At 71.0% G+C, this 56,454-nt stretch carries 50 protein-coding genes (1 of these 50 only partly in view); 24 read left to right on the forward strand and 26 right to left on the reverse strand.

The window, feature by feature from the left end:
• Together ACTMTF_RS38605 and ACTMTF_RS38610 are read left to right on the forward strand one after the other, a co-directional pair.
• The coding region (locus tag ACTMTF_RS38605) for a cytochrome c oxidase subunit I (RefSeq protein WP_441115092.1) at positions 1-725 on the forward strand (725 nt) is incomplete at its 5' end.
• A 100-nt stretch (positions 726-825) separates the two neighbouring features.
• Positions 826-1,053: a hypothetical protein gene (locus ACTMTF_RS38610; RefSeq protein ID WP_397007740.1), complete on the forward strand. Its 228-nt coding sequence runs from the start codon at positions 826-828 to the stop codon at positions 1,051-1,053.
• A 3-nt stretch (positions 1,054-1,056) separates the two neighbouring features.
• Here ACTMTF_RS38610 and ACTMTF_RS38615 read toward each other — a convergent pair whose 3' ends face one another.
• The 4 genes from ACTMTF_RS38615 to ACTMTF_RS38630 form a co-directional block, all read right to left on the reverse strand.
• Positions 1,057-1,851, reverse strand: a complete 795-nt coding sequence (locus ACTMTF_RS38615) for a hypothetical protein (protein WP_441115093.1) — start codon at positions 1,849-1,851, stop codon at positions 1,057-1,059.
• Between the two features lie 69 nt (positions 1,852-1,920).
• A complete protein-coding gene (locus ACTMTF_RS38620) occupies positions 1,921-2,403 on the reverse strand; it encodes a metallophosphoesterase family protein (RefSeq protein ID WP_397007744.1) in 483 nt (160 codons plus the stop codon).
• Between the two features lie 40 nt (positions 2,404-2,443).
• Positions 2,444-3,361, reverse strand: coding sequence for a cytochrome c biogenesis CcdA family protein (locus tag ACTMTF_RS38625; RefSeq protein ID WP_441115094.1), 918 nt, complete (start codon positions 3,359-3,361; stop codon positions 2,444-2,446).
• A 2-nt stretch (positions 3,362-3,363) separates the two neighbouring features.
• Positions 3,364-3,963: a redoxin domain-containing protein gene (locus tag ACTMTF_RS38630; RefSeq protein ID WP_441115095.1), complete on the reverse strand. Its 600-nt coding sequence runs from the start codon at positions 3,961-3,963 to the stop codon at positions 3,364-3,366.
• A gap of 153 nt (positions 3,964-4,116) precedes the next feature.
• On the opposite strand from ACTMTF_RS38630, the gene ACTMTF_RS38635 reads away from it, so the two are divergent.
• The 3 genes from ACTMTF_RS38635 to ACTMTF_RS38645 all read left to right on the forward strand — a co-directional run bounded on the left by ACTMTF_RS38635 (position 4,117) and on the right by ACTMTF_RS38645 (position 8,202).
• Entirely contained in the window at positions 4,117-5,103 is a 987-nt protein-coding gene (locus ACTMTF_RS38635) for an endonuclease/exonuclease/phosphatase family protein (RefSeq protein ID WP_441115096.1), read from the forward strand.
• A gap of 147 nt (positions 5,104-5,250) precedes the next feature.
• Entirely contained in the window at positions 5,251-6,468 is a 1,218-nt protein-coding gene (locus ACTMTF_RS38640; RefSeq protein WP_441115097.1) for an MFS transporter, read from the forward strand.
• Between the two features lie 9 nt (positions 6,469-6,477).
• Positions 6,478-8,202, forward strand: a complete 1,725-nt coding sequence (locus tag ACTMTF_RS38645; RefSeq protein WP_441115098.1) for an HAD-IIB family hydrolase — start codon at positions 6,478-6,480, stop codon at positions 8,200-8,202.
• On the opposite strand, the gene ACTMTF_RS38650 is transcribed toward ACTMTF_RS38645, so the two are convergent.
• Together ACTMTF_RS38650 and ACTMTF_RS38655 are read right to left on the reverse strand one after the other, a co-directional pair.
• Complete coding sequence (locus tag ACTMTF_RS38650; RefSeq protein WP_441115099.1) at positions 8,203-9,300, reverse strand: sialidase family protein; 1,098 nt, start codon at positions 9,298-9,300, stop codon at positions 8,203-8,205.
• Positions 9,301-9,398: 98 nt separating this feature from the next.
• Entirely contained in the window at positions 9,399-10,058 is a 660-nt protein-coding gene (locus ACTMTF_RS38655; protein ID WP_397007756.1) for a potassium channel family protein, read from the reverse strand.
• Between the two features lie 168 nt (positions 10,059-10,226).
• On the opposite strand from ACTMTF_RS38655, the gene ACTMTF_RS38660 reads away from it, so the two are divergent.
• Both ACTMTF_RS38660 and ACTMTF_RS38665 read left to right on the forward strand, forming a co-directional pair.
• Positions 10,227-11,099 carry a sulfotransferase family protein gene (locus ACTMTF_RS38660; protein ID WP_441115100.1) on the forward strand — a complete coding sequence of 291 codons (873 nt, stop codon included), beginning with the start codon at positions 10,227-10,229 and terminating at the stop codon, positions 11,097-11,099.
• Positions 11,096-12,256, forward strand: a complete 1,161-nt coding sequence (locus tag ACTMTF_RS38665) for a glycosyltransferase family 4 protein (protein WP_441115101.1) — start codon at positions 11,096-11,098, stop codon at positions 12,254-12,256. Before ACTMTF_RS38660 ends, ACTMTF_RS38665 begins: the two co-directional genes overlap by 4 nt.
• A 15-nt stretch (positions 12,257-12,271) precedes the next feature.
• On the opposite strand, the gene ACTMTF_RS38670 is transcribed toward ACTMTF_RS38665, so the two are convergent.
• The 5 genes from ACTMTF_RS38670 to ACTMTF_RS38690 form a co-directional block, all read right to left on the reverse strand.
• A complete protein-coding gene (locus ACTMTF_RS38670) occupies positions 12,272-13,204 on the reverse strand; it encodes a sporulation protein (RefSeq protein ID WP_441115102.1) in 933 nt (310 codons plus the stop codon).
• A 79-nt stretch (positions 13,205-13,283) separates the two neighbouring features.
• Entirely contained in the window at positions 13,284-13,634 is a 351-nt protein-coding gene (locus ACTMTF_RS38675; RefSeq protein ID WP_441115103.1) for a DUF1801 domain-containing protein, read from the reverse strand.
• A complete protein-coding gene (locus tag ACTMTF_RS38680; RefSeq protein ID WP_441115104.1) occupies positions 13,631-14,041 on the reverse strand; it encodes a VOC family protein in 411 nt (136 codons plus the stop codon). The genes ACTMTF_RS38675 and ACTMTF_RS38680 overlap by 4 nt, the downstream gene beginning before the upstream one ends.
• Before the next feature lie 11 nt (positions 14,042-14,052).
• Positions 14,053-14,592 carry a dihydrofolate reductase family protein gene (locus ACTMTF_RS38685; protein WP_441115105.1) on the reverse strand — a complete coding sequence of 180 codons (540 nt, stop codon included), beginning with the start codon at positions 14,590-14,592 and terminating at the stop codon, positions 14,053-14,055.
• Positions 14,593-14,757: 165 nt separating this feature from the next.
• On the reverse strand, positions 14,758-17,712 hold the full coding sequence (locus tag ACTMTF_RS38690; RefSeq protein WP_441115106.1) for a helix-turn-helix transcriptional regulator: 2,955 nt from the start codon (positions 17,710-17,712) through the stop codon (positions 14,758-14,760).
• Between the two features lie 247 nt (positions 17,713-17,959).
• Between ACTMTF_RS38690 and ACTMTF_RS38695 the strand changes: the two genes are divergently transcribed.
• The 5 genes from ACTMTF_RS38695 (at position 17,960) to ACTMTF_RS38715 (ending at position 24,280) form a co-directional block, all read left to right on the forward strand.
• Positions 17,960-20,125, forward strand: a complete 2,166-nt coding sequence (locus ACTMTF_RS38695; protein ID WP_441115107.1) for a transglycosylase domain-containing protein — start codon at positions 17,960-17,962, stop codon at positions 20,123-20,125.
• Positions 20,126-20,268: 143 nt separating this feature from the next.
• Positions 20,269-21,240, forward strand: a complete 972-nt coding sequence (locus tag ACTMTF_RS38700; protein ID WP_441115108.1) for a LacI family DNA-binding transcriptional regulator — start codon at positions 20,269-20,271, stop codon at positions 21,238-21,240.
• Positions 21,227-22,477: a serine/threonine-protein kinase gene (locus ACTMTF_RS38705; RefSeq protein ID WP_441115109.1), complete on the forward strand. Its 1,251-nt coding sequence runs from the start codon at positions 21,227-21,229 to the stop codon at positions 22,475-22,477. The genes ACTMTF_RS38700 and ACTMTF_RS38705 overlap by 14 nt, the downstream gene beginning before the upstream one ends.
• Before the next feature lie 183 nt (positions 22,478-22,660).
• Positions 22,661-23,722, forward strand: a complete 1,062-nt coding sequence (locus ACTMTF_RS38710) for a lytic polysaccharide monooxygenase auxiliary activity family 9 protein (protein ID WP_441115110.1) — start codon at positions 22,661-22,663, stop codon at positions 23,720-23,722.
• 9 nt (positions 23,723-23,731) lie between these two features.
• On the forward strand, positions 23,732-24,280 hold the full coding sequence (locus ACTMTF_RS38715; RefSeq protein WP_397007780.1) for a hypothetical protein: 549 nt from the start codon (positions 23,732-23,734) through the stop codon (positions 24,278-24,280).
• 178 nt (positions 24,281-24,458) lie between these two features.
• Here the strand turns inward: ACTMTF_RS38715 and ACTMTF_RS38720 are convergent, their stop codons facing one another.
• Both ACTMTF_RS38720 and ACTMTF_RS38725 read right to left on the reverse strand, forming a co-directional pair.
• A complete protein-coding gene (locus ACTMTF_RS38720) occupies positions 24,459-26,120 on the reverse strand; it encodes a cellulase family glycosylhydrolase (RefSeq protein ID WP_441115111.1) in 1,662 nt (553 codons plus the stop codon).
• Between the two features lie 73 nt (positions 26,121-26,193).
• Positions 26,194-29,130 carry a glycoside hydrolase family 48 protein gene (locus ACTMTF_RS38725; protein ID WP_441115194.1) on the reverse strand — a complete coding sequence of 979 codons (2,937 nt, stop codon included), beginning with the start codon at positions 29,128-29,130 and terminating at the stop codon, positions 26,194-26,196.
• 339 nt (positions 29,131-29,469) lie between these two features.
• Between ACTMTF_RS38725 and ACTMTF_RS38730 the strand changes: the two genes are divergently transcribed.
• Positions 29,470-31,785: a glycoside hydrolase family 6 protein gene (locus ACTMTF_RS38730; RefSeq protein ID WP_441115112.1), complete on the forward strand. Its 2,316-nt coding sequence runs from the start codon at positions 29,470-29,472 to the stop codon at positions 31,783-31,785.
• Positions 31,786-31,865: 80 nt separating this feature from the next.
• Here the strand turns inward: ACTMTF_RS38730 and ACTMTF_RS38735 are convergent, their stop codons facing one another.
• From ACTMTF_RS38735 to ACTMTF_RS38755, 5 genes are all read right to left on the reverse strand, one after another.
• Positions 31,866-32,264 carry a DUF1992 domain-containing protein gene (locus ACTMTF_RS38735; RefSeq protein ID WP_397007788.1) on the reverse strand — a complete coding sequence of 133 codons (399 nt, stop codon included), beginning with the start codon at positions 32,262-32,264 and terminating at the stop codon, positions 31,866-31,868.
• A gap of 14 nt (positions 32,265-32,278) precedes the next feature.
• Positions 32,279-33,193 (reverse strand): dihydropteroate synthase, encoded by a 915-nt coding sequence (gene folP, locus ACTMTF_RS38740; RefSeq protein ID WP_441115113.1) that lies wholly within the window; start codon positions 33,191-33,193, stop codon positions 32,279-32,281.
• Between the two features lie 76 nt (positions 33,194-33,269).
• On the reverse strand, positions 33,270-33,743 hold the full coding sequence (locus ACTMTF_RS38745; protein WP_441115114.1) for an ATP-binding protein: 474 nt from the start codon (positions 33,741-33,743) through the stop codon (positions 33,270-33,272).
• Between the two features lie 280 nt (positions 33,744-34,023).
• On the reverse strand, positions 34,024-35,082 hold the full coding sequence (locus ACTMTF_RS38750; RefSeq protein ID WP_397007794.1) for an NAD-dependent epimerase/dehydratase family protein: 1,059 nt from the start codon (positions 35,080-35,082) through the stop codon (positions 34,024-34,026).
• A 52-nt stretch (positions 35,083-35,134) separates the two neighbouring features.
• The gene (locus tag ACTMTF_RS38755) at positions 35,135-36,316 is read right to left on the reverse strand and encodes a zinc-dependent alcohol dehydrogenase (protein ID WP_441115115.1); all 1,182 of its coding nucleotides are present in this window, start codon (positions 36,314-36,316) and stop codon (positions 35,135-35,137) included.
• Between the two features lie 193 nt (positions 36,317-36,509).
• Here ACTMTF_RS38755 and ACTMTF_RS38760 point away from each other — a divergent pair, with 193 nt between their 5' ends.
• From ACTMTF_RS38760 to ACTMTF_RS38775, 4 genes are all read left to right on the forward strand, one after another.
• Positions 36,510-37,559 carry a polyprenyl synthetase family protein gene (locus tag ACTMTF_RS38760; protein WP_441115116.1) on the forward strand — a complete coding sequence of 350 codons (1,050 nt, stop codon included), beginning with the start codon at positions 36,510-36,512 and terminating at the stop codon, positions 37,557-37,559.
• 107 nt (positions 37,560-37,666) lie between these two features.
• The gene (locus ACTMTF_RS38765) at positions 37,667-39,073 is read left to right on the forward strand and encodes a family 2B encapsulin nanocompartment shell protein (RefSeq protein ID WP_441115117.1); all 1,407 of its coding nucleotides are present in this window, start codon (positions 37,667-37,669) and stop codon (positions 39,071-39,073) included.
• 36 nt (positions 39,074-39,109) lie between these two features.
• Positions 39,110-40,492, forward strand: a complete 1,383-nt coding sequence (locus ACTMTF_RS38770) for a family 2B encapsulin nanocompartment shell protein (protein ID WP_441115118.1) — start codon at positions 39,110-39,112, stop codon at positions 40,490-40,492.
• A 28-nt stretch (positions 40,493-40,520) separates the two neighbouring features.
• On the forward strand, positions 40,521-42,710 hold the full coding sequence (locus tag ACTMTF_RS38775) for a terpene synthase family protein (protein ID WP_441115119.1): 2,190 nt from the start codon (positions 40,521-40,523) through the stop codon (positions 42,708-42,710).
• On the opposite strand, the gene ACTMTF_RS38780 is transcribed toward ACTMTF_RS38775, so the two are convergent.
• Positions 42,703-43,044, reverse strand: coding sequence for an STAS domain-containing protein (locus ACTMTF_RS38780; RefSeq protein ID WP_397007806.1), 342 nt, complete (start codon positions 43,042-43,044; stop codon positions 42,703-42,705). The genes ACTMTF_RS38775 and ACTMTF_RS38780 overlap by 8 nt on opposite strands.
• 376 nt (positions 43,045-43,420) lie before the next feature.
• Complete coding sequence (locus tag ACTMTF_RS38785; RefSeq protein ID WP_441115120.1) at positions 43,421-43,690, reverse strand: hypothetical protein; 270 nt, start codon at positions 43,688-43,690, stop codon at positions 43,421-43,423.
• Between the two features lie 401 nt (positions 43,691-44,091).
• Between ACTMTF_RS38785 and ACTMTF_RS38790 the strand changes: the two genes are divergently transcribed.
• On the forward strand, positions 44,092-44,628 hold the full coding sequence (locus ACTMTF_RS38790; RefSeq protein WP_441115121.1) for a C40 family peptidase: 537 nt from the start codon (positions 44,092-44,094) through the stop codon (positions 44,626-44,628).
• 219 nt (positions 44,629-44,847) lie between these two features.
• Here ACTMTF_RS38790 and ACTMTF_RS38795 read toward each other — a convergent pair whose 3' ends face one another.
• Positions 44,848-45,159, reverse strand: coding sequence for a hypothetical protein (locus ACTMTF_RS38795; RefSeq protein ID WP_441115122.1), 312 nt, complete (start codon positions 45,157-45,159; stop codon positions 44,848-44,850).
• Positions 45,160-45,536: 377 nt separating this feature from the next.
• Between ACTMTF_RS38795 and ACTMTF_RS38800 the strand changes: the two genes are divergently transcribed.
• Positions 45,537-46,025: a hypothetical protein gene (locus ACTMTF_RS38800; protein WP_441115123.1), complete on the forward strand. Its 489-nt coding sequence runs from the start codon at positions 45,537-45,539 to the stop codon at positions 46,023-46,025.
• A 42-nt stretch (positions 46,026-46,067) separates the two neighbouring features.
• On the opposite strand, the gene ACTMTF_RS38805 is transcribed toward ACTMTF_RS38800, so the two are convergent.
• Both ACTMTF_RS38805 and ACTMTF_RS38810 read right to left on the reverse strand, forming a co-directional pair.
• The gene (locus ACTMTF_RS38805; RefSeq protein WP_441115124.1) at positions 46,068-46,514 is read right to left on the reverse strand and encodes a MarR family winged helix-turn-helix transcriptional regulator; all 447 of its coding nucleotides are present in this window, start codon (positions 46,512-46,514) and stop codon (positions 46,068-46,070) included.
• Entirely contained in the window at positions 46,511-47,149 is a 639-nt protein-coding gene (locus ACTMTF_RS38810; RefSeq protein ID WP_441115125.1) for a DJ-1/PfpI family protein, read from the reverse strand. Before ACTMTF_RS38810 ends, ACTMTF_RS38805 begins: the two co-directional genes overlap by 4 nt.
• Positions 47,150-47,210: 61 nt before the next feature.
• Between ACTMTF_RS38810 and mads6 the strand changes: the two genes are divergently transcribed.
• Positions 47,211-48,554, forward strand: coding sequence for a methylation-associated defense system protein kinase MAD6 (gene mads6 / locus ACTMTF_RS38815; RefSeq protein ID WP_441115126.1), 1,344 nt, complete (start codon positions 47,211-47,213; stop codon positions 48,552-48,554).
• Between the two features lie 14 nt (positions 48,555-48,568).
• Here mads6 and ACTMTF_RS38820 read toward each other — a convergent pair whose 3' ends face one another.
• The gene (locus ACTMTF_RS38820) at positions 48,569-51,256 is read right to left on the reverse strand and encodes a BTAD domain-containing putative transcriptional regulator (RefSeq protein WP_441115127.1); all 2,688 of its coding nucleotides are present in this window, start codon (positions 51,254-51,256) and stop codon (positions 48,569-48,571) included.
• A gap of 113 nt (positions 51,257-51,369) precedes the next feature.
• Here ACTMTF_RS38820 and ACTMTF_RS38825 point away from each other — a divergent pair, with 113 nt between their 5' ends.
• The gene (locus ACTMTF_RS38825) at positions 51,370-52,281 is read left to right on the forward strand and encodes a M23 family metallopeptidase (RefSeq protein WP_441115128.1); all 912 of its coding nucleotides are present in this window, start codon (positions 51,370-51,372) and stop codon (positions 52,279-52,281) included.
• Positions 52,282-52,337: 56 nt separating this feature from the next.
• The gene (locus tag ACTMTF_RS38830; RefSeq protein WP_441115129.1) at positions 52,338-53,720 is read left to right on the forward strand and encodes an N-acetylmuramoyl-L-alanine amidase; all 1,383 of its coding nucleotides are present in this window, start codon (positions 52,338-52,340) and stop codon (positions 53,718-53,720) included.
• On the opposite strand, the gene ACTMTF_RS38835 is transcribed toward ACTMTF_RS38830, so the two are convergent.
• The gene (locus ACTMTF_RS38835) at positions 53,717-54,532 is read right to left on the reverse strand and encodes an FKBP-type peptidyl-prolyl cis-trans isomerase (protein WP_441115130.1); all 816 of its coding nucleotides are present in this window, start codon (positions 54,530-54,532) and stop codon (positions 53,717-53,719) included. The two genes, ACTMTF_RS38830 and ACTMTF_RS38835, sit on opposite strands and share 4 nt — an antisense overlap.
• A 98-nt stretch (positions 54,533-54,630) precedes the next feature.
• Here ACTMTF_RS38835 and ACTMTF_RS38840 point away from each other — a divergent pair, with 98 nt between their 5' ends.
• Positions 54,631-55,665, forward strand: coding sequence for a DUF2293 domain-containing protein (locus ACTMTF_RS38840; RefSeq protein WP_441115131.1), 1,035 nt, complete (start codon positions 54,631-54,633; stop codon positions 55,663-55,665).
• 9 nt (positions 55,666-55,674) lie between these two features.
• Positions 55,675-56,049, forward strand: a complete 375-nt coding sequence (locus tag ACTMTF_RS38845; RefSeq protein WP_441115132.1) for an MmcQ/YjbR family DNA-binding protein — start codon at positions 55,675-55,677, stop codon at positions 56,047-56,049.
• On the opposite strand, the gene ACTMTF_RS38850 is transcribed toward ACTMTF_RS38845, so the two are convergent.
• Positions 56,029-56,454, reverse strand: partial view of a LysE family translocator gene (locus tag ACTMTF_RS38850; protein ID WP_441115133.1) — the 3' portion only. It continues 180 nt past the right edge of the window; only the last 426 of its 606 coding nucleotides appear in the window; its start codon lies off the right edge, out of view — the gene reads right to left on this strand; the stop codon is at positions 56,029-56,031. The genes ACTMTF_RS38845 and ACTMTF_RS38850 overlap by 21 nt on opposite strands.

The following is a 56,454-nucleotide window of genomic DNA, read 5'->3' on the forward strand; positions in this document are numbered from 1 at the left end:
GCCAGGTGCTGCTGCCGTTCTTCTCGTTCATGACCTTCCTCATCGCGGTGCCGACCGGGGTGAAGTTCTTCAACTGGGTCGGCACGATGTGGCGCGGGCATCTCAGCTTCGAGTCGCCGATGCTGTTCGCGATCGGGTTTCTCGTCACGTTCCTGCTGGGCGGGCTGACGGGGGTGATCCTGGGCTCGCCGCCGCTGGACTTCCACGTCACCGACTCCTACTTCGTGGTGGCGCACTTCCACTACGTGGTCTTCGGCACGGTCGTGTTCGCGATGTTCGCCGGCTTCTACTTCTGGTGGCCGAAGATGACCGGCAAGATGCTCGACGACCGGCTCGGCAAGGTCCACTTCTGGACCCTGTTCATCGGCTTCCACACCACCTTCCTGGTGCAGCACTGGCTCGGCATGCTGGGCTTCCCCCGCCGCTACGCCGACTACAGCGTCGTCGACGGCTTCACCACGCTGAACCAGATCTCCTCGGCGGGAGCGTTCCTGCTCGGCGCCTCGACGCTGCCGTTCCTCTACAACGTCTGGAAGACGGCCAGGAAGGCGCCCAAGGTGACGATGGACGACCCGTGGGGATTCGGCAACTCACTCGAATGGGCCACCTCCTGCCCGCCACCCCGGCACAACTTCTCCTACATGCCGACGATCCGGTCCGAACGGCCCGCCTTCGACCTGCACTACCCGCACACGTCGCACCGGCGCGAAGAGATCGAGGCCTGACGCATACCTTTTGTCACGAGTCCTGACGCATACTTTCGTCACCCGACCGCCTACGCAGGTCCGATCCGGATCCGGGCCCCGCCCGCCTAGCGTTTCGGTCATGCGCAAAGCCATCCAGTTCGCGGGTCTGATCCTGGCCCTCCAGGGCTTCAGCGGGGCCATCGACCACGTGTTCGTGCAGCCCTTCATGGGGATCGTGCTGAACTTCTTCAACCGGGTGATCATCCCGAGAGTGGCCTTCCTGACCGGCTACGAGCTCTTCGCGAACCTGGCGCTGGCGGCCCTGGGGGTGGTGCTGATCATCGCGGCGGAGCGGGCGCCCAGGTGACGATCAGACGGGCTGCGGGGGTGAGACGTCCAGGTGATCGTGCAGGACGATCGGCGCCGACAGCATGGTGTGCCGCTCGCCCTCCCGCCCGACCAGCACCGGCCAGGTGCCGACGTTGCGGCAGCCCTCCGCCAGCGGGCGCAGCTTCTCGGGCGGGTCGAGGAGCGAGACGAACCGCCCGCCACGGGTGTGGACCACGCTGTGCGCCGAGACGAACGTGTGCTTCCACACCTCCGCCCGCGCCGCTCCCCGGCACGCGGTGGTGTTCGCCACCCGGACGGTGAGGCGGAAGAGCCTGGCACGCAGCGGCTCGGCACGGACCTCGACCCGGCCGCGCAGCTCCTCCCAGCCGCGCAGCACCGCCCCGGCCGGGCCGCCGGCGTCGATCAGCCACATGGCCTCCTGGTCCGCCGGGACGTCGATCTCCATCACCCTCGGCGCGCGGGCCAGGCGGCCGAGCTCCAGCCCCGACACCGCCTCCTCGCGCTCCCTCGCCTCCTGGCCCGCGAGGTGACGGGTGCCGTCGACGGTCAGCTCCGCCACGGGCTCCAGCTCGCCGCCGCGTGCGCGGGCCACCTCGCGGGTGATGACGTGCAGGAAGCGTACGTGCACGTCGACGGTGTCGGCCGGACCCGCCTCGACCAGGCACTGGGTCTGCATCTGCCACGGATCGCCGGTGTGTGCGTCGCCGCCGGCCGGGGGGTGGAGGCCGCCGGGCGCCCATGGGTGCCGGTCGGGCGGCCACGGCAGATGGCGCTCGTACAGCACGGCCTGCGCGATCTGCCGTACATGGTCCATTTCCGCCTGCCACGCAGTGTATGAATGGTTACCGTACGTGACATACCCGTGCAGTCGGCCCCGAATCCCTCAGGTCACCGGGACGATCCTGGCCTCCACGAGCACCCCGCGCTCGATGGTCAGCACGCCCACCGTGCCGTGCGGCTGACGGCGGCGGTCGGTCGGCGAGCCCGGATTGAAGATGCGCAGCCCGTCGCCGGACTCGTCCAGCGGGATGTGCGAATGCCCGAACACCACCAGATCCGCCTCGGGAAAGCGGCGGCGCATCCGGGCCGGCCTGCCCTTGGCCTGGCCGCTGTCGTGGATCATCGCCACCCGCAGGCCGTCCAGGGTCAGCTCCAGGGTCTCGGGCGCCACCACGTCCGGCCCGTCGTTGTTGCCCTTGACCACGTGGACCGGCGCATACTCGGCCAGCTCGCCGAGCACGGACGCCACGCACACGTCACCGGCGTGCAGGATGACGTCGGCGCCCCTGAGCCGCTCGGCCACCCGAGGCGGGCAGGACTTCCAATACCGGGGAGCATGCGTGTCCGACAGCGCCACCACTCTCACCCGAGCACCCCTACCCACCCGCTGGGGTCCTTTCGCGGTGTCAATCGCGCGCGCGGCCCGCTCGGGCGCGCCGCCCGGTCAGCAGCAGTACGGCCAGCAGTACGGCGAGCACGAGCGTGATCCCGCCGGGACCGAGCGCCTCCAGCCAGCCGGAGACGACGCCCTGCGCCGTGGTCACCGCCGACACCAGTGGATCATCGGTGTCACCGCCGCCGAAGACCCGCAGCTCGTACCAGCCGTAGTAGGCGACGTACAGGCCAGCGGCCACGAGCAGCGCCCCGCTGAGCCGGGAGACGTACGGCAGCACCCGCCGCAGTCTGGCCACGGCCGTCTGTCGCGCCAGCGCCACGGCGAGCGACAGCACCGTCACCACCAGGCCCATGCCGAGCGCGTACGCGACGAAGACCGCCAGCCCGCCGAGCAGCCCCGAGCCTGACAGGGAGGCCGAGATCACGGCCAGGAACGGGCCGATCGTGCACGACAGCGAGGCCACCGCGTACGTCAGGCCGTACCCGTACAGGGCGGGCACCGACATCGCCGGGCGGCCGGTGGCGAGCTTGGGCACCCGCACCAGCAGCGTCCGGTTGGCCAGCAGCCAGCCGCCCAGCCCGGTCAGGGCGAGGCCGATCACGATCGTGACCCACGGCAGGTAGCTCCCGATCGACACCGCGAGCGGGGTGACGACCAGCCCGAACAGGCCGAACACGGTGACGAAGCCGGCCGTCATCGAGGCCGACAGCAGCACGGCCCGGCCCACCGGCCCCCGCCACCACACGGTCGCGGGCGGCCCGTCAGACGGGCCGTCGGACTGGTCTTCAGGCGGGTCTTCAGGCCGGTCTTCAGGCGGGCCGGCGACCAGCATGGCGAGGTAGGCGGGCAACATGGCGAACCCGCAGGGGTTGAACGCCGCCAACGTCCCCGCGGTGAGGGCCAGCACGATCGGCAGGTCCGCGCCCACGATCAACCCGCCTGGATCTTCGCGATCCGCGTTGCGAGGCCGTCGGCGCCGAGAGGGCCGGTGACCTTCTCCGTGGCGCCGTCCGCTTTCATGAAGACGAACACCGATTGCTGAGTGACGCCCAGCTTCGTCCAGACCGCACCCTTTCTGTCCGACAGGTGGACGAGACCGCCGGTGCCCGTGCTCCGCACGAACTCCTTCATCGCGGCCTCCGTGTCGAGCCCGGCGACACCGACGAACCGCACGTCCGGATGCTCGCCGACGGCCGCCTTGACGGCGGGGGCGTCCGAACGGCACTTGGAGCACCACGGCGCCCAGAACCAGAAGACGACCGGCCGGCCGGCCAGCGTGCCTCCGTCGAAGGCACGCCCGTCCAGGGTCTTCGCGCTGAACTTCAACGACTCGGGCGTGGGGGAAGCGGCCGGTGAACTCGCCGACGGCTGGGGGGCCGCCTCAGTGGGGGTGCGGGCGGGGGCGGGGGTGGAGGTGCTGGGGGGTGCTGCGCTGTCAGGCTCGGCGCTCGGCGCGGCGGTGCCGCAAGCGGCCACGGCCAACGACACGGACAACGACACGGCCAGCGCGGCGATGCCAGGTTTGATCACGCGGCCAGCCTAGGCAGGTGCGCCGGGCGGAAACCTTACAGGCCGGTGACGGGAGCTGTGGGGACTCGTGTGGCGTCGTTCACCCGGGCTGCCGCTTAGGCTCCAAGGAGCATCCGATGAGCAAGGTCAGGATCGAACCGAACGGCGGCACGAGTGAGCATCACGGTCGAGGTTGGTCAGGAGGAGGACGGCGCGAAACCCGCACCACGGCGCCGCAGGCGCTGGCTGTCCTGGCTGGTCGTCGCCTTCCTGGCGGTCTGGGCGGTCGTCCGGGTCGCCGGGGCCGAGGGTGGATCGTTCCTCACCCAGTTGATGACGCTCACCCCGTACGGCGCGGTGCTGGCGTTGATCGCCGCCGTCGCGCTGGTCCGGCGCAACCGCCGGGCCGCGATCGTCGCCCTGGTGGCCTGCGTCACACTGGCGGCCACCGTGCTGCCCAGGGCGTTCGCGGTGAGCGCGCCGGCCGCGGGCGGCACGCCGTTCAAGGTGCTGACGATCAACCTGTTCGGGCGGGCGGACGCGCGGACGGTGGTCGACCTGGTGCGGCGGCTCCAGCCGGACGTGTTCAGCGCGCTGGAGCTCACCCACTGGCAGGTCGCGGCGCTGGACGCGGCCGGGCTGGCCGAGCTGATGCCGCACCGGGTGCTGCAGGCCGAGCACGACGCCGCCGGCAGCGGCCTGTACGGCAGGCACCCGCTCACGGCGCTGCCCGGCCTCTTCACGCCCATCGGGCACAACATGCCCGCGGCGGCGCTGTCGTTGCCGTCCGGGGCCAAGGTGGAGGTGGTCGCCGTCCACCCCAACCCGCCGCTGGGCAGGATGGTCGGCGAGTGGAACGCTTCACTGGCCGCCCTGCCGCCGCCGTCGACCGGCCCGATCCGGGTGCTGGCCGGCGACTTCAACGCCAGCCTGGACCACGAGGCGATGCGCGACCTGCTGGACAAGGGCTATCGCGACGCCGCCCATGAGGTGGGCCGGGGCCTGACCCCGACCTGGCCGAACACGCGGGTGCTGCCGCCGTTCATCACCATCGACCACGTCCTGGCCGACGCGCGGGCCAGGGTGCGGGCGGTCGAGGTGCTGGACGTGCCGCGCACCGACCACCGAGGGGTCTTCGCCGAGTTGCGCCTGCCGATTTAAGCACAGGCGCCGGAGCCGTGGCGCGGTTAGTATCGCAGGCATGACCTGGCGACATTGATGCACGACCAGAGGCCGACGCGGGGCGCGCGGGCCACCGAGGCGACAGGCACTCGGAGTCCCTGATCGTCCCCCCGGAAGGCCTCACCCATGTTCTCGCTCACCCGTGCCTTCAGCGCGCCCGCGGACCGGCTGGTCGGCACGCTGTACGTCTACACGTTCCTTGACGAGTTCGTCCTGCTCTACCCGGTGTACGCGCTGCTGTTCACCGACACCGGGCTGTCCGTCGCCGAGATCACCTCGCTGTTCGTCATCTGGTCGGTCGCCGGCATGGTGCTGGAGGTGCCCTCCGGCGCGTGGGCGGACGCCGTCTCCAGGCGGCTGCTGCTCTGCCTGGGCCCGCTGCTGGCCGCGACCGGCTTCGCGCTGTGGGTGATCTTCCCGTCCTACTGGGCCTTCGCGGTCGGCTTCGTGCTGTGGGGCGCGCGTGACGCGCTCAGCTCGGGCGCCATGGAGGCTCTCGTGTACGAGGAGCTCCAGCGGCACGGCCAGGCCGGGCGGTACGCGCAGGTGATGGGCCGGGCCTCGTCGGTCGGGCTGCTCGCGGACGCGCTGGCCATCGCCCTGGCCATCCCGGTCTTCGCCGCCGGCGGCTATCTCGCGGTCGGCGCGGCCAGCGTCCTGGCCTGTCTGCTCTGCTCGGCCACGGGCCTGGCCTTCCGCGAGCACCGCGCCACAGCGAGTGGCAAGGACGAGGAGGATCTCGGTTACTGGGCGAGCATGAAGGCGGGGCTGGCCGAGGCCCGCGGGGATCGGCGGGTGCTGCGGGCCGTGCTCCTGGTCGCCACCGTGATGGCGATCTGGGGCGCTCTGGAGGAGTACGTCCCCTTCCTCGGCACGGAGGCGGGGGTGGCCGCCACCGGGATTCCGGTGCTGGTCCTCATCGTGTGGATCGGCGCCACCGGCGGCGGGCTGCTGGCGGGAGCCGCGCGGCGGCTGTCGGAGCGCGGGCTGGCCGTGGCTCTGGCGGTGGCGGCGCTCGCCATGGCCGGCGGCGCGCTGAGCGGGCATCCGGCCGGGATCGTGCCGATCGCGGTGGCGTTCGGGCTGTTCCAGATGTCCGGCGTGGTGGCCGACGCCCGGCTGCAGGACAGCATCACCGGCCCGAGCCGCGCCACGGTGACCTCGGTGGCCGGCCTCGGCACCAACGTGGTCACGCTGCTCGTCTTCGCCGGGTACGGCACCGTCTCGTCGATGACGGGGCACGGCGTCGCCTTCGCCGTGCTGGCCGCGCCGTACGTGCTTGTCGCCCTCTGGCTGGGGCTGCGGCAACGTGACCGGGACGTTTCCGACACCCTCCACGGGTAAGTGCCGACCATGCGATATCACGTGCTCGCCTGTGACTACGACGACACTCTGGCCACCCTGGGCAAGGTCGACGAGCACACCGTCAAGACCCTCGAACGCGTCTCCCGCTCGGGCAGGAAGCTGCTGCTCGTCACCGGGCGGGAGCTCGACGACCTGCTGACGGTCTTCCCGCACGCCGACCTGTTCGACCTGGTCGTGGCCGAGAACGGCGGGCTGCTCTACGACCCCGGGCAGCGCACCAGGGACCCGCTCGCCGACGCCCCGCCGGCCGAGTTCGTCGAGCGGCTGCGGGCGCAGGGAGTGACCCCGCTCGGCGTCGGCGCCGTCGTCGTGGCCACCCGCGAGCCGTACGACGTCCAGGTGCACGAGGCGATCCGTGAGCTGGGGCTGGAGCTTCAGGTGATCCGCAACAAGGGCGCCGTGATGGTGCTGCCGCCGGGCGTGAACAAGGCCTCCGGGCTGGCCGCCGCGCTCGTCCGGCTGCAGATGTCACGCCACAACGTGGTGGCGGTCGGCGACGCGGAGAACGATCACGCCTTCCTCGCCGCCGCCGAGTGCGGGGCCGCCGTCGCCAACGCGGTGCCGGCCCTGCTCCGGCAGTGCGACCTGCCGCTGGACCACGACGCGGGCGAGGGGGTCGGCCGGCTCGCCGCGCTGCTGCTGTCAGGTGAGCTCGACGAGGTGGAGGTGCCGCGTCACCATGTGCTCGTCGGTCACCGGAACGGGAGCGGGGAGGAGGAGGTGCGGCTCCCGCCGTACGGGACCGGACTGGTGGTGGCGGGGCCGTCGGGCAGCGGCAAGTCCACGGTCACCACGGCGCTGATCGAGCGGCTCATCGAGGACGACTACCAGTGCGTGGTGATCGATCCGGAGGGCGACTACGCCGAGTTCCCCGACGTGGCCGTGCTCGGCGAGCCGGACCGGCCGCCCAGCGTGGAGGAGGTGCTGCGGCTGCTGGAGTCGCCGGACCGCAGCGCGGTGGTGAACATGATCGGGCTGCCGCTGCGGGACCGACCGGCGTTCTTCACCGAGTTGCTGCCCCGGCTGACCTCGCTGCGCGCCCGGCTGGGGCATCCGCACTGGGTCGTGGTGGACGAGGCGCACCACCTGATGCCGGCCGAGCTGCAGGAGGTGCCGATCAAGGACGTGGGGGAGGTCGGCTCGACGCTGATGATCACCGTGCATCCCGAGGCGCTGAGCCCCGCCGCGCTCACCCTGGTGGACAACGTGATCGCGGTCGGGCCGGAGCCGGACGTCACGCTGTCGGCCTTCGCCGGCGCGCTGGGCCGTACGGCTCCGGGCATCGAGGGCGGCGGCGACGGGATCGTTCTTTGGCGGACAGGCTCGGACGCCGCCCGGCGGGTGCGGATCGCGCCCGCCCGCCAGCAGCGCACCAGACACCGCCGCAAGTACGCGGCCGGCACCATGTCGAAGGGCAAGAGCTTCTACTTCACCGGCCCCGAGGAGCGACTGAGCCTGCGTGCGCGCAACCTGCACACCTTCGTGGAGCTCGCCGAGGGGGTGGACGACGACACCTGGACGCACCACCTCAGGCAGGGCGACTACTCCTCCTGGATCCGCGACAAGCTCGGGGACGACGAGCTGGCCGAGGAGGTGGCGGCGGTGGAGCGGGACGAGCCGGACGACAGCCTGCGCCGGGTGGCGGAGCTCATCGAGCAGCGCTACACCTTGCCGGCCGAGCCCACGAAGTACGACCCCGACCACAACGACTGATCAGGTGAGCTCCGCCGCCGCGATCCGGCGGAAGGCGATCGTGGCGTACGGCCCGAAGTCGCCGGTCTCGTACAACAGCCCGATCGTCCCGGCGTCCAGCGCGGTCAGGTCGGAGTAGGCGGCGGGCAGGCCGGAGACCGTGTGCGCCGGACGCCAGGTGACGCCCTCGTCGTCGCTGGCCCGGATCGTCAGCAGGGCGCGGGCGTCCGGCGCGGCGGGGGCCGAGAACAGCAGCGGCCCGGCGGGCTCCCAGTGCAGGAGGCTGCCTTCGACCACCGGGCAGACCAGTCCGGCCTGGGGGCGGAAGGGCAGCTCCAGGGTCTGCCCGCCGTCGGAGGAGTAGGCGTCGGCCCGGGTGCCGGGGGCGGTGGAGTCGGTGCGGGTGTTGAGGTAGAGGCGGCCGTCGGGCAGCTCGGCGGCCGTGGTCTCGTTGACGTTGACGTACCCGTCGGGGTTGTCGTCGACGTAGCCGATGCGCCAGGTCTCGCCGCCGTCGTCGCTGAGCAGCGCGTGGCCGCCGTTGTACATGCCCTCGGTGCCGTCGTCGCCCTTGGCCGGCGGCAGGGAGTGGTTGGCGGGGACCACGATCCGGCCCGCGTGGGGGCCGTGGCGCAGCTGCAGGGCGTGTCCCGGGGTGGTGGCGTACCAGCGCCACGTCGGCCGCTTCACGGACTCGGTGATCTCGCGCGGCGCCGACCAGGTGACCCCGTCGTCGTCGCTGTGCTGGACGTACACCCTGCGGCCGTCGGCCTCGGCCACCTCGCCGAGCCTGATCTTCTTCTCGGTGGCCGAGGGGCCCTGCTGGACCGAGACCAGGACGATCCTGCCGTCGGCGGTCACGACCGGCGCGGGGTTGCCCGCGGTGCCCTGGCGTCGTTCCTCGGCGACCACCCGCAGCTCGCCCCAGGTGGCGCCGCCGTCGGTCGAGCGCTTCAGCACCAGGTCGATGTGGCCGGAGTCGCCGGCCGAGCCATGCCGTCCTTCGGCGAAGGCCAGCACCGTGCCCGCCTGCGTCACCACGACGGCCGGGATGCGGAAGGTGTGATAGCCCTCCGTGCCCGCCCGGTACGGTACTGACGTGGGATGGCGGTCTGCCATGGGGTTCTCCCGTCGCGGGGGTGCGCTGCCGGGGGGAAACCCTAGATCGAGCGGGTTACGACGCCGCGAACGCCACACGACCGGCGGATGGCGACGGCTCAGCCGAGGTCGGCGAAGCGCTCCACCTGGTCGGTACGGCCCGAGACGATGATGATGTCGCCGTAGGACAACTCGGTGTCGGCCGTGGCGTACGTGAACGCCTCGTCCTCCTTCTTCACCGCCACCACCGTGACGCCGTACTTGCGCCGCAGCCCCGACTCCCCCAGCGGGAGGCCGACGTACTCCTTCGGCGGCCGGGTCTTGATGAGCGCGAAGTTCTCGTCGACCTCCATGTAGTCCAGCAGCCGGCCGCTCACCAGGTGGGCGACGCGCTCGCCCATGTCGTGCTCAGGCAGCACCACGTGGTGGACGCCGACCCGGCTCAGGATGCGCCGGTGCTGCTGGCTGACGGCCTTGGCCCAGATGTCGTCGATCTCCAGCTCCACCAGCAGCGACGCGGTCAGGATGCTGGCTTCGAGGTCGCCGATCGCCACCACGGCCCGGTAGAAGTCGGCCACGCCGAGCTGCTGCAGCGCGTCGAGGTCGGTGGCGTCGGCGGTGGCGAGGTGTGTGATGTTCCCCGCGAGGCCCTGCACGATCTTGGGCCGGTTGTCGATGGCCAGCACCTCGGTGCCACGCCGGGTGAGCTCCAGGGCCAGCGAGCTGCCGAACCGGCCGAGGCCGATCACGACGACCGGGTCATTGCTTCTCTCAGCCACCGCTGATCCGCTCCTCAGGTAGTTCGTGACGCACCACGGAGGATATCCGGCCTGAAAGCCACATTCCCTGACACCTCCCGTGCCTGCTCCAAGCCGGATCGGATACATGACCGTACTGCCACCAGATTGCCAGGCAACTACCAGGAAGGCTGGGTAGTCTCGCTCGGCATGAGCTGGCAGCGTAAGATCAATAAAGCGCTCGTCAGGTTCACCGGAATCCAGATTAACCGTGTAGGGAACCAGGGGATAGTCAAGGCGCCCGCGCCGACCCTGACCAAGCCGAGCGAAGTCGAGGTGCGGCCGCCCGCGGACCCGCAGGCCGACCGGTTGCTGACCGCACCCGTCTTCATCATCTCGCCGGTGCGGTCCGGCTCCACCCTGCTACGCGCGATACTCAACGCCCATTCGGCATTGCACGCCCCGCACGAGCTTCACGTGCGGCGGCTGAGGGTGGACTTCGGCACGAGCCTGGCACAGAAGGCAATGGAGGCACTCGGTCACAACCAGGCCGACCTTGAGCATCTCCTCTGGGACCGGGTGCTGCACCGGGAGCTGCACCGCAGCGGCAAGCAGTTCATCGTGGACAAGACGCCCGCGAACGCGTTCGCCTACGAGCGCATCTCCACCTGCTGGCCCGACGCGCGCTTCATCTTCCTGCTGCGCCACCCGGCCTCCATCGCGACGTCCTGGCACGAGGCGAGCCCCGACAAACGCACCCCGGATGAGGCCGCGCTCGACGCGCTGCGCTACATGAAGGCCGTACAGCGCGCCAAGTCGGCGCTGCCCGGCCTGACCGTGCGGTACGAAGACCTCAGCGCCGAGCCGGAGAAGGTGACCCGCGAGATCTGCGAGTTCCTCGGCCTGGACTGGGAGTCCCAGATGCTCTCGTACGGCGAGCAGACGGTCATCCAGAAGGGACTCGGCGACTGGCGGGACAAGATCCGCTCAGGCACCGTACAGCCCGGCCGTGAGCTTCCCGACCCGGAGTCGATCCCCGAGTCGCTGAAGCCCATCAGCCGGAGCTGGGGGTATCTGCCGTGAAGATCCGCTACCTGATGCTGCACGCCTACGGCATGGGCGGCACCATCCGCACGGTGATCAACCAGGCCAACGCGATGGCCAGGGCCGGGCACGACGTGGAGATCGTCAGCGTGGTGCGGCGGCGTGGCAAGCCGCAGTTCGCCCTCCACCCGAAGGTCCGCCTCAGCGCGCTGGTGGACCAGCGCGAGGGCAGGCAGCCCGACTCGCTGCCGCGCAAGGCCTGGCGGCGGGTGCGGGGCAAGATGGTGCCGCGGGGCGAATTCGCCGCCGAATACTTCACCGAACGGGTGGAGAAGGCGGTCATGGACTACGTCGCCGGGCTGAACGACGGCATCCTGGTCACCACCCGGCCCGCGCTCAACCTGATCGCCGCCCGCCGCGCCGGCAAGGGCGTCATCCGGGTCGCGCAGGAGCACATGAACCTGAACGCCTACCCGGAGACCATCCGCCGGGAGATCGGCCGCTACTACGGCCGGTTCGACGCGGTGGCCGTGCTGACCAGGACGAACCAGCTCGAATACCAGGAGCTGCTGCCCACGTCCAAGATCGTGCCGATTCCCAACGCGGTGCACAAGGTCGACCAGGCCCACTCCAGGCAGGACAACCCGGTCGTGGTCGCCGCCGGGCGGCTCGTGCCCCAGAAGGGGTTCGACCTGCTCATCCCGGCCTTCGCCCAGGTGGTGGCGGAGCATCCGCAGTGGCGGCTGCGCATCTTCGGCACCGGCCCCAGGCAGGCCCAGCTGGCCGCGAAGATCGACGAGCTGGGCATGAGGGACCACATCGCGCTGATGGGCCGCACCGACCGCCTCGACGAGGAGCTGGCCGCCTCCTCCGTCTACGTGCTCAGCTCCCGGTTCGAGGGGCTGCCGATGGTGATGATCGAGGCGATGACGCACGCGCTGCCCATCGTGGCCTTCGACTGCCCCACCGGGCCTCGTGACGTGCTGACCGACGGCGTCGACGGGATCCTGGTGCCGCCGCGGGACACCGACGCGCTCGCCGCCGCGCTCAAGGAGGTCGTCTCCGACCGAGGGCGGCGGCTGGAGATGGGCGCCGCGGCCGCCGCGGCCGCCCGCGCCTACGGGCCGGACGTCGTGATGCCCATGTGGGAGGACCTGTTCGCCGAGCTGCTGCACGGCGAACGGGTCAACTCCTGACGAAACGGACGGCGGCTACCAGTCGCCGTCCCCGCCCTCGTCGTCGCCTTCGAACACCTCCTCGACGATCTCGGCGGCGACCAGCCCGCCGGCCACGCCCAGCGCTCCGGCCGCGACCATGCCGCCCATGCCGCCGCCGTGGTGGTGCTCCTCGTGATGGTGGTGACCGCCGTGGTGGCCGCTGTGGTGACCGAGCTGCTCCAGGTTGCGCAGCCAGTCGCCGAGCTCGGCGACCCAGTCCCTCCGCAGCGCCTCCTCGTGCCGGACCCGGAACCGGCCGATCGCGTCACTCGATCCGTAGCCGGACCGCTTGTCCGCCTCGATGACGATGTCCATCCCGTCGGCGTCGGTGACGAAGGTCAGCTCCGCCTCCTTGATCCGTCCGGGCGGGCCGTAGAACTCGATCTCCTGGTAGAAGGCCAGATCCTGGTGGACGCCGTAGATCTGGCCCGCCTCCAGGTCGGCCGACTTGAAGGTGAAGCCGAGCGCCAGGAACGCCTCCAGCACCCGCTCCTGCGAGGGCAGCGGCTCGACCGAGATCGGGTCCAGGTCGCCCTTGTCGACGGCCTTGGCGATGGCCAGCTCGGTGCGGACACCCAGCGCCATCCCGGTCAGCGGCTGACCCTGCACCTCGCTGATCGGCGTCTCCCACGACACGGCGGTCTCGAACGGGATGACCTTGTCCTCGCCCTTGGCGAGCTTGAACGGGCCCGAGACCCGCGTGCGGTAGAGCTCGGCCACTCCACTCTGCTCGCCCTCCGCGTGCTCCACCTCGGCGCGGGCGACCAGCCCCAGCGTCACATGCTCGATGTCGGCGTCGAACTCTCCGCCCTTCAGCCGCACCTGCCCCGCCAGCGTGCCACCCGGCCGCACGCGCGGCGTGGTGAGGACGGTGTCCACCGAGGGGGCTCCGACGCCGAAGGCGCCCAGCATTCTCTTGAATACCACTGATTACTCTCCGTTCAGGTACGGCTCGCGACCGTACCTGAAACGATCATCAAGTTCCCAGGGTTCCCGAAAACCCGCGTCATCCGTCCAGCCGCACGGCCTGGGCGACGTAGTCGCGCAGGGCGTCACGGTCGATGGCCGCGACCTTCTTGATCTTGACGTGCCTGGTCTTCTTGCCGACGCCCTCCAGCAGCCCGTGCGGGTCCTCGAAGTCGGCGCCACGGGAGAAGGCGAAGGTGAGGTGGGTCTTGCTGTGGCTGATGATCGCCACGACCGTACGGCCCTTCCACGCGGGCGAGCCGCTGCTGATGACCTCCTGGAGCTCCGGCGCCTGCTCGGCCACCAGCTCGCGCAGCACCCCCGCGATCTCCTGCTGCTCCGGCAGGAGCCTGCTCGCGATGAACGCGTCGACGTCCGGGTTGCCGCTCACGACGCCTCCATGGCGGCGGTCATGTCGATGTGGCTGACTTCCCACTGGTGACCGTCGAGGTCGGTGAAGCTGCGCAGGTAGAGGAAGCCCAGGTCGCGGGGCTCCCCCACGGCCACGCCGCCGGCGGCGAGCGCTTTGTCCGCGAGCTCGTCGACCCGCTCGCGGCTTTCGACGGCCAGCGCGAGGATGGCCTCGCTGGCGGTGGAGGTGTCGGCGACCTGCTTGTGGGTGAAGGTGATGAAGTAGGGCTCGACCAGCAGCATGACGAGGATGTCGTCGGTGATGACGACGGCCTCCATGTTCTCGTCGGCGAACGCGTCGTTGAAGGCGAACCCCAGCTCGGTGAAGAACTTCTTGCTGGCGGCAAGATCCTTCACAGGCAGATTGATCATGATTTTTGTGGACATGATGACCCCTTTCACGCCGGCCGGTAGGTGTGGACGACGACACCGGTGGCGAACGTCGTCGTGTCGAGCAGTTCCAAGGTGGCCCTGGTGCCCTCGCCGAACAGGCGCTGTCCCTCACCGCGGAGGACAGGATGGAACCAGAGGCGGTACTCGTCGAGCAGTCCGTGTGCGCGCAGGGTGTCGGTGAGCCGGCCGCAGCCGTAGGTGAGGATGTCGCCGCCGGGCTGCCGCTTGAGCTCGGCCACCGCGTCGGCGACGTTCTCCCGGATGATGGTCGAGTTGTTCCAGCTCGCGCTCGCCAGGGTGGCGGAGACGACGTACTTCGGCATGCCGTTCATCCGGTCGGCGAACCCCGCCCCGTCGGTCATCGACGGCCACGCCTGCGCGAACCCCTCGTAGGTGACGCGACCCAGCAGCAGGGCGTCGGCGCCGAAGAGCAGGTCCTTGGCGTAGCCGGCGGTCTCCTCGCTGCCGTACTCCAGCGACCACAGGTGGGGATTGTCGATGTACCCGTCCAAGGTCACGTAGGTGGAGGCGATGACTTTGCGCATGTCCACGACGCTACGATCCGGGCCGGTACGGGCGCATCGGTCGGGCTACTGGTGTTCCACCGCTTCCCGCGCAGGCCGGAGGCTAAGTAGCCCTACTTAGCCTCCGACCTGGCGAGCTCGGCCCGCCTGCCAGGCCGTGCGGCGTGGCGAGCTCGGCCCGCCTGCCTAGCCGAGCAGTCTGGTGAGCTCTGTCCGCTTGGTCACGCCCAGCTTGGGATAGGCCTTGTAGAGGTGGTGCCCCACCGTGCGCGGGCTCAGGAAGAGCCGGACCGCGATCTCCCGGTTGCTCAGGCCACCGGCGGCCAGCCGTACCACCTGCAGTTCCTGGGCGGTCAGCCGCGCGAGCGGATGCACCGCGGGCGACGGCTCCGCCCGGCGGTCCCCCACCGCCGCGAGCTCGGTCCTGGCCCGCGCCGCCCACACCGGCGCCCCGAGCCGCTCGAACCCGTCCAGCGCCTCGGCCAGCCACCGCCTGGCATCCGATCGACGACGATTACGCCGAAGCCACTCCCCGTAGACCAGCGCCGTACGCGCCCGGTCGTACGACCCCCCGCCCCCTTCCCCACACACCCCCGCAGAGACCGCGCCGTACGCCCCCTCCGGGGGTCTTTGGTGCAAGACCCCCGAGACCTCCCCGTACGCACCCACTGACAGGCCGGGGGCTGGACCGTCGTATCGCCCCTCGGGCGGCTGGTCGTGCAGGTGGAGTGCGGTCCGGTAATGGTGCTCGGCGGTCTGGTCGTCGGCGAGGAGGGCGTGGCAGCGGTGGGACAGCGCCGCCGCGCCCGGCCGGTCGGTGTGCCGTGCCCAGCGGACGAGCGCGGCCAGGTGGCGTACGGCGGCACCGGTCAGCCCGGCCCGCACCGCAGCCTCGACGTGGTCCGGCACGGCCTTGATGAGGACGTCATGTCCGGCCGGGCCGCCGCACACGCCGTCGAGGCGGGACGCCGCCTCCTCAGGCCGGCCCGCGGCGAGGTCCAGCAGACCGAGCCCCCACGCCGCCAGCGCGGCGTTGGTGGGGTGCAGATCGGCATGCTCCAGTACGCCCTCCGCGACGGACCGGCAGCGCGGTTCGTCCCCGCGCACCGCCGCCAGCCAGGCCGCGATCGAGTCGAGCGCCAGGACCTGGGTCGGCTGGCCGATGTCGCGGGCCAGGCCGCCCGCCTCCTCCACAGCCGCCTCGGCACTCCCGAACCGGCCCCGCAGCAGCAGCGCGATGGCCAGCGGCTCCAGGCCGTACGGCAGCCAGCCCGCCGCGCCCTGCTCGCGGAGGTCGGCGACGAGGGCCTCCAGCACCTCTGTCGCGGCCTCGTCGTCGGCCACCAGCATGCCCATGAACCCGGCGATGAGCCGCTCCACGAAGCCGTCGACGGCACCGTGCCGCGCGGCCGCCACCAGCTCCCGCATGGGCCCGATCGCCGCCGCCGTCGCGCCGTCGCACAGGTGGCCGTACCCGATGAGACCCTGGACGACCGGGCGCACGGCCGGGGCGGGCTCCAGCTTCGCCAGCACTCCGGCGCACCTCCGCACCAGGTCGTGGGCTCCGGCGTCCCGCGCGCACCAGACCGCTTCGGTGAGGATCGGCACGGCCTGGTCCGGCTCGTCGGCGGCGATGAGCTCGGCGCCTGCCAGGGCGAGGGCGGCGGCCGCGACCGGCGAGGTGCGTTCGTAGGCCACCTGCGCCTTGATCCACATGGCCTCGGCGGCCACCGAGAGGGCTCCTCCCAGGTCTGCGGCGCCGGCCGCGAGCTCGGTGGCCCGGTCCGCGAGCCCCGCGTCGTAGGCCGCCCGCGCCGCCCCTATCAGCCGCCGCGCCTTGGCGGCGGAATCGACGCTCAGCTGGGCGGCGCGTTCGAGCGCGACGGTGACGGCCATCGACCCACCCCGATGCTCGGCCCGGCGGGCAGCCAGCTCCAGCTCCGCCGCGACCCCCTCGTCCGGGCCCGTCGCGGCAGCGGACAGATGCCACGCCCGCCGATCGGCATCCTGCGCGGAAGCGCCCACGCCGCCGGAACGCGGCGCATCCACCCCCGAAAGCCTCGCCCCGCCGGCGCCCGGCGCGGGGGCCGGCGTCTGCGGGGTGAGTGTCTGCGGGGTGAGTACGGTGGCCAGGGCTCGGTGGGCCTCGGTTCGGCGGGTGTGGGGGGCAGCCTGGTAGGCGGCGGCTCTGATCAGGGGGTGCCGGAAGGTCACGTGCTCGCCGGAGAGGGTGACGAGCCTGGCGCGCTCGGCGGGCTCCAGGTCGGCGGCCGAGGCGCCGAGCAGCGCGCCCGCGCGAAGGACGACGGGCAGGCCGGCGGCGCCGTCCGCCGCGGCGAGCAGCAGGAGGAGCTGGGTGGCGGCGGGCAGGCCGCCGATCTGGGCTTGGAAGGCGTCCTGTACGCGTCCCGCCGCGGGCAGCGGGCCGATGGGCAGCGGAGGCGCGGGCCGGCCGTTGCCCTGGAGCGCGGCGAGCGTCGTGGCCAGCTCGATCACCGCGAGCGGGTTGCCGCCCGACTCGGCCGCGATCCGCTCGCGTACCAGAGCGGGCAGGTCGCCGGCGTGCTCGGCGAGCAGCCCGGCGGTGCTCCGCCCGTCCAGGGCGGTCAGGTGCAGCTCGTCGATGCCAGGGGCGGGATAGGCGCCACCGTCGCGGACGGCGAAGATCATCACCAGCGGCTCGGCGTGCAGCCTCCTGGCGGCGAACAGCAGCGCGTCGGAGGACGCCTGGTCGAACCACTGGGCGTCGTCGAGCAGGCAGACCAGCGGCCCGTCGCCGCTGAGCTCGGAGAGCATCGACAGAGTGGCCGTGCCGGTCAGGAAGCGGTCGCGTACCGGCGTCTCCTCCAGCCCGAACGCCGTCCGCAGCGCCGCCGCCTGCGGCCCGGCCAGCGCCTCGACGCGGTCGGTGTACGGGTGGAGCAACAGGTGCAGGGCGGCGAAGGGCAGCTCGGCCTCCGACTCGATGCCCACGCCGCGCAGCACCCGCATGCCGTCGGCGGCCTCGGCGGCGTGGTCGAGCAGCCTCGTCTTGCCGATCCCCGCCTCGCCCCGGAGCAGCAGCGCCCCGCCGCGCCCGGCCGTGGCCGCCGCCATGAGCCCGTCGATGCGCGCCTGTTCGGCCGCCCGCCCAAAAATCATGAAAAATCCAGATTCATCGGCTTCCCCCGAACCCGCTGTCCATCATGGCACCAAGGTCGGCATCAGCGCGCCTGGCCGGTACCGCAGGCCTTCAGCGCTCCCCGCGCAGGGTTCAGGGGGCACATCTTGCACCTGGTTCGCCGGGTGACGTCCGCCACTGCGGCATTCGCCCCTTTAAGGAGTCACCTGAATCGCCGTGCCTATAGGGTTTGAAACGGTTCCAACGGCGAAAGGGAGGTTCTATCATATGAGCCGTGGCTCGAGCATCCTTCGGCTGGCGGGAGCGGCCACCGCTGCGGGCGTGCTGACAGCAGCCATCGCGCTGCCGGCCATCGGCGGCGCCGGCGCGATGTTCATCACCGCGTCAGAAGATCTCAACCTCAAGCCCGAGGACCTGGTAGAGCCCCCGCTGGCGGAGAAGACCGAGATCATGGACGCCAAGGGCAACCAGATCGCCCAGTTCTACGAGGAGTACCGCGAGGTCATCAAGCTGGCCGAGGTGGCCGAGGTGATGAAGACGGCCATCATCTCGATCGAGGACTTCCGCTTCTACCAGCACGGCGCCATCGACATCGAAGGCACCATCCGCGCCCTGGCCAAGAACCTGTCGGCGGGCGGCGTCGCCCAGGGCGGCTCCAGCATCACGCAGCAGTACGTCAAGCAGGTGCTGTACAACGCCGCGGACACCGAGGAGGAGAAGGCCAAGGCCCTGGAGACCAGCTACGCCCGCAAGCTCAACGAGCTGCGCTTCGCGATGGCGATCGAGAAGAAGTACACCAAGGACGAGATCCTTGAGAAGTACCTCAACATCGCCTACTTCGGTGCGGGGGCCAACGGCGTGGAGGCCGCGGCCAAGCGGTTCTTCGGCGTGAAGGCCTCGGAGCTCAGCCTGGCGCAGGCCGCCACCCTGGCCGGAGCGGTGCAGGACCCCAACAGGACCGACCCCAACCTCGGCAAGGACCAGCGCAGGCGGCTGCTGGAGCGGCGCAACGTGGTGCTCAACCGGATGGCCGAGCTCAAGAAGATCACGCCGCAGGAGGCCGAGGACGCCAAGAAGGAGAAGCTGGGCTACAAGGGCACCGCCCTGCCCGGTGGGTGCGAGGCCAGCCGCTATCCGTACTACTGCATGTACGTGCGCGCGGAGGTGCTCAGCAACCCGGTCTTCGCCAAGACGAAGAAGCAGCGGGCCCAGCTCCTCAACCGCGGCGGCCTGAAGATCAAGACCACGCTCGACCCCAAGATGCAGCGGGCCGCCGAGGCCGCGATCAAGAAGCACGTCTTCGCCTCCGACTACCCCGTGGCCTCCGAGGCCCTGGTGGAGCCCGGCACCGGGCAGATCAAGGCGATGGCCGCCAGCCGCAAGTACGGCACCAACAAGCGTAAGAACGAGATGTCCTACAACGTCGTGGCCGACTCGGCGCACGGCGGCGGCGTCGGCTTCCAGCCGGGTTCGACGTTCAAGACGTTCACCCTGCTGACCGCCCTCAAGGAGGGCATGAAGGTCAACGACGGCTTCTCGGTGGGGGCCGGTTACCGCGCCCCGTTCTACTCGACGTTCAAGAACTGCAAGGGCGACAGCATCGGCGACCCGTCCCACACCGTCACCAACGACGAGGGGTCGGGCGGCTTCAAGACGCTGCAGACGGGCACCTGGGGCTCGGTCAACACCTTCTTCATGAAGCTGGAGGAGAAGGTCGGCCTCTGCGACACCATCAAGACCGCCAAGTCGCTGGGCATCAAGCGCGCGGACGGCCTGCCGCTGCTGGAGTTCTCCACGTTCACGCTGGGCACGAACGAGATGGACCCGGTGACCGTCGCCAACGCCTACGCGGCCATCGCGGCCCGTGGCAAGTACTGCGAGCCCATGGTCGTCACCCAGATCACCGACCGCTACGGCAAGGTCAAGAAGTACGACCCGAAGTGCAAGCAGGTGATGGACAAGGAGGTGGCCGACGCCGCCGCCAACGTGCTGACCGGTGTCTTCACCAAGGGCACGATGCGTGGCGTCGGCGGCATCGGCCGTCCGGTGGCGGGCAAGACCGGCACCTCCGACGCTCAGGCCACCGCCTGGTTCGCCGGGTTCACCCCCGATCTGGCGGGTGCGGTCAGCATCGGCGACCCGCGCGGCTCGCAGAAGTACAAGCTGAACAACGTCACCATCGGCGGCCGCTACTACGGGTCGGTCTTCGGCTCCAGCGTGCCGGGCCCCGTCTTCAAGGACACCATGATCGCGGCCCTGAAGGGGGTCCCGGCGACGCCGTTCCCGCCGATCGACTCGGCCCGCTTCGGCGGCTGCGGTCAGAGCTGCGCGCCCGTGCAGCCGCGGCGCGACGACCGGGTGGAGCCTGACGACGACCTGCCCGACGTGGGGGACGACGACTTCACGCTCGCCGAACCGCCGGCCGGCCGGTAGGCGCGCGCAGGATCCCCGGCCGGGTCATGGCCGGGGATCCTCTTACTGGGGGCTAACTACGCGTGCAGTGGGCCTGTTAACGACGCGGAAACATTGATAACGTGGGAGCGCTCCCAGGGATCTTTGGCGCGAGGTGCTGACGCATGTCCGAGCAGCCCACACTTGCACAGGTCGCCGCGGCCGCCGGGGTTTCTCCGGCGACCGCCTCCCGAGTTCTCACCGGCTCGGTGCGGGTCAGCACGTCGACCCGGCGCCAGGTCTACGAGGCGGTCTCGCGGATGGGCTATGTGCGTCAACGGGCACCCAGAGGCTCTGTCTCCAGCGGCACGGCGACCGGAGTCACCGTGGTCGTCTGCGACCAGTTGCCGCGATTATTCTCCGAACCGTACTACGCCCGACTGCTGTCTGCCACCGGCGCCGTCGTCGCCGAGCAGGGCACCCACCTCATGGTGACGACCGTCAGCCCGACCTCCTCCGTCCTTCCCGCGCTGTCCGGCGCGGTGCTGCTGGTCGGCGCCAGGGAGCGGCATCCCCTGGCCATCAAGCTGTGCACCTCCGGCATCTCCGTGCGCAACATCGGCCGGCCCCCGCACGACCTCAAGCTCCCCTTCACCGACGTGGACAACTACGACGGCGGCCGGCAGGCGGCCGAGCACCTGATGCTGACCGGCCGCCGGGCCGTCGCCGCCATCGGCGGCCCGCCCTCGCTGCCCGCCGCCCGCGACCGGCTCGACGGTCTGGTCCGTACGCTGCAGGAGGCCGGCATGGCCGACGTGCCCGTCGCGTACGGGGACTTCACCGCCGCCTCCGGCACCCACGCCACGCAGTGGCTGCTGCGCCACGCGCCCGGACTCGACGCGATCTTCGCCGCCTCCGACCTGATGGCGGCGGGCGCGATCCAGGCCCTGCGGCGGGCCGGGCGCAGGGTGCCCACCGACGTCGCGGTGATCGGCTTCGACGACGCCCCCGTCGCCAGGCACACCAATCCAGCACTGACCACGGTTCGGCAGCCCGTCGAGGAGGTCGCCACGATCGCCACCCGGCTGCTCCTGTCCGGTACGACCGGCATCGACCCCATCCTCCCGACGGAACTGATCATCCGTGACTCGGCATGAACCCGGGGACCTCCTGGCCCGCAGATATCTGCTGCTGGAGCCGCTGGCCACCGGCGGCATGTCGGTGATCTGGCGGGCGTTCGACCAGTCGTTGCAGCGCACAGTGGCGGTGAAGGTGGTGACCTCGTCGCTGCAGACGGGGCTCGGCGACCGCGCCCGCGCGCGCACCGAGGCGCGCGCCGCCGCCCGGTTCATCCACCCGGATGCCATCGAGATCTACGACTACGGCGAGGCCGTGACCCGCAACGGCGCCGTCGCGGCCTTCGTCGTGATGCCCCTGCTCAACGGGACGCCGCTGGCCGAGCGCATCGCCGTGGGGCCGCTGCCGTGGCCCGAGGCCGCGAGCATCGGCGTGCGGATGGCCCGGGTCCTGGCCGCCGGGCACACCCGCGGCCTGGTCCACCGGGACGTGACCGCCGAGAACGTGCTGCTCACCCCGGACGGGCCGAAGCTGCTCGACTTCGGGATCGCGGCCTGGGCGGGCGCCCCCGACGACGACTGCGGCACCCCTCCCTACGTCGCCCCGGAGCGGCTCGACGGCGCGGCCACCCACCCGGCCGTCGACGTCTACGCGCTCGGCGTGCTGCTGTTCACCATGATCACCGGCCGGACGCCGTACCCGGAGACCACCTGGGAGCAGCTTGAGGCGGCCCGCCGCACCTCTCCTCCGCCGCGCCCGGCCGGGGTGCCGCACTCGGTGGCCACGCTCTGCCAGCGCTGCCTCGCCCACGAACCCGAGCGCCGGCCCTCGGCGGCCGAGGTCGCGGACGCGCTGACCGCCGCGCTCAGGCTGGGCAAGCGGGTACGGCGCGGCCTGGCGATGGCCGGGGCGGGGGTGGGCGCGCTCGCCCTGTCCTTCCTGGCCTGGTTCGAGTATCCGCCGGGCGATCCCGGTCCCGTGGTGACGGCGCCCACCTCCTCGGCCTCGGCCACCGCCTCCCACCGCATCACCGAGCACGCGCAGGTCGAGGTCCACACCATCCGGCAGGCCGTCGACGGCTTCCACGCGACGCTGGAGGACTCCGGCGTCTGCAGGGCCACGGAAGGCGACGTCGCCCTCGACATCAAGCAGGTGCTGCGCGGCTCCCTGGTGACGCCGGGCAAGGAGGAGTCCGGGCTGGCCGACCTGCGCCGCAAGCTGGCCGACCGGGAACGCGAGGGCAGGCTTCACCCGGACTGCCGCGTCGAGCTGGAGATCCGTCTCAACGAGATCACCGCAGCCCGCCGCCAGCCCTGATCCATCGGCGCTCGCCCCCGAATGGGAGCGCTCCCATAACGGCGGCGTGAAAGTTTCACGCGACGTTGTCGAGACAGTCGTGGCGTGCTGTAATGCGGCCACGCGAGTGCTGCCGGGCGGGCGGGGTCGTGGGGGGTTCCACAGTCATGCGAGCACAGTCAGGCGAGCAAAGGAATCTTCCTCATGAGAGTCATCCGAACGGCGGTACTGGCAGCCGCCGCGGCGTTAGCCATGATCGTCACGGCCCTGGTGGTCCCTTCGGCACAAGCTCACGGCGTCACGATGTTCCCCGGTAGCCGCACCTTCCTGTGCTGGCAGGACGGCCTGCGGGACAACGGGCAGATCGACCCCTACAACCCCGCCTGCGCGGCGGCCGTCGCCCAGAGCGGCGCCACCCCGCTGTACAACTGGTTCGCCGTGCTGCGCTCCGACGGCGCGGGCCGGACCAGCGGCTTCATCCCCGACGGCCAGCTCTGCAGCGGCGGCACCGGCGGCCCGTACGACTTCACCGCCTACAACGCCGTCCGCTCCGACTGGCCGCTGACCCACCTGACCTCGGGCGCCAACATCCAGATCCGGCACAGCAACTGGGCCGCCCACCCCGGCTCGTTCGTCTACTACATCACCAAGAACGGCTGGAACCCCAACGCGCCGCTGAAGTGGTCCGACCTGGAGTCCTTCGGCAGCGCCGCCAACCCGCCCCAGAGCGGCGGCGTCGGCGGGCTCAACTACTACCACTGGAACGTCCAGCTCCCGTCCGGCAAGAGCGGCCGGCACATGATCTACATCCACTGGATCCGCTCCGACAGCAACGAGAACTTCTACAGCTGCTCCGACGTGGTCTTCGACGGCGGCAACGGCGAGGTCACCGGCATGGGCCCGGACGGCAGCACCCCCGACCCCGACCCCGACCCGACCGATACCCCGACCCCGACGGGCGACTGCTCCGCCACCTTCCGCGCGATCGACAACAACTGGCCCGGCCACTTCCAGGGCGAGGTGACCGTGCGCAACACCGGGACGGGCACGCTCAACGGCTGGACCGTCAGCTGGAACTACACCGGCGGCCAGGGCTTCGCGGGCGCACCCTGGAACGCCGAGCTGACCGGGCAACCACCCTCGGTGGTGGCCAAGAACGTGACGCACAACGGGCGACTGGCGCCGAACGCCTCCACCACGTTCGGCTTCAACGCCACGGGCACCGCGCCCAGCCCCGTGCCGGCTCTGACCTGTACCAGTTCGTAGGTCACCGGCATGCTTGACGAACTGAGGAGGCCGACGGCCCGGCGGGGACGCCTCGTGGCGGTCACCGTCGTGGTCGCGGCCTCCGTCGCCGGGGCGGCGCTCTTCGTGGGCCTGCGGCAGCAGGGGCTGCCCGCCGAGCTGCGCGAATCGCTCGCCGCCCGGGTGACAGCGATCTTGGAGCAGTCCTCGCCGGCCGAGCACCACGACCACGGCCACGAGTTCGGCGAGGACGCGGGCCGGGTCGTGTGCGCGGTGGACCCCTTCGGGGTCGAGCCGGCGGACGCGGCCACGGTGGCCGAGGTGCACTGGGTGTACGCCCGGCACCTGTGCGCGATCACCGGCGCGGGCGAGGACTGGGCGATGTCCGTACGCGTCTCCGGCCCGCTCGCCGTACGCCTCGGCGAGCACGCGCAGATCCGGGTGCCCGAGCCGGGCATCGGCTACCCGGAGCGGGTCAGGCAGGCGATCCCCGAGCGCTACCACGAGGAGGCGTTCGGCGCGTTCGCCGACGACGAGGCGATCGACGCGGCCCGCGCGAGGTTCTCGCAGGCGCGCTGATCCGGGCATGGGAACGCGGCCGGCGACGAGGGGGAGGACTCGGCCGGCCGCGTTCTTGCCATCCGGGCGGGATGGTGTCGCAGGGGTGCTTACCTGAGTGGGGTCAGGGGCCTCACCTCCTCGGTGACTCCGCGGGAGTGCGGTCGGCAGGGCTGCGGGGGGACGGCGGCAGAGGTGATCAGGTGGCGCAGGTGTAGCCGGACGGCACGCTCGTCTGGCCGCTCGGGCGGGCGGCCTGGAAGCCGAAGGACGTGCTCTCGTCCGGCCCGAGTCCGCCGTTGTAGGGCAGGTTCGAGGCCGTGACCGTCTGCCCGGCGACCGTCACCTCGGCGTTCCAGGAGCCCGTGATCGTGTGCCCGGCGGGCAGGGTGAAGGTGACCGTCCAGCCGGTCGTGGCCGCCGAGCCGGTGTTGGTCACGGTCACCGGCTGGGCGACGTACCCGGTGCTCCACTGGGACTGCACGGTGGCCGTCGCCGAGCAGTCCCCGCCGTCACCGCCGCCGGGGAGCGTGGTGAAGGAGACGCTCGGCGACGGGTCCGACCGGTTGCCGGCGGCGTCGGCGGCCCGGACGTGGACCTCGTGGGCGGTGGCGGGGGTCAGGCCGGTCAGGGTGATCGAGGTGGTCGCCGACCGGCCGATCAAAGTGCCGGGAGAGCGGTAGACCTCGTAGCCGGTGACGCCCACGTCGTCGGTCGAGGCGGCCCAGCTGAGGGTGGCTCCCGTCGCGGTGACGCCGGAGGCCGCCGGAGTGCCGGGGGTGGTGGGCGGGGTGATGTCGTCGGGGTCGCCGCCACCGCCGTAGACGGCCGCCTCGCGGGCGGTCGCGGCGATGCCGTCGGCGCCGTTGAAGAGCCGCTCGCCCCACGAGGTGAGCCGGGCCGCGTCGAAGTCGGTGACCTGGTCCAGATACTCCACGCCGCCGCTGTTGCCGCTCCAGGACCAGCCGAGGTAGCCGATCCCCCGGCTCACGGCCTGCGCCATGATCGTGCCCTCGTCGGGGTTCCCGTCGGAGTGGTCGTGCCCGAACTCGCCCACGACCAGCGGCAGCCCGGCGGTCCTGAACGCGTCCATGTAGGAGATGACCTCCGCCGCCGTGTCGAAGACCCCGTACATGTGGACGGAGAAGATCGTGTTGCGGTCGGGGTCGCTGTCGAAGACGGACCTGGCGCTGTCGCGCATGGTGAAGGACCAGTCCTGGCCCCAATTGGGCGCGTCCACCATGAGCGCGTGGTCGAAGCCGTTGTCGCGCAGCTTCCTGATCGCGGCCGTGGTGGCGGCGGCCCAGCCGGGGGTGACGGCGTTGTTGCCGATGGGCTCGTTGCCGATGTTGACGATGACGTGGTCTTCCTGGCCGGCCAGCGCGCTCTTGACGCTGATCCAGTAGTCGGCGGCCTGGTCCAGGGTGTAGGCGCCGTCCTGCTCGCCGTACCCGGTGGTGTCGTGGTTCTCCAGGACGCAGATCAGCCTGTTCTGCTTGCACAGGGAGACGACCTCGGCCACGTCGGCGGTGTCGTTGGCGGTCCAGCGGCCGCCGCTGAGCACCACCCGCACGGCGTTGGCGCCGAGCGACTTGATGCCCGCGAACGACTGCGTCTCCCTCGGATACCAGGTGTGGGCGTGGCTGGTGCCGCGGATGACGAAGGGCTGACCGCCGGCCTCGACGATGTCGTCGCCACTGACATGCAGGCCGGTGGCGGCGTACGCGGGGGTGGTGTGCGCGAGGACGGTATGCGCGGGGACGGTGTGCGCGGCGTGCGCGGGGGCGGCGGCCAGGGCGACCGGTAAGGGGCCGAGCGGTAGGAGCAGGAGCGCCGCCATCGCGGCGAGTCGGGTTCTCATGTGCTGCCTTTCGCGGGGAGGACCCGCCCCGCCGTGGGGGGACGGCGGGGCGGGGGCTATCGGGTGCGGCCGATCAGGGGAAGAGCCGCCCGTACTCGGCCAGGGCGACCGCCACGTCGACCTGCGCCCAGAAGCGGTGGTAATTGAAGACCGGCGCCGGCCCGCTGCCGTCGAGGAACGCCTCGACCTTCGGCCAGTCGGGGTCGTCCTCGTAGAAGGACCTGATCGACAGGAACGTGGAGTCCTGGTTGATCGGGTCGCCGTTCGGCATGGTCCCGGTCCAGCCCGGCGGCACGTAGACGGGGTCGTCGACGCGCCGGTAGTCGGCCTTGGTCTCCTCCACCGAGACGCCCTTGTCGTCACGGTTGTCCCAGACGCCGTCCAGCAGCGCCTTGGCCATGGCCTGCGCCTCGGCGTCCTGCGCGCGGGCCGCGTAGTACATCAGCACCTTGGCGTACGAACCGGCCACGCCCACGTCCTGGGTGTGGTCCAGGACCTCGACGTGCAGGCCGGGGTTGGCCGGCGGCATGCCGCTGGTGGCGTTGAAGTTCCCGGCCGGCTGGCCGGTCCAGCGCAGCGTGGACGGGATCTGGTAGCTGCCGTCGGCGTTGATCGTGGTGTTGTCCATGGCCCACGCCACCCACTTGTCGAGCAGCGCCTTGGCGTCGGCGTTGCCGGTGACGTTGTAGAGCTCGGCCACCCGCTCCATCGTCCACGCCTGGAAGCCGAACCACTGGTTGGACGGCGGGTCGTGGTAGACCGGCTGCCAGTCGTAGGCCATGCCGTGGAACTTGGGCAGCCCGCTCGGCGGGGTGGCGTAGTGGCCCTCCCAGCTGTTGGTCGCGCCGCCCGCGATGGCGCCTTCCGCCGACTGCAGCCAGGTGTAGAACTGCAGCTGCCGGGTCAGGCTGGTGCTCCAGTCCTGGGCGCCGGTGCTGCTCAACGGCCGCAGCTCGGAGACGTTCGCCAGCGCCCAGGCCGCGAACGGGTTCTGGTAGCCGGCGTGGTTGTGGCTGGAGCCGATCCGCCAGGCCCAGCCGGCGTTGGCGTCGGTCGCGCCGCCCCACGCGTAGTACCAGGACAGCAGGTAGTTGGAGGAGTTCTTGCCGGTGCCCGCCGGGCACGACGGGCTGGTGCAGCCGGGCTGCTTGAAGTACTTGTCGTACATCGAGTAGCGCAGGTAGTCGCCCATCTTCGCGGCCTTGGCCACGGTCGCGGAGATGTCCGATTCCTTGCCCTGCGCCTCGGCCCAGGTCTGCGCCCAGTACGCCACCTGCACCGCGCGGGCGTCGGCGTCGGGGGCGTTGGTGTACTTCCACTGCTTGGCGTACGCACTGTCCTCGATGAACAGGTCGAGGAAGCCGTTCGTGCCGCCGTGCTCGAAGGTGTCGCAGGACGGCTGCGGGAGCGTCTCGAAGACCGACTCCTCCGGGCCGCGCTGGTAGGTGTTGATGTAGGCGGGCCTGGTGGTGCCGTCGCCGCAGCGGCCGAAGCCGTAGGTGTTGTCGACGTCCAGCAGCCAGTGCATGCCGTAGATGTCCTCGGTGCCGTAGGCGCTCTGCAGCTCGCCCGCGATCGGGTCGGAGCCCACGCTGACGCTGCTGTCGATCGCCGTCGGGTAGTTGGAGATCTCCAGGTGCTCGGCCGCGTACGTGGCCGGCTTGGCCGGGTCGTAGAAGGAGTTGGTCGGCTGGTCGGCCGTGGCCGGGATGATGTAGGTCTCCATCGAGTCCCAGGCGGCGTTGAACTTCGACCAGTCACCGGTGACCTGCCCGTAGACGGCCTCCAGCCACAGGTAGTAGCTGTAGGCCTCGGACGTGGTCTCGTGCCCGTGGTCGGGCGCCTCGACCATGAACGTCTCCACCGAGTGGTACGGCACGCCCTCGGGCGAGAAGTAGCCGTTGGCGGGGTCGTGCAGTTCGTTGTAGAGCTCGGTGAACCGCTCGATGTACTCGTTGTCGCCGCCGCCCGGCGTGTCGTTGTCGGCCTCGGTCACGGCGACGTCGACCGGGCTGTAGCCGGTCGCGGTCACCCTGAAGACGGCCGAGCCGCTGGTGTCGTCGGCGTCGTCGGCGGCGGCGATCGTCACGTTCTGGGCGGTGTTCCAGTTCGCCGGGGTGAAGGTGCGCGTCGCGCCGGAGCTGACGGTCAGGTCGGCGTCGCCGCTGGCCCGCGCGGTGCTGACGGTCACGTTCGCGGTGGGCGCCCTGGACAGCCGGATGCCGAAGGAGGCGTCACCCGTCTCGGGCACGGCCAGGCTCAGCGGGCTCACCACGAGCACCGGGGTGCTGTCGGTGGAGACCGTGATCCCGACCGGGGACGACGTGGTGGTCTCACCCGCGTCGTCGGTCGCCCTGGCGGTGATCGAGTAGTTCCCGGCCGCCACGTTCTGCCAGCTGTAGGCGTACGGCGAGGTGGTGTCGGTGCCGAGCAGTGTCGAGCCCTGGTAGAAGTCGACCTTGGTGACCGTGCCGTCCTGGTCGGCGGCGGTCGCGGCGATCGGCACGGTGGCCGGGGCGGTGAAGGTCTGGCCGGCGGCCGGTGAGGTCAGCGAGACCGTCGGAGGCTCGTTGACGTCCGTGCCGCCGCAGGTGGTGCCGTTGATGGCGAACGAGGTGGGCGGGGGGTTGCTGCCCGACCAGGTGCCGTTGAAGCCGATCGAGGCGCTGGCCCCGGTGGCGAGCGCGCCGTTCCAGGGCATGTTCCCGGCCGTGACCCGGGTGCCCGACTGGCTCCAGTTCGCGCCCCAGCCGCTGGGCGTGTACCTCTGTGTGGTGGTGGGGAAGTCGAAGGTCAGCGTCCAGCCGTTGAGCGGGTCGCCGAGGTTCTTGACGGCGAGGTTGGCGGTGAAGCCGCCCTGGTTCGAGCCGCTGGTCCAGTCGTTGGAGGCGTAGGTCACCTCGCAGGCGACGGCCGCGCCGGCGGGGGCCTGGGCCAGCACGGTCGTGGTGCTCGCGACGAGGACCAGGGTCGCGGCCCCGGCGAGCCGCCTGACCGCTCGGGCGAACATGGATCGGGGTCTGTGGGTCACGGTCTCTCCATGGGAGTAGGGGGTGGGAGCGCTCCCATGGCGATTGTGTGTTGGGCCCGGCTCCGGATGTCAAAGAATCGGCCGCCGCGGAACCGTCGCGCTTCCTCCCACCTGGCAGCACCCGGCAGCGCGGCATGAAAGTTTCAACCGGGTTCGGGAGCATTCGGCGAGCGTGCGGGCCGGTGCGGGGAGCGGCTCCCGGCGTTCGCTGTACACCTTTCCGAGTCCAGCTCACTATGGGAGCGCTCCCAAGTCAGCCTCTGTACCTGCTGGAGATGATGACTCGTGAAAATCCCACGCGCCCTCCGGAGATGGGCCGTGACGGCCACCGCGACCTGCGTCGCGGCGGCCGGCCTCATCGCCGGGCAGACCACCGCGGCCCACGCCGCGGTCGCCTGTGACGTCGTGTACACCCCCAACACGTGGACATCGAGTCCAGGACAGGGCGGCTTCACCGCGAACCTCACCCTGAAGAACCTCGGCGACCCGCTCACCGCCTGGACGCTGGCCTTCGACTTCCCCACCACTACGCAGAGGTACACGCCGAGCGGCTGGGGCGCGAACTGGAGCCAGTCGGGCACCCGCGTGACCGGTACGAACATGCCCTACAACGGCGCGCTCGCCACCGGCGCCAGCGTCACGGTCGGCTTCAACGGCACCTGGTCCGGCACCAACCCGAACCCCGCCTCCTACAGCGTGAACGGCACCACCTGCGGCGGCCCCGGCGGCGAGACCCCGTCGGTCGTCACCTCCGCCAGCTCCGTCGCCGTCAACGAGGGCGGCACCGCCACCTTCACCGCCCGGCTGTCGTCGGCCCCGGCCGCCGACGTGACCGTCAGCACCTCGCGCACCAGCGGCGACGCCGACCTGACCGTCAGCTCCGGCGCCTCGCTCACCTTCACCACCGCCAACTGGAACACCCCGCAGACCGTCACCCTGGCCGCCGCCCAGGACTCCGACACCACCTCGGGCACCGCCGCCTTCACCGTCGGCGGGACCGGCGTCACCTCCGCCACCGTCAACGGCACCGAGGTCGACGACGACGCCGTCCAGGAGCAGTCGCTGGTCGTCACCCCGACGTCGGTGACCGTGCCCGAAGGCGCCGGCGCCACCTACACCGTGCGCCTGGCCACGCAGCCCTCCTCGAACGTGACCGTCACGTCGAGCGCGGGCAGCGGCGACGCCGACCTGACCGTCAGCTCCGGCGCCTCGCTCACCTTCACCACCGCCAACTGGAACACCCCGCAGACCGTCACCCTGGCCGCCGCCCAGGACTCCGACACCACCGCCGGCACCCGTGCCTTCACCGTCGCGGCCACCGGCCTGACCTCCCGTACGGTCACCGCCACCGAGGCCGACGACGACGGCACCACCCCCGTGCACGTCGCGAACCCGTACGCCGGAGCCACCGGCTACGTCAACCCGAACTGGTCGGCCAGGGCCGCCGCCGAGCCGGGCGGCGCCGCCATCGCCAACACCTCCACCGCCGTGTGGATGGACCGCATCGCCGCCATCGCCGGCTCCGCGAGCGCGATGAGCCTGCGCGAGCACCTGGACGAGGCCGTACGGCAGGACGCCGCCAACGGCGCCTCACCGCTGACCATCCAGGTCGTCATCTACAACCTGCCGAACCGGGACTGCTCCGCCCTGGCCTCCAACGGCGAGCTGCGCATCGCCGAGAACGGCTTCAACCGCTACAAGACGGAGTACATCGACCCGATCGCCGGCCTCCTCGACGACCCGCAGTACGCCAACCTGCGCATCGTCACCATCATCGAGCCCGACTCCCTGCCGAACCTGGTCACCAACATCGACAGCTTCGCGGACTGCCGTGAGGCGAACGGCCCCGGCGGCTACGTCGACGGCGTCCGCTACGCGCTCGACAAGCTGCACGCGATCACCAACGTCTACACCTACGTCGACGCCGCCCACCACGCCTGGCTGGGCTGGGACTCGAACTTCCAGCCCTCGGTCGACCTGTTCCACTCCACCGTCGCCGGCACCACGGCGGGCGTGGCCAGCGTGGACGGCTTCATCGTCAACACCGCCAACTACTCGGCCGCCGTCGAGCCCCACTTCACCGTCAACACCAATGTCAACGGCACCTCGGTGCGCCAGTCCGACTGGGTGGACTGGAACTTCTACATCGACGAGCAGACCTTCGCCACCGCGTTGCGCAACGCCCTGATCGCCAAGGGCTTCCAGCAGGGGCTGGGCATGCTCATCGACACCTCGCGCAACGGCTGGGGCGGCGCCGACCGCCCGAGCGGCCCGAGCACCTCGACCAACGTGAACACGTTCGTGGACGACTCGCGCGTCGACCGCCGCATCCACGCCGGCAACTGGTGCAACCAGAGCGGCGCGGGCATCGGCGCCAGGCCGCAGGCCAGCCCCGCGAGCGGCTTCGACGCCTACGTCTGGATCAAGCCGCCGGGCGAGTCGGACGGTTCCAGCGAGGAGATCGACAACGACGAGGGCAAGAGGTTCGACCGGATGTGCGACCCCACTTACACCGGCAACGACCTCAACGGCAACAACATGTCCGGGGCGCTGCCCAACGCGCCGATCTCCGGCCGGTGGTTCTCCGCCCAGTTCAGGGAGCTCGTGAGCAACGCCTACCCGCCGCTCTCCTGATCTAGATCACAGGGCTCGGGCCGCCGGACCTGCACCCGGCCCGAGCCCTGTCTCAACAGCCCTGTCTCAACAGCTCTGTCTCAACGCCCCGCCCGCCACTCGGAGACGATCCGCTCCACGTCGTAGGGCATCAGGTTCAGCGGCGGGCCCGACAGTCCGGTCCTGATGGCCGCACGGATCTTGTCGTTGATCTCGTTGACGATCAGCCGTACCTCGCCCTCGGACCTGGCCTTGGCGGCGGCCTCAAGGGACTCCTCGGCCTCCTTGCGCAACGCCAGCGTCGGCGGCAGCGGCATGGACAGCCCCTCGGCGCGCAGCTTCTGCTTCACCCACCACAGGTCGTCCCCGACCTTGTCCAGGTCGGGGATCGGCTTGCCCTTGCCGGGCAGGTCGTCGAACTCGCCCCGCTCCTCGGCTTCGCGAATCTGCCGGTCCACCCAGGTCTCGAACGGCATTCCCAGTGGTTTGCGCTCGGTCACGCGCGCCTCCCCCTTCAGGCCAGGTTGTGCTTGGGCGCCACCGGCGCCCGCCACCCGAGCATCGCCTCGGTCATCCGCACGGCCGCCACCGTGGCGGGCACGTCGTGCACGCGGACGATCCGCGCCCCGCGCAGGATCGCCATGACGTTGGCCGCGATCGTCCCCTCGGTCCGCTCGCCCTGCGGGCGGTCCAGGGTCTCGCCGATGAAGTCCTTGTTGGACAGCGCCACCAGCGTCGGATAGCCGATCGCGGTGATCTCCTCCAGCCGCCTCATCAGCTCCAGCGAGTGGTAGGTGTTCTTGTTGAGGTCGTGTCCGGGATCGATGATGATCCGGTCGGGCGCGATCCCCGCCTCCAGGGCGACCCTGACCCGCTCGCGCAGATAGGCCGTCACGTCGGGCACGATGTCGGCGTAGTCGGGCCGCATCACCCGCCTGCCGGGCCCGCCGAGGCTGTGCGTGACCACGACCGTGGCGCCGGTCCGCGCCGCGACCTCCGCGAGGCCGGGCTCCCGCAGCCCGTTGGTGTCGTTGATCACGTCGGCGCCGGCCGCCAGCGCGGCCTCCGCCACGGCGGCCCGGTGCGTGTCCACGCTGATCACCGCGTCGGTGATCCGGCGGACCTCGGAGATGACGGGCGCCACCCGGTCGATCTCCTCCTCGGGGCCGATCTCGGCCTGCGCCGCGCTGAAGGCGAACCCGCCGATGTCCACCCAGTCGGCTCCGGCGTCCACGGCCCGCCCCGCCGCCTCGACGGCCCGCTCAAGCTCGAAGGTGCGGCCCTGGTCGTGGAAGGAGTTGGGCGTACGGTTGACGATCGCCATGATCGCCACCTGGCGGCGGAAGTCGAACTCGCGCCGCCCGATCCGCCGCACGGGCTCGATGATCTCCGTCAGGGGGGAGAACGTTGTGCCGGCTCCACCACTCATGGCACCCATCCTCCAAAGCCCGGCCACGCTCCAGCCATCATGAGCGAGCCTACCCGCCCGGCCGTCGGCTCCCCCGTCAGGCGGTGAAGTGCCCCGCGTGCCGGTGGTTCCCGTTCGCCGCGACCCGGACGCGCTTCATCGGCGAGGCGTGCCGGGGCGCGTGCCGCGGCAGGCGCATGGTGATCTGGACGGTGGTGCCGGCGGGCCCGGTGCGCAGGTCGACGCCGTCACAGAACCGGCGGATCAGATAGATCCCCCTGCCCGTGAACGCCGTGTCCGACGGCTGCCCGTGGCCGTTGAGATAGCCGGGCGGGATGCCGGGCCCGTGGTCGACGATCTCGACCCGGAGCAGGCCGTCGGCGCTCCACATCTTGAGGTGGCCGTGCCCGCCGCCGTGCTCGACGGCGTTGACGATGCCCTCGTGGACGGCCAGCACGAAGTCCTCAAGCCGCGCACCCGCCAGGCCGGAGGCCGAGGCGTGCCGCGCGACGTCATGGCGCAGGGGGGTGATCTCCTGGATGGTGAAGGGCTCGGTCAGTAACGTACTCATGGCAGGCTCCTCGCGATTGCTTGATCACCTGTCTGGTCACGCCGACGGATGGAAGTCGAAGGGCGGTCTCCGGCGCCTTCGAACGGAGGGTCAGCGGGGTTCGCTCGGCGGGAGGGAGCCGGCCGACGCGGCTTCGATGGATCCATGGGTGACCTCCGTGTCGTGATTGACACGCAGGCCGCGCTTCTGGACCTCACGTGGTTCTAGTCCTGCCCCGCGGGCCAGCCCTTACACCATCTGCCAGAAATAGCCACAAATATCGGGAAAAAGTCCGGCCATGTCATCCCTCGGACGTGGAGCGGGCGCCCGCGCCGGTGGCGAGCTCACTCAGGCGGCCCCGGGCGGAGTCGGGGGCGAGCGGCGCGGTGTCCATCCCGGCGCCGTCATGCATGCCCTCCAGCATCGCCCGGACGGCGTCGACGGACGAGTACGCGGGCGTCCAGCCGAGCACCTCACGGGCCCGGTCCATCTTCATCAGCGGGATCTGCAGGGCCAGCTCCAGCAGGCCCGGCGCGGCGGGCACCAGCCGGAGGTGCCAGCCCGCGGCCACGGCGGCACGCGCCAGCCCCGGCGAGACCGGCACGGTCCGCGCGCCGAGCAGCTCGGCGAGCGCCGGCGGGTCGAGCACCGGGTCGGCGGCCAGGTTGAAGGCCCCGCTGACGGGCTTCACCACGGCCAGCCGGTAGGCCTCGGCGGCGTCGTCGGCGTGCAGGACCTGCAGCCTGAGCCCGGGGATGTCCGGCACGAACGGGATGGTGCCCGCCTTGACCAGCCTGCGCGGCAGCAGCGGCCCGGCGAACAGCCTGCGTTGCTCGGTGGCCGCCTCGCGCTTGAAGATGAAGCCCGGCCGCATCCGGACCACCCGGATGCCGGGATTGTCGTTCTCGAACACGTCGAGCACCCGCTCGACGTAGGCCTTCTCCCGCCCGTAGGCGGCGCCGGGGTAGCCATGGGTGGGCCAGCTCTCGTCCACCGGCTCGTCCTTGGGCCGGGGGGAGTACGCGCCGACGGAGGAGGCGTACACCAGGGCGGGCACGCCCGAATCGGCCACCGCCTGGAAGACCCGCATGCTGCCCAGCACGTTGGCCCGCCAGGTGACCGTGGCGTTCCTGGTCGGCTGGAACAGCCAGGCCAGGTGCACCACCACGTCGGCGCCGTCGAAGATCTGCGGCAGGTCACCGGTGACCACGTCGGCCCGGTGCCACACGGTCCGGCCGGACTTCAGGCCGGGCAGCCGCCGGGCGACGCCGGCGATGGACGTCACGCTCTCGTCGGCCTCCAGCGCCCGCACCACGCTCGTCCCGACGTTCCCCGTCGCTCCCACCACCACGACTCTCATGCGGCAGGGGCTGCCCCGGCTGAGGCCCGCGAAACCGCCTGAGCTGCGAAGTTCATGGTCTCAGCAGCACTTTGACGGCACCATTCGCCTTCTTCTGGAACATCTCGTACGCGTGCGGCGCCTCCTCCAGCGGCAGCCGGTGGGTCGCCAGGTCCATCACGCCGAGCGGGTCGGAGTCGTCGGTGACCAACGGCATCAGGGCGCCGACCCAGCGCCGGACGTGCGCCTGGCCCATCCGCAGCGTGATGCCCTTGTCGAACAGGCGCAGCATCGGCATCGGGTCGGTCATGCCGCCGTAGACGCCGATGACGGAGATCACGCCGCCGCGCCGTACGGACTCGATGGCCTGGTTGAGCGCCGCGAGGCGATCGACGCCCGCGTGGGTCATGAGCGGCGCGGCGAGGGCGTCGGGCAGCAGGCCGGTGAGGGTCTGGGCGAGCTTGGCGCCTCGTGAGCCGTGCGCCTCCATGCCGACGGCGTCGATGACGGAGTCGGTGCCGCGCCCGGCGGTGAGCTGCCGGATCGCCTCGGGCACGTCGTGGACGTCGCTCGCGTCGACGACCTCGACGCCGTGGCGGCGGGCCATCTCCAGCCGTTCCGGCACGCCGTCGACGCCGATGACGCGGTGGCCGAGGTAGCCGGCGATGCGCGCGCACATCTGGCCGATGGCGCCGAGCCCGAAGACCGCGACGCTGCCGCCTTCGGGCAGGTGGGCGTACCGGACGGCCTGCCAGGACGTGGGCAGCACGTCCGACAGGTAGACGAACCGCTCGTCGGGCGGGCCGTCGGGGACCTTGATCGGGCCGAACTGGGCCTGCGGGACGCGCAGGTACTCGGCCTGGCCGCCCGGCACCTGGCCGTACAGCTTGGTGTAGCCGAACAGCGCGGCCCCCATGTCGTGCTCGCGCACCTGGGTGGTCTCGCACTGGGCGTAGAGCTCCATCCCGCACATGTGGCAGTGGCCGCAGGAGATGTTGAACGGGATCACGACCCGGTCGCCGGGCTTCAGGTTGGTGATCTCGGCGCCGACCTCCTCGACGACGCCCATGGGCTCGTGGCCGAGGATGTCGCCCTCGGTCATGAACGGCCCGAGGACCTCGTACAGGTGGAGGTCGGAGCCGCAGATGCCGCTGCTGGTCACCTTGATGACCGCGTCGTTCGGCTCCTTGATCTGCGGGTCGGGGACCTCTTCGACCCGGACGTCGCGCTTGCCGTGCCAGGTGACGGCCTTCATGGCTTTCTCCCAACTGAGGGGACTGGCTTTCGCATACCCACACACCTGCCATCAAACGAACCGGTCGCACCGTGAACGGTCATGGGCGGGTCTCGGCAGGTGCGAGAAAAACTCTGATCTCCCAATCGGCTTTACACCCTCCGTATTGAATGAGTAACTACTGGTGATGACGCTCGACAGAAGGAGCCGGCTCATGACGGTGAGCTTTACCCCCAACCTCCTGGGACCGCGCGTGGACGACCGCCTGGCCGACTTTCTCGACGGCTGGCGGGCTCCGGTGGCCGACCCGGACGTGGTGGCCGCCTACCAGCTGCTCGTCGACTTCATCCTCACGGGCGGCAAACGCATCCGGCCGCAGTTGTGCTACTGGGGTTGGCGGGGAGCCGGCGGCGAGGACTGCGAGGAGATCATCAGCGCCGCCGCGGCACTTGAGCTCTGTCACGCGGGCCTGCTGATCCACGACGACATCATGGACGGCAGCGAGCTGCGCCGGGGCCGGTCCACCGTGCACCGCAGCCTCGCCCATCTGCACGCCGGGCCGGGCGCCGACGCGTTCGGGCAGGCCGGCGGCATTCTGCTGGGCACGCTCAGCCTGGCCTGGTCCGACGCGCTGCTGTCCTCGTGCGGGATCGAGCCGGCCCGCCTGCGCGCGGCGCACCACCTGTTCGACGCCATGCGCGCCGAGGTCATCAGCGGCCAGTATCTGGACATCCTCGCCCAGTTGCGCGCCGGGGCCAGCGTGGACCAGGCGCTGACGACGATCCGCTACAAGACGGCCAAGTACACCGTGGAGCGCCCGTTGCAGATCGGCGGCGCGCTGGCCGGGGCGTCCCCCGAGCTGCTGCGCTCCTACTCGGAGTTCGGGCTGCCGCTGGGCGAGGCCTTCCAGCTCCGCGACGACGTGCTCGGCACCTTCGGCTCCTCGGGAGAGACCGGCAAGTCCGCGCTGGACGACCTGCGCGAGGGCAAGCAGACCGTCCTGTTCGCGCAGGCGGTGGAGCGGGCCACGCCCGCGCAGCTGGCCTACCTGCGCACCTGGCACGGCAATCCCGAGCTGACCGAGGACCACGCCGCCGAACTGCGCCGGATCCTGGTCGGCACCGGCGCGATCGACCGGGTGGAGTCCATGATCGAGGAGCGGGCGAGCGAGGCGGTCAAGGCCCTCGACGCCGCCCCGATCGCGCCCGATGCCCGAGCGGCGCTGACCGCGCTGACCGCCCAACTGGCCCACCGCGACAGCTGACCCGCATGGATCAGCCAGGAGCGGCGCTTCAGCCTGCCCAACATCGATTACCCAGAGCCACTTTCTATCACTGTTCGTAGTCAACCCTTCATGATCGGTGGTGCACGATGACCGAATCGACCGAATCGACCGCTCAGGGCAACGGCCAGCAGCTCAGCCTGAGCACCGACGCCGCGCGAAATCTGGCGACGACGACCAAGACCGCCCCGCAGATGCAGGAGATCACCTCCCGCTGGCTGCTGAAGCTGCTGCCGTGGGTGCAGACCTCCGGTGGCGTCTTCCGGGTCAACCGGCGCCTGACCTACACCCTGGGCGACGGCCGCATCACCTTCAGCACCACCGGTGCGGACGTGCGCGTCGTGCCCGCCGAGCTCTGCGAACTGCCGATGCTGCGCGGCTTCGGCGACATCGAGGCCCTGGAGTCGCTCGCCTACCGCTTCGCCCAGCACGAGGTCGAGGCCGGCGAGGAGATCGTCCGCGAGGACGACCCGATCGAGCAGCTCGTGCTGATCGCGCACGGCCGGGTCGCCAAGGTGACCACCGGCGCCTACGGTGACCAGCAGAGCCTCGGCATGCTGGCCGACGGCGACCATCTCGGCGAGCAACTGCTCGTCGGCGGCGGCCAGTGGGGCTTCTCCGCACGGGCCAAGACCGCCACCACCGTGCTGACTCTCTCCCGCGAGGACTTCCAGGCGCTGCTGGACCGCTCGCCGAGCCTGCGCGAGCACCTGGATGCGTGGCAGGCCAGCGGTGAGCGGGCGCACAACGACTACGGCGAGGCCGCCATCGACATGGCGTCGGGCCACAGCGGCGAGCCCACGCTGCCCGGCACGTTCGTCGACTACGAGCTGAGCCCGCGCGAGTACGAGCTGAGCGTGGCGCAGACCGTGCTGCGGGTCCACAGCAGGGTCACCGACCTGTACAACCAGCCGATGAACCAGCTCGACCAGCAGCTCCGCCTGACCGTCGAAGCACTGCGCGAACGGCAGGAGGACGAGATGATCAATAACCGGGACTTCGGTCTCCTGCACAACGCCGACTTCAGCCAGCGCGTCCGCACCCGCACCGGCCCGCCCACCCCTGACGACATGGACGACCTGCTGGCCAAGGTATGGAAGGACCCGGCCTTCTTCCTGGCGCACCCGCAGACCATCGCGGCCTTCGGCAGGGAGTGCAGCAAGCGCGGCCTGTATCCCCAGGCAGCCGAGGCGAGCGGCCACCGGGTGCCCGCCTGGCGCGGCGTGCCGATCTTCCCGTGCAACAAGATCCCCATTTCCGGGCGGCGGATGAGCTCCGTCCTGCTCATGCGCACCGGGCAGGAGAGCCAGGGCGTGGTCGGCCTGCACCAGACCGGCATCCCCGACGAGTACCAGCCCGGCCTGTCGGTCCGGTTCATGAACATCAACGAGAAGGCCGTCATCTCCTACCTGGTCAGCGCCTACTACTCGGTCTCCGTGCTCGTCCCCGACGCGCTGGCCGTACTGGAGGACGTGGAGATCGGGCGCGAGGACTGACGGAACATTTCGCTCCCAGGGATTGGTGGTGTTTCGGTGACGGAGTTGGACGAGCGGGGTTCGCGGCTGAGCCTCGATCCGGCCGCGGCGCGCAAGCTCGCCACGACGACCAAGACGGCTCCGCAGATGCGGGAGATCTCCCCGCGCTGGCTGCTGCGCGCGCTGCCGTGGGTGGAGCTCGCGGCCGGCGCCTACCGGGTGAACCGCCGGCTCACCTACGCCGCCGGCGGCGGGCGCGTGTGCTTCACGCACACGGGCGCGCGGCTGCGGGTGGTGCCGCCGAGCCTGACCGAACTGCCGCTGCTCCACGGGTACGGCGACCGTACCGTGCTGGAGACCCTGGCCGGGCTGTTCGAGCAGCGTGAGTACGCGCGCGGCGAGGCGATCGTGCGGGAGGGCGAGCCGGCCGGCGAGCTCGTCCTCCTCGCGTACGGCAGGGCCGCCAAGGTGCAGGCGGGCACGTACGGAGACAGCCTGGTGCGGGCCAGGCTGTCGGCGGGCGACCATGTCGGGGCGGAGCTGCCGCAGCCGCCGCCGCGGTGGGCGTTCACCCTGGAGGCCGGCACCACCTGCACGGTGCTGGCCCTGCCCTGGCAGGCGCTGCGCGACCTCGCCCAGCGGGCGCCGTCGCTGCGCGAGCAGGTCGAGCTGCACCGGGCCCGGCTCGCCGAGCCCAGCACCAAGCACGGCGAGGCGACGATCGCGCTGGCGTCCGGCCACCGGGGTGAGCCCGTGCTGCCGGGCACGTTCGTCGACTACGACCCCGGGCCGCGCGAGTACGAGCTGAGCGCGTCCCAGGCGGTGCTCCGGGTGCACACCAGGGTCGCCGACCTGTTCAGCGACCCGATGGACCAGGCGGAGGAGCAGATCAGGCTGACCGTCGAGGCCGTCCGCGAGGCGCAGGAGCGCGAGCTGGTCAACAACCGCGACTTCGGGCTGCTGCACAGCGCCGACCCGGCGCAGCGGCTGACCACGCGCTCCGGGCCGCCCACCCCGGCCGACCTGGACGACCTGCTCTGCCGCCGGAGGAAGACCCGCTACCTGATGGCCCACCCGCTGGCCATCGCGGCGTTCGGCAGGCAGTGCAGCGCCTCCGGCGTCTATCTGGACAGCGTCGAGCTGGACGGGCGCAGGCTGACCGCGTGGCGGGGCGTGCCCATCCTGCCCTGCGACAAGATCCCGGTGAGCGGGGCGGGCACCAGCTCGATCCTCGCGTTCCGGACCGGCGAAGAGGATCAGGGGGTCGTCGGCCTGCACCAGACCGGCGTCCCCGACGAGTACCGGCCCGGCCTCAGCGTGCGGGTGATGGGCATCGACGAGCGGGCGGTCACCACCTACCTCGTCAGCGCCTACTACTCCGCCGCCGTTCTCGTCCCCGACGCGCTCGGGATGCTCGGGGACGTCGAGGTCTACGGCTGATGACCCTGACCACACGAGTGGAGTGACGATGGCGCAGCCCTTCGAACTGCCTGACTTCTACCTGCCGTACCCGGCGCGGCTCAACCCCCACGTCGAACAGGCTCGCTCGCATGCCAAGCAGTGGGCCCGGGCGATGGGCATGCTGGAGGGCTCCGGCATCTGGGAGGAGAAGGATCTCGACGCCCACGACTACGCGCTGCTGTGCGCGTACACCCATCCTGACTGCGACGGACCCGAGCTCAGCCTGATCACGGACTGGTACGTGTGGGTGTTCTTCTTCGACGACCACTTCCTTGAGGTGTTCAAGCGGCCGGGTGACCGTGCGGGCGGTAAGGCCTATCTGGACCGGTTGCCCGCGTTCATGCCGATGGAGCCGGGCGCGGAGACGCCCGAGCCGGGCAACCCGGTCGAGGCCGGGCTGGCCGACCTGTGGGCGCGCACGGTGCCCGGCACGTCCGCCGACTGGCGGGCGCGCTTCGCGGAGAGCACCCGCAACCTGCTGAACGAGTCGCTGTGGGAGCTGTCCAACATCAACGCGGGCCGGGTGCCGAACCCGGTCGAGTACATCGAGATGCGCCGCAAGGTGGGCGGCGCGCCCTGGTCGGCGGGCCTGGTCGAGCACGCCGTGGGCGCCGAGGTGCCGGCCGTGATCGCCGGGTCGCGGCCGATGCGGGTGCTGCGTGACGCCTTCTCCGACGGGGTGCACCTGCGCAACGACCTGTTCTCCTACCAGCGCGAGACCGGCGAGGAGGGCGAGCTGAGCAACGGTGTGCTGGTGCTGGAGACGTTCCTCGGCTGCACCACCCAGGAGGCCGCCGACGCCGTCAACGACCTGCTCACCTCGCGGCTCCAGCAGTTCGAGCACACCACGCTCACCGAGCTCGGCCCGCTGTTCGCCGAGCACGCCCTGGACCCGCTCAGCTGCGTGGGCGTGCTGGCCTACGTCAAGGGTCTGCAGGACTGGCAGTCGGGCGGCCACGAGTGGCACATGCGCTCCAGCCGCTACATGAACAAGCAGGCGCGCTCCACCCCCGCCCTGGGCACGAAGTCGATCGTCGACCTGCTCGGCGCGAAGCGGATCCGCGCCTACGCGCACGTCCCCCACCAGCACGTCGGCCCCACCCAGGTGCCGGAGCTCTACATGCCCTTCGAGCCGAAGCTGTCCCCGCACCTCGACGCCGCCCGCCGCAACGTGGTCGACTGGGCGCACCGGATGGGCATCCTCGAAGCCCAGCCGGGCGTCACCGGCTCGGCCGTCTGGGACGAGGCGAAGCTCATCGACTACGACCTGCCGCTCTGCGCGGCGGGCATCCACCCCGACGCCTCGCCGGAGGAGCTCGACATCTCTTCGGCCTGGCTCGCCTGGGGCACCTACGGCGACGACTTCTTCCCCGTGGTGTTCGGCCGCACCCGCAACCTCGCCGCCGCCCGCGCCACCGTGGACCGGCTGTCGGCGTTCATGCCGCTCGACGCCGCCACCTTCCCCGTGCCGGCCAGCCCGCTCGAATGCTCGCTCGCCGACCTGTGGCGCCGCTCGGCCGGGCCGATGGAGCCACGGGCACGGCGTACGTTCCGCGAGGCGATCGAGAAGATGGCCGTGAGCTGGCTGTGGGAGCTGGCCAACCAGGCGGAGAACCGCATCCCCGACCCGGTCGACTATGTCGAGATGCGCCGGCTGACCTTCGGCTCGGATCTCACCATGGCCCTGTGCCGGCTGGCCCGCGCCGGCACGATCCCGCAGGAGGTCTACGACAGCGGCCCGATGCGCTCGCTGGAGAACTCGGCCCAGGACTTCGCCGCCCTGCTCAACGACGTCTACTCGTACCAGAAGGAGATCGAGTACGAGGGCGAGGTGCACAACGGTGTGCTGGTGGTGCAGTCCTTCTTCGGCTGCGACCACCCGACCGGGCTCAAGATCATCGTCGATCTCATGGAGTCACGGATGCGGCAGTTCCAGCACGTGGCCGCGCACGAGCTGCCCGTCCTGTGCGACGACCTCGGCCTCGGCGAGGAGGCCAGGCAGGCGCTCGCCGGCTACGTGCGGGAGCTGGAGAACTGGATGTCGGGCATCCTCGTCTGGCACCGCGACTGCTTCCGGTACGACGAGGAGTCGCTGCGCCGGCACCACCGGCCGCCTCGGGGACGGCTGAGCGGGCCGACCGGGCTGGGCACCTCGGCCGCGCTGGTCGTCCAGCCGGCCGGTCGTACTGCTAGCTGAGCGCCTGCTGGTGGGCGTCGTGGAACCAGCCCACCAGCTCCAGCAGCCTTCTCTGGAACGGCGTGACGTTGTGCAGCCGGATCCAGCGCTGCGCGGGCGGCAGGGTGGGCATCACGAGCACGCGGATGCCGGACAGGTCGATGAAGGTCAGCGCGCCGGTGTCGACGTCGATGTGGGTGCTGCCCTGCCGGGACAGCTCCAGCGTGTGCGCCAGGGCGTGGCTGTTGGTGATGTCGATCTCGCCGGCGAGCGTCACGGCGGGGACGGGGCGGGTGGCGCGCAGGATGACGCGGAGTTGCTCGTCCTCGTAGAGCAGCCGCTCCATGTCCGTCATCTGGCGCTCACCCCCATCACATCGAGTCCCGGGGGCTGTAGCCGCTGTGTCACGAGCGAATGCCCCCAGTCCGGAGGCGCTGTCGAAGGTGACCGCATCGGCAGTGACCGAGAACCAGATTACAGGGAAGTCATCTAGGAATGTGCTTTTCAGGAAGTAATGACCGAATTGCGAAGCTTTCATAGACCGGAACGCCGAACGGCCCCGGCACGCGAGGTGCCGGGGCCGTCGGGGATGATCGGTGCGCTCTCCCGGTGGTGGTGGACCCCGACGCTCGGCCACGCGCTGGCACCCTGCGTCCAGGATGTTCGCCAGGAAGGGGGCGTGGCCGGCGAGATGCCGTGGTGTCGTGCCACCCGGGGAGCGGCGCCCGCTCCTAGTGGTGGCGGTCGCTCGTCTTGAACTGGTTGCTCAGCAGGTCTGCGTCGACGTTCTGCAGGTTCAGCGCGCTGATGAGGTTGACGTACTTCACGGAGTCGTTCAGGACGTCATTGGCCAGGGTCACGTCGTCGATGACCGACCACTGGCTCAGGACCTCGTAGCCCTTGTTGGCCGTGCCGGGGCCGACTGTGGCCGAGGCCGCGGTGGCGGAGAGGCCGAGCAGCATTCCGGCCATGGCGGCACCGGCGAGGATACGACGCATCATTTGTGTACTACTCCTTCGGATGGAATCCGCGCGAGGATGCGCTTCATCGTGCTCACTGGGAATCGAGATGCCGCCGACAACAATCCAGCATCTCGGCAGGACCCACAAGCCATTGGGCCCAAACATAAGTAAAAACCGAATTCCTGTTCCCGAGGATTTCCAGCCCACCCTCCATGCCCGGATTTTTCGGCATATGTCGGGCCGCTTGTGCCTGTTATTTTTCATGTTATGGCCACATGCGGATCCAGCCTCACCAAAGGGTGTTTTATCGCTATTGATGGGGAGGAAAAATGCAGGGTGAACGTCTCCATGGGCGCCTGGCCGGCAAGGGGTGGGCGCGAAACGAGTCACAGAAGCGGTGAATAGCCATGCGGATAGCAAGAACGCTTATCCTGATGGCCATGACAGGCGGCTGGTTCACGTTCCCGGAAATAATCGGCCCGACCGCCGTGATGGCCCGCTGCGCATATCAGGACGAGGCGCGATGCGGATCGAACCATTCGAATGCGACCGGGCGGATGCGTTATGCCGCCGGCGGCATGGCATTGCGAGCCGCGATGGAAATGGTCGGGGTCCCCTACTCGTGGGGCGGTGGCGGGGTGCACGGGCCGAGTCATGGAGTCGGCCGTGGCGCCGGGACCCGCGGATTCGACTGCTCCGGTTTGACGCAGTACGCCTGGGCGAGCGCCGGCGTGCTGATCGGCCGCACCACATGGCAGCAGTGGCGCCAGGGCACCCGCGTGCCGAGGGAGCGACTGCGGCCGGGAGATCTGGTCTTCTACGACAGTAACCCCGGCCGGCGTGGCCCCGAGCACGTCGGGTTGGTCGTGGACGCCGAGCGGATGGTCAACGCCCCCTTCACCGGGGCGTCGGTGCGGGTGGAGCCGCTGGACAGGCCGACCTTCCTGGGAGTGGTCAGGCCCGGCGGCACGGAATAGGGACGAGCCCGGGTCACCTGCTCTTGAGTCAGGTCACCCGGGCCGCCCGCCGGCCGGCCGGACGGTGCGCACCGAGCGGCCCGTGGCCTCGAGTATCCACGGTCGCTTTTCCGGAAATCACCTCACGCGTTCAAACGTGAGACGGACCTGGCCGGCGGTTCACCGGTATCGACCGGTGAGCTGGGCACGACTTCTCGCGTGCCTTCGCCGCGGACGGGCCTAGTGGTGGCGGTCGAAGGTGTCCTTCTGGTTGGTCAGCAGGTCCAGGTCGATGTTCTGCAGGTTGCCGGCGCTGCCGACGTTGATGTACTTGATCGAGTCGTTGGCGACGTCGTTGAGCACCGTGATGTCGTCGATGATGCTGAACTGGCTGAGCACAGCATAGCCATCGTTGAGGGTGTTCGGGCCGACATGGGCCGAGGCGGCACTGGCGGAGAAGCCGAGCGCGACCCCCACGATGGCTGCACCGGCGAGAATGCGACGGATCATGTTCTGTATCCTCCATTGATCGGCGCGGTATTCCAGCGCCATAGTCGTTTCTGCAGGGCTGTGAGGTGCCGCCAATTACTGTCCCGGCAGCGGCCCAGAACCGCAACTGATTCTCCTCAGGCCGAGGTCAAGGAGCCACCTCGTTTTCTTGGTCTACGGATTTCGGGAGCCGCTGAACGGGTACGCCCATACGCCATCCTGGCCGCTGTCGAAAAGGCATTCATTTGGCCTGCCGCGAGAATGACGTAGCCGTTCCAGAACCTCCGGTTAGGCAATGATCAACCGGCTCTTTGGGAAACGCGCGGGCGTACTACGCCTGGGGGTGTAGCCGGAGAACCGCCCGTAGACCGACGTGCGTACGGCTCCGGCCAGCCACGATGGCCAGGAGATCGGCGAACACGGAGGTAATGATGAGAGCCATGCGCCCGCGCGTTCGCAAGACCGTGGTGGCGATCCACATTGTCGCCTCGGTGGCTTTGCTGGGTGAGGTGTGGGGACTGGTCGTGCTGAATACCGCGGCGACGCTCACCGACGATCCCGGTCTCGCGCACGCCGCTTATCTGCTGATGCCCGCGCTGGTGTTCGCCGGCGGGATCCCGCTCAGCCTGGTCTCGCTGGCCACCGGTGTCCTGCTCGGCCTGACCAGCCACTGGGGGCTGCTGCGGCACGTCTGGGTGGCGGCCAAGCTGGCGCTGCTGGTGGCGACGATCTGCCTGGGGATGTTCCTGTTCGACCCCGAGGGCATGGCCGCGGCCACCGAGGGCGGGATCCGGGCCGCGGCCACGCGGCAGTGGGGGCAGGTCGCCGTGCTGGGCTGCCAGCTCGCCATGCTCCTGACCTCGACGGCCCTGTCGGTCTTCAAGCCCCGCGCCCGCCTGTGGTCGGTCGATCCGGTTCAGAGCCGCTGAGAGGCGGTCGGTCGAGCCGGTCCAGGGCCGCTGAGAGGCAAGTCAGTCGAGCCGGTCCAGGGCCGCTGAGAGGCGGTGCAGGGCCTCCAGCGACTCCTGGAAGCCCTCCAGGCCCAGCTCGGCGGCGAGCCTGTCGGCGAGCTCCTGGTGGGCGGGGTCGATCTCGCTGATCGCCGCGCGGCCCTCGGAGGTGGGCCTGAGCAGCTTGGCCCGGCGGTGCGCGGGGTTGGGCAGGTATTCGGCCAGGCCCTTCTCCACCAGCAGGTCGGCGATCCGCTGCACACCTTGGCGGGTCATGCCCATGGTCCTGGCGATGCCCGCGACGGGCAGCGGCTCGCGCAGGACCGCGCCGAGCACCTGCCACCAGGCCGCCGTCAGCCCGACCGGCCGGGCCAGCCGCTCGGAGATCTCCAGGAACCGGCCGTTGAGCCGGAAGACGGCCAGCGCGGTGCCGGAGAGCAGGTCGCCCGAGGTCAGCGGCTCGCTCATGCCGACATCAGCACGTCGTAGGCGGAGGCGTCGCTCCTGGCGAACAGCCGGTACCACGCGTCGAGGACCTCAGGCGTGTAGACGCCGAGCCTGCGGAAGACCTCGCGGGCGAAGGCCACCGGCTCGGTGGGCCCGGCGGTGATCAGGTCACCGCCGGTGACCGCGTCCTCGTCGAGGTAGTGCCCCGCCCCCGCGTAGCCCTCCTGGGCCATCAGGTAGTGGACGACGGCGCTGGTGTGGTCGCGCTCGTCGAGCAGGCCTTCGCGGGCCAGACCGGCGACCGCTCCGCAGATGGCCGCGACGGGGACGCCCGCGTCGAGGAACTCGCGGGCCTTGCGGGCGAACGGCGCCAGGTCGTCGCCGGCGTCCCACAGGTCGGCGCCGGGCAGGATGAGCATCGCGCCCTCCTGCGGCGAGAGCCGGTCCAGCGTGCGGTCGGGGGTGACGCGCAGGCCGCCCATGCTGACGATCGGCCCAGTGATCGGCTCTGCGGTGAGCCCCACGGTGACGATCTCGTAGCCGCCCGGCTCGCGGTGGAAGCGGCCGCTGCGGAGGTGGGCGGTCGCGTGGCCGACCTCCCAATCGGCCATGGTGTCGTAAACGCCGACCAGGACCGTCTTCTTCGTTTCACTCATGACAGTATGTTGTCATTTAGACAGTATGTTGTCAACTCATTCCCGTGCGAGGATAGAGCCCATGGCAGAGATCGTCGGCGGAGGACATCCGGTCAACGACGCCGAGCGGCGGGTGATCTCCCACCTGCGGGATCAGGCGCCGGCCGAATGGCTGCTGCTGCACAACGTCGAGGTTCCGCGCGGCGAGGACGTCTTCGAGGTCGACCTGCTCGTGCTGACCGGCCACTCGCTCGTGCTGGTCGACGTCAAGGGCACCCGTGGCCGCATCGAGGTGTCGGGATCGCGCTGGTTCCCCTCCCGCAGGGAGGCCTTCGGCTCTCCGGCGACCAAGCTGCGCGGCACCGCCAAGGCGCTCAAGGGCCTGCTCGTCTCCAAGGCCACCCAGCTCGAACGGGTCTACGTCGACAGCCTGGTGGTGCTCACCTCACCCGACGCCGAGCTCGTCGACCCGGCGGGGCGCGACGCCGCCAACGCCACCGACCTGCCACGGCTGATCACCACGCTGAGCGACGTCTCCCGGGTCAGGCGGGGATGCAGTCCCGACGCCAGACCGTACATGACGGCCATTCTCGACGCGCTCAACCAGACCGTGCGGCGCAGCACCGCGCCCCCCAGGTTCGGCAACTGGGAGGTCCAGGAGCGGCTCGGCGGCGACGCCAAGACCACCGAATACCGCGCCTTCAACGTCACCCTGCCCGGCAGCGAGACCGTGCTGCTGCGGGTCTACCAAGCCGACCCGCTGGCCGACCAGGCCGGGCGGGCCGCGGAGCGGCAGCGGATCGCCAACGCCTACCAGACGCTGGCCAGGATCCCGCCCCACCCGTGCGTGGTGCGCTCACGTGACTTCTTCGCCATCGACGACGAGAGCCGGTTCGTGCTGGTGCTCGACGACGTGCACGGGCAGGCGCTGCACCTGCGCCTGGGCAAGGGGGTGCGGCTGAGCGTGATCCAGGACATGCTCGGCGGCCTGGCCCACGCGCACGCCCACGGCGTCATCCACCGCGCGCTCACCCCGGCCAGCGTGCTGGTGACCGACGACGGGCACGCCGTCCTCACCGGCTTCGACTACGCCAAGCCAGGCCCGCGCGACTACACCGTGGCCCACGAGCTGCACAACGTGCTCGACGCCCACTACGTCGCGCCCGAATGCCAGGAGCGGCCCGACCGGATGACCGCCGCCTCCGACGTCTACGCCGCCGGGGTGATCGCCTACCAGCTCCTCACCGGCGAGCTGCCGACCAGCGCCGACGCGCACGGTCCCGACGTGCCCGAGGTGGTGCGCCGGATGCTCGACCACTCCCCGGCCAAGCGCCCGAGCGCCGCGGAGTCCCTGGCCGCGCTCCAGGGGGCCGCCCAGGAGTCCCGGTTCCGGCGCCTGCTGCGCCGCTTCGTGTCCAGGGGATAGCTCACACGGCCGGCTCACACGGGCAGTGCGCGGCGCAGCTCGCTGGCGTGCTTGAGGTAGTCGAGGGCCAATCCGGTACGGCCGGCCGAGCGGTGCAGCTCGCCCAGCAGCTGGGTGGTGGAGGCCTCGCCGCTGCGGTCCCCCAGCTCCTGGAAGACCAGCAGCGAGCGTTCCAGCCCGGCGGAGGCCGGCGCCAGCTCGCCGCGCGCCACCTGCAGCCCGGCCAGGCTCTGCAGCGCGTACGCCCCGCAGTGCCGGTCGCCGAGCGACTCGAAGATCTCCAGCGCGTGCCGGTGGAAGGACATGGCCTGGTGCAGGTTGCCCATCTGGAGGCAGACGCAGCCCTCGCGGTGCGCGTCGCCGAGCTCCTGGGCCAGCCGCATGGCCTGGCCGAGTGACTCCGACGCCTGCGCGAGGTCGCCGGACTTCAGGCAGGCGCGGCCGATCGCCTGCCGGGCGAAGGCCTCGCCGTGCTGGTCCCCGGCCGCCAGGAACATGGCCAGGGCCTGCCTGAAGTGGCCGAGCGAGCGGGCCTGGCCGCCACGGAACTGGCTGACCGCGCCCAGCCCGCAGACCGAGGTGGCCTCCGCCCGCGTGTCGCCCAGCTCGCGGAACAGCCGACGGGAGCGGGTGAAGCCGTCGGCGGCCTCTTCGTACCGGTCCTGGTAGAGGGCGACCTGCGCCAGGCCCCTGAGCATGGCGGCCTCGCCGTAGGTGTCCCCCGCCGCGCGCGCGGCGGCCAGCGCGACGCCGTGCGTGCGCTGCCAGGTGTCCAGGTGGCAGTGCAGATCGAGGTACGGGACCATGGCGGCGGCCAGTCCCCATGCCGAGGCGGCCAGCCCCGCCTGTGCCGCCACGTCGACCGCCGCGGCGAGGGCGTCGTGCTCGGCGTCGAACCAGGACAGCGGGTCCGAGGTCAACCGCTCCAGCGTGGGCTCGGGCAGCCGCCAGCGGGGCACGACCGCCGTGGTGAGGCTGAAGACCGTGGTCGGCAGGCGTTCCATGGCGTGCTCGGTGGTCGCGGTCCAGGCGGCCAGCACCCTGGCCAGGCCGGCCCGGTCGGGCTCGCGGCCGAGCGCGTGGCGGCGGATCAGGTCGGGCACCCGGTAGCGCGGCTGGCCCACCGGGTCGGTGCCGGCCAGCTCCAGCAGGTTCACGTCCACCAGCAGGTCGGTGATGTCGTCGGCGCGCTGCCGGTCGAGCGCGGGGCCGACCACCCAGCCCGGCTGGGCGGACGCGCCGAGCAAACCCAGGGTGCCCAGGGTGCTGGCCGCGTCGTCCGGCAGGTAGCGGTAGCTGCGGTCGAGGCTGGCCCGCACCTCCTTCAGCTCGCCGAGCCGGTCGTCGGTGAGCCGCTGCCTGAGCACCGCCAGCGACCAGCCGGGCCGTCCCGCCAGCCGTGCGCCCGCGCTCCTGAGCGCCAGCGGCAGCCCTCCGCAGGCGGACACGATGGCCAGGGCCTCCTCGCGCTCGCGGGCCACCCGGCCGGCGCCCGCGATCCGGCCGAGGAGCAGCAGCGCCTCCTCGGTCGGCAGCTCGCCCAGGTCGATCTGCAGGGCGCCGGGCAGCTCGGTGATCCGGCGCCGGCTGGTGACGATCACGGCGCAGTCGTTGCCCGGCAGCAGTGGCCGTACCTGGGCCGCGTCCAGCGCCTCGTCGAGCAGCATCAGCATCGGCCGCTCGGCGAGCAGCGAGCGGAGCAGGGCCGAGCGCTCGTGCACCGTGGCGGGCGGGTTGTCGGCGCCGAGGGCGCGGAGCGCCTCGGCCAGCAGCTCGGCCGGCTCCTTGCCGTCGAGGTCGAGGTAGAGCTGCCCGGCGGGGAAGCGGCCGCGCAGGGCGTGCGCGGCGTGGACGGCGAGGGTGGACTTGCCGGCGCCCGGCGCCCCGGAGATCACGGCGATCGTGAACGGCCGGGCCAGCGCGGCCAGCTCCTCGCTCCGGCCGGTGAAGTCGGGCACGTCCGGTGGGAGCTGGTGGGGCACCGGGGGCGGGGGCTCGTCGGCGAGGATCGTCTCGTAGGCGCGGCGCAGGTCCACGCCGGGCTCGACGCCGAGCTCGTCCACCAGCCGGGCGCGGACGGCCGCGTAGGCCCGCAGCGCCTCGGCCTTCCTGCCGCCGGCGTGCAGGGCGAGCAGCAGCCGGCCCCACAGGTCCTCCCGGTACGGGTGCTCGGTCAGCAGGGCTCGCAGTTCGCTGACCGCGCCGGCGTGGTCCCCGCGTTCGACGCGCCGGCCGATGAGCCGCTCGGCGGCGTGTAAGCGCATCTCCTGCAGGGGTTCGAGGCGGCGGTCCCACAGGGGGTGGCCGGGCAGGTCGGCCAGGGGCGCGCCCCGCCAGAGCGCGAGCGCGTCCTCGTAGCGGGCCCGGCCCGCCAGGTCCTCGAAGGTCAGCAGGTCGAGATCGCCCTCCGGCACGTCGATGGCGTAGCCCGAGCCGTCGCCGCGCAGCAGGTTCGCGGCGCCGGGGTCGGCTCCGGCCAGGTCGGACCGGAGCGAGCTGACGTAGGTGCGCAGGTTGGCCTGCGCGGAGCGTGGCGGGTGCCGTGGCCAGAGCACCTCCACCAGCTGGTCGGCGCTGACCACGCGACCGGCGTCGAGCAGCAGTGTGGCGAGCAGCAGCTTGGGCTTCCTGCCGGAGACACGGACGGCTCGCCCCGCCGACCGGACTTCCAGCGCTCCGAGCACACGGAAGGTGACCGTCATGACGCACCAGCTCCTTTTGGAGACCTGACAGCTTTTTGTACCGGTTCTGGACGTTTTCTGTGCGGCTTATCCCGACTCTGGTGCCAGAGATCCCTCCCGAAAGGATCACCCCCATGAGGTTCAGCGGCGCAATGGTCGCGGGCATCGCCCTGTTCGTCAGCCTCGGAACAGCGTCGGCGGCCTCCGCAGACCGTGAGGCCGGATCGGAGCAGGCGCGGATTCTCGCCACCAACTTCCAACTGCCCTTCCCCTGCGGCCAGAGCTGGACGGGCAACTCCGACCAGAGCAGCGCGCACCGGTCGTACGAGATCGACTTCAACCGGGGCGATTCGGCCAACGCCGACCTCGGCGACACCGTCGTGGCGGCCGCGGCCGGCACCGTGTCCATCTCCGCGCACCAGGGCTCGACCAACGGTTTCGGCAACCTGGTCAAGATCGACCACGGCAGTGGCTGGACCACGTACTACGCCCACCTGGACGCCCGCTCCGTCAGCGTGGGCCAGAGCGTCTCGCAGGGCCAGCAGATCGGCACCGTGGGCCGGACCAGCAGGCCAGGCAACAACATCAGCGCCCATCTGCACTACGAGGTCCGGCAGGGCTCCGGTTACCCGGGCAACATCCGCCAGGCCGTCTTCAACGGCACCACGTTCGGCTATCCGAACCAGACGCTGACCTCGCGCAACTGCGGCGGCGCGAGCAACCCGTACACACCCGCGGAGGTCTGCGGCTCCGGCTACAGCGTGATCGACTCGGCCGCCCTCGGCTCGGCCGGCACGGTCCACCTGCTCTACAACACCGCCAACGGCAGGAACTGCGTGGTCACGATGAAGCAGACCTCGCTCGGCCAGGCCACCGCCACCTCCGCCTACCTGGAGGTCCAGGGCGGCACCAGGCAGACCGACGCCGGCGACTACTCCTACTACGCCGGGCCCGTCACCGCCGCCGCGCCAGGCACGTGCGTCAAGTGGGGCGGCAAGGTCGGCGCCGCCGCCTACGACAGCCCCTTCGAGCACTGCGGCAGCTAGCGCTCGACGCGCCACCCCGCCGGATCCCGCCAACCGTTCTAGGAGCACAGCGGATCGTGAAAGCCAAGATCCTGATCGTCGCCGGACTGCTCGTCATGTCCGGTCAGCAGGCCGCCCAGGCGGCGGAGAATCCCCTGTCCGACGCCTTCGACAAGGCCGCCGCCACCTACGACGTGCCACGCGACCTGCTCGTGGCGGTCGCCTACGCCGAGTCCCGGCTCGACGGCCACGCCGGCGAGCCCAGTGCCAGCGGCGGCTACGGCGTCATGCACCTGGTCAGCAACCCCGCCACGCACACCCTGGAGGAGGCCGCCAAGCTCACCGCCAAGCCGGTGGCCGAGCTGAAGTCCGACGACGCCGCCAACGTGCTCGGCGGCGCGGCCGTGCTGCGCGCCCAGGCCGACGCCCTCGGGCTGAGCGCCGCCGAGCGCAAGGACGCCGGCGCCTGGTACCCCACGGTGGCCGCCTACAGCCACGCCGCCGCCGACGACACGGCCAAGATCTACGCCGACGCCGTCTACGAGACCCTGGCCGGCGGGGTCGACGCCCGGGGCGTACGGGTCAGGCCGCAGGCCGTCGATCCCGACCTGGGTGAGTACGCCGAGGCTCCGCGCAGGCTGGCGGCGGCCACGGACTATCCGGGCGCCCGCTGGGTCGCGGCGAACGCCGCCGGATACGCGGTGTCCGACCGCCCGGCCGGTGACGCGATCGACCGGATCGTCATCCACGTCGCTCAGGGCACGTACGCGGGCACGATCTCGTGGTTCCAGAACCCGGCGGCCAGGGTGGCCTCGCACTACGTGGTGCGCTCGTCCGACGGCCAGATCACGCAGATGGTGCGGGAGAAGGACCGCGCCTTCCACGCCGGCGAGTACAACAGGCGCTCGGTCGGCATCGAGCACGAGGGCTACGTGAACAACGCCTCGTGGTTCACCGACCAGATGTACCGGGCCTCGGCGGCGCTGACCCGGAACATCGCCGACAGGTACGGCATCCCGAAGAACCGCACGCACATCGTCGGCCACGTCCAGGTGCCCGGCACCGACCACACCGATCCCGGCCCGCACTGGAACTGGACCACGTACATGAACTACGTGACCAACGGCGGCGGTAACCCGCACACCCCCGAGGAGGTCTGCGGCAGCGGCTTCAAGGTGATCGACTCGGCCGCCCTCGGCACGGCGGGCACGGTCCACCTGCTCTACAACACCGCCAACGGCCAGAACTGCGTGGCCACGATGAAGCTGACCTCACTCGGCCAGGCCACCGCCACCTCCGCCTACCTGGAGGTCCAGGGCAGCGCGAGGAAGACCGACTCGGGCGACTTCTCCTACTACGCCGGACCGGTCAAGGCCACGGCCCCCGGCACGTGCGTCAAGTGGGGCGGCAAGGCCGGCGCCTCGGCCTACGACAGCCCCTTCGAGCACTGCGGCGGCTAGATCGCGTCCAGGATGTCGATGACGTAGAGCCTCGGCCCGCCCGTCCCCTCCGGGTATCCGCTCATGGGCGAGCCGAAGGTGACGCGGGCCCCCACCCTCTGGCCCCCCAGCCCGGTCAGCCAGCCGGGCGGCACGGCCCCCGGCACGAGCGTGAAGGCGCTCGGGCCGCCCCGGCGGTAGGAGGAGTCCACCGCCGCGCGTGAGGGCCACGCGGCCGCCACGTACTGCACGATGACCTTGGCCCCGTCACGCACCTCGGCGCCGGAACCGCCGATCAGGGTGCGGGGCGGGGTCATGGGCGTCAGGTCGGCGGGCACCGCGGGCAGCGGCCGGCCGACCAGGCGGGCGTCCGGCGGGTAGCCGCCGAGGACGTCGAAGACGGCCACCAGCGTCTCCGCCGCTCCCATCCCGCCGGGGTCCATGTCGGGCCCGAGCACCTGCGCGGCGGGGCCGACCAGCAGCACCCGGCTGCCCGCCGGCTGCCCGATGAGCACCTGGCTCCAGGTGTCGGGGACGCGCCGCCCGTCGAAGACGACCGTGGCGGGCTGGTTGGCGTCGTAGGTGTTCAGGTGCGGCGTGTTGTCCGTCCACCGGCGGATCTCGACGTCGGCGAGCACCACGTCGCCGGGCATGGTGCGGCGTCCGCTCCCGGTGCTGAGCACCGCCATCCTGGGCAGGCGTCCGGGCTTGCCCCTGGGGATGGAGACGACCGGCCTGGTGCCGAACGTGCCGGTCACCACGGGCAGTGTCCCGCCCTCCGTCGCTCCGCAGGACGTGACGAGCACGAGTACGGCAGGCCAGAGCAGGCGCACGCTTTCCCCCCATAAGCAGAAGCACGATGCCCGCTTACTTGCCGCGATCGGCACAAGGGATGCCCACCCGCCGACAAAGGGGCGGCACACTGAGGGACGTGAGCAAGCCGAACCTCGCCCGCAGGGTCGCCGAGGCAGCCGAGATCGCGCTGACCGACCACAAGTACGTGACGTTCATCGATGTGGTGACGGGCCTGCGCTGGCTGCGCTCGCGCCATGTCGATCTCTGGCGCCAGGGCCGCGCGGCCACGCTCGCCGAGCTCGCGGCGGTCGACGAGGACCGCCTGGTGACGACGGTGGCGCTCCTGCGGGACTGGGCGCAGGCCAGGGGTCTGCGGCCGGTGCCGACACCGTACGTGTCCGGCAGCCGGGACCGCAGCCCGCTGCGCTTCACGACGCGGCACGAGCAGGAGGCGTTCCAGGTGCACTGGCTGTCTCCCGATCTCAGCGAGGCGCGGGTCAAGCGGCTGGTCGAGCGGCAGAGCAAGGCGCCGGACCTGGTGGTCGTGGCCCCGCTGGAGACCTGGGTGTGCGCCTCCTGCGGTGACACCGGCCCCTACCTGATCATGGAGGATGCCGACGCCTGCTGCCTGACCTGCGCGGATCTGGACCATCTGGTGTTCCTGCCGTCGGGCAACGCGGCGCTGAGCCGCCGGGCCAAGCAGGAGAGCGGCCTGTCGGCGGTGGTGGTGCGCTACAACCGGCGGCGCAAGGTCTATCAGCGCAACGGCCTGCTGGTGGAGGAGGCGGCCCTGACCCGGGCCGAGGAGCGCTGCCTGGCCGACGAGGACGCGCGGCTGCGCCGCCGCGACCGCGACGCGGTGCGCCGGGCCGAGCAGGACGTCGAGTACCAGGCGCGGATGGCGGCCCAGATCGCCCGGCTGTTCCCCGGCTGCCCGCCGGAGCGGGCCCGCGAGATCGCCGAGCACGCCGGGCTGCGCGGCAGCGGCCGGGTGGGGCGCACGGCCGCCGCCCGCGCGCTCGACGAGAACGCGATCACGCTGGCGGTGGTCGCCTCCGTCAGGCACCTGGACACCGACTACGACCGGCTGCTCATGGCGGGCGTGCCCCGGATGGAGGCGCGGGAGCGGATCAGGGACGGCATCGACCGCAAGCTGGCCGAGTGGCGGTAGCGTCCAGGCATGAGTGACTGGCACGACGTACGCGAGGAGCTCCGCGCGTTCGCGCTCGGGCTCCCCGAGGCCCATGAGGACCACCCGTGGGGCGACACGGTCATCAAGGTGAACAAGAAGGTCTTCCTCTTTCTCGGCATCGACGAGAAGACCGACAAGTGGGACCCGAGCTTCGGGGTGAAGCTCCTGTCGGAGACGCACGGCCACGCGCTGACCATCGAAGGGGCGGCGCCGAGCGGCTACGGGCTCGGCAAGGCCGGCTGGGTGACCGTGCCGTTCCTGGCCGAGCTGCCGGAGACCGAGGTGCTGCTCGACTGGGTGGAGGAGAGCTACCGGGCGATCGCCCCGAAGCGGGCGATCAAGCTACTGGACGGCCAGCCGTAGCGCGAAGCCGACCAGCAGCACGCCGGTGACGCGCTCGATCCTGGCGCGGACGCGCGGGGTGCGCAGCAGTGTGCCCGCCCGGTCCACGATCAGGTTGTAGAGGCTGAACCAGAGCGCGTACAGCAGGGCGACGATGCCCGACAGCAGCAGCGCGCCGCCCAGGGCGTCGCCGTGCGCCGGGAGGAACTGCGGCAGCCACGTCACGAACAGCAGCAGGACCTTGGGGTTGAGCAGGTTGGACAGCAGTCCCCTGCGCACGTGCCCGAAGGCGGAGCCGCCCGGCGCCGCCTCGGGGAGCCGGTCGGCCTTGGCGGGGCCGGACAGCAGGGCGTGCACGCCGAGCCAGAGCAGATAGCAGATGCCGAGTGCGCGGACGGCGGTGAACGCGGCGGGCGAGGCCACCAG

The sequence above is a fragment of the Nonomuraea sp. ZG12 genome, assembly GCF_052068115.1.
In the GTDB taxonomy this organism is placed as follows: Bacteria; Actinomycetota; Actinomycetes; order Streptosporangiales; family Streptosporangiaceae; genus Nonomuraea.

What these genes read in the sequence shown, in the direction of transcription:
- ACTMTF_RS38610 (WP_397007740.1), top strand. Translation starts at nt 826, where the DNA reads ATGCGCAAAGCCATCCAGTTCGCGGGTCTGATCCTGGCCCTCCAGGGC.
- ACTMTF_RS38615 (WP_441115093.1), bottom strand. Translation starts at nt 1,851, where the DNA reads ATGGACCATGTACGGCAGATCGCGCAGGCCGTGCTGTACGAGCGCCAT.
- ACTMTF_RS38640 (WP_441115097.1), top strand. Translation starts at nt 5,251, where the DNA reads ATGTTCTCGCTCACCCGTGCCTTCAGCGCGCCCGCGGACCGGCTGGTC.
- ACTMTF_RS38645 (WP_441115098.1), top strand. Translation starts at nt 6,478, where the DNA reads ATGCGATATCACGTGCTCGCCTGTGACTACGACGACACTCTGGCCACC.
- ACTMTF_RS38650 (WP_441115099.1), bottom strand. Translation starts at nt 9,300, where the DNA reads ATGGCAGACCGCCATCCCACGTCAGTACCGTACCGGGCGGGCACGGAG.
- ACTMTF_RS38660 (WP_441115100.1), top strand. Translation starts at nt 10,227, where the DNA reads ATGAGCTGGCAGCGTAAGATCAATAAAGCGCTCGTCAGGTTCACCGGA.
- ACTMTF_RS38680 (WP_441115104.1), bottom strand. Translation starts at nt 14,041, where the DNA reads ATGTCCACAAAAATCATGATCAATCTGCCTGTGAAGGATCTTGCCGCC.
- ACTMTF_RS38685 (WP_441115105.1), bottom strand. Translation starts at nt 14,592, where the DNA reads ATGCGCAAAGTCATCGCCTCCACCTACGTGACCTTGGACGGGTACATC.
- ACTMTF_RS38690 (WP_441115106.1), bottom strand. Translation starts at nt 17,712, where the DNA reads ATGATTTTTGGGCGGGCGGCCGAACAGGCGCGCATCGACGGGCTCATG.
- ACTMTF_RS38695 (WP_441115107.1), top strand. Translation starts at nt 17,960, where the DNA reads ATGAGCCGTGGCTCGAGCATCCTTCGGCTGGCGGGAGCGGCCACCGCT.
- ACTMTF_RS38700 (WP_441115108.1), top strand. Translation starts at nt 20,269, where the DNA reads ATGTCCGAGCAGCCCACACTTGCACAGGTCGCCGCGGCCGCCGGGGTT.
- ACTMTF_RS38710 (WP_441115110.1), top strand. Translation starts at nt 22,661, where the DNA reads ATGAGAGTCATCCGAACGGCGGTACTGGCAGCCGCCGCGGCGTTAGCC.
- ACTMTF_RS38715 (WP_397007780.1), top strand. Translation starts at nt 23,732, where the DNA reads ATGCTTGACGAACTGAGGAGGCCGACGGCCCGGCGGGGACGCCTCGTG.
- ACTMTF_RS38720 (WP_441115111.1), bottom strand. Translation starts at nt 26,120, where the DNA reads ATGAGAACCCGACTCGCCGCGATGGCGGCGCTCCTGCTCCTACCGCTC.
- ACTMTF_RS38725 (WP_441115194.1), bottom strand. Translation starts at nt 29,130, where the DNA reads ATGTTCGCCCGAGCGGTCAGGCGGCTCGCCGGGGCCGCGACCCTGGTC.
- folP (WP_441115113.1), bottom strand. Translation starts at nt 33,193, where the DNA reads ATGAGTGGTGGAGCCGGCACAACGTTCTCCCCCCTGACGGAGATCATC.
- ACTMTF_RS38745 (WP_441115114.1), bottom strand. Translation starts at nt 33,743, where the DNA reads ATGAGTACGTTACTGACCGAGCCCTTCACCATCCAGGAGATCACCCCC.
- ACTMTF_RS38750 (WP_397007794.1), bottom strand. Translation starts at nt 35,082, where the DNA reads ATGAGAGTCGTGGTGGTGGGAGCGACGGGGAACGTCGGGACGAGCGTG.
- ACTMTF_RS38755 (WP_441115115.1), bottom strand. Translation starts at nt 36,316, where the DNA reads ATGAAGGCCGTCACCTGGCACGGCAAGCGCGACGTCCGGGTCGAAGAG.
- ACTMTF_RS38760 (WP_441115116.1), top strand. Translation starts at nt 36,510, where the DNA reads ATGACGGTGAGCTTTACCCCCAACCTCCTGGGACCGCGCGTGGACGAC.
- ACTMTF_RS38765 (WP_441115117.1), top strand. Translation starts at nt 37,667, where the DNA reads ATGACCGAATCGACCGAATCGACCGCTCAGGGCAACGGCCAGCAGCTC.
- ACTMTF_RS38775 (WP_441115119.1), top strand. Translation starts at nt 40,521, where the DNA reads ATGGCGCAGCCCTTCGAACTGCCTGACTTCTACCTGCCGTACCCGGCG.
- ACTMTF_RS38780 (WP_397007806.1), bottom strand. Translation starts at nt 43,044, where the DNA reads ATGACGGACATGGAGCGGCTGCTCTACGAGGACGAGCAACTCCGCGTC.
- ACTMTF_RS38785 (WP_441115120.1), bottom strand. Translation starts at nt 43,690, where the DNA reads ATGATGCGTCGTATCCTCGCCGGTGCCGCCATGGCCGGAATGCTGCTC.
- ACTMTF_RS38790 (WP_441115121.1), top strand. Translation starts at nt 44,092, where the DNA reads ATGACAGGCGGCTGGTTCACGTTCCCGGAAATAATCGGCCCGACCGCC.
- ACTMTF_RS38795 (WP_441115122.1), bottom strand. Translation starts at nt 45,159, where the DNA reads ATGGCGCTGGAATACCGCGCCGATCAATGGAGGATACAGAACATGATC.
- ACTMTF_RS38800 (WP_441115123.1), top strand. Translation starts at nt 45,537, where the DNA reads ATGCGCCCGCGCGTTCGCAAGACCGTGGTGGCGATCCACATTGTCGCC.
- ACTMTF_RS38805 (WP_441115124.1), bottom strand. Translation starts at nt 46,514, where the DNA reads ATGAGCGAGCCGCTGACCTCGGGCGACCTGCTCTCCGGCACCGCGCTG.
- ACTMTF_RS38810 (WP_441115125.1), bottom strand. Translation starts at nt 47,149, where the DNA reads ATGAGTGAAACGAAGAAGACGGTCCTGGTCGGCGTTTACGACACCATG.
- mads6 (WP_441115126.1), top strand. Translation starts at nt 47,211, where the DNA reads ATGGCAGAGATCGTCGGCGGAGGACATCCGGTCAACGACGCCGAGCGG.
- ACTMTF_RS38820 (WP_441115127.1), bottom strand. Translation starts at nt 51,256, where the DNA reads ATGACGGTCACCTTCCGTGTGCTCGGAGCGCTGGAAGTCCGGTCGGCG.
- ACTMTF_RS38825 (WP_441115128.1), top strand. Translation starts at nt 51,370, where the DNA reads ATGAGGTTCAGCGGCGCAATGGTCGCGGGCATCGCCCTGTTCGTCAGC.
- ACTMTF_RS38845 (WP_441115132.1), top strand. Translation starts at nt 55,675, where the DNA reads ATGAGTGACTGGCACGACGTACGCGAGGAGCTCCGCGCGTTCGCGCTC.